At 70.0% G+C, this 53472-nt stretch carries 61 protein-coding genes and 1 tRNA gene (1 of these 62 only partly in view); 21 read left to right on the forward strand and 41 right to left on the reverse strand.

All coding sequences use genetic code 11. From position 1 onward, the window contains the following. Window positions 1–230: 230 nt before the first annotated feature. Window positions 231–803, reverse strand: coding sequence for a surface-adhesin E family protein (locus VNW53_RS07085; RefSeq protein WP_325554556.1), 573 nt, complete (start codon window positions 801–803; stop codon window positions 231–233). Window positions 804–843: 40 nt separating this feature from the next. Next, complete coding sequence (gene metZ / locus VNW53_RS07090) at window positions 844–2028, reverse strand: O-succinylhomoserine sulfhydrylase (protein WP_325554557.1); 1185 nt, start codon at window positions 2026–2028, stop codon at window positions 844–846. Between the two features lie 208 nt (window positions 2029–2236). Here metZ and VNW53_RS07095 point away from each other — a divergent pair, with 208 nt between their 5' ends. The 5 genes from VNW53_RS07095 (at window position 2237) to VNW53_RS07115 (ending at window position 5232) form a co-directional block, all read left to right on the forward strand. Continuing rightward, window positions 2237–2677 (forward strand): DUF1801 domain-containing protein, encoded by a 441-nt coding sequence (locus VNW53_RS07095; protein ID WP_325554558.1) that lies wholly within the window; start codon window positions 2237–2239, stop codon window positions 2675–2677. A 201-nt stretch (window positions 2678–2878) separates the two neighbouring features. Beyond that, a complete protein-coding gene (locus VNW53_RS07100; protein ID WP_325554559.1) occupies window positions 2879–3898 on the forward strand; it encodes a 2'-deoxycytidine 5'-triphosphate deaminase in 1020 nt (339 codons plus the stop codon). Between the two features lie 268 nt (window positions 3899–4166). Next, complete coding sequence (locus tag VNW53_RS07105) at window positions 4167–4610, forward strand: hypothetical protein (RefSeq protein WP_325554560.1); 444 nt, start codon at window positions 4167–4169, stop codon at window positions 4608–4610. Between the two features lie 59 nt (window positions 4611–4669). Then, window positions 4670–5047, forward strand: a complete 378-nt coding sequence (locus VNW53_RS07110; RefSeq protein ID WP_325554561.1) for a hypothetical protein — start codon at window positions 4670–4672, stop codon at window positions 5045–5047. Then, on the forward strand, window positions 5044–5232 hold the full coding sequence (locus VNW53_RS07115) for a helix-turn-helix transcriptional regulator (protein ID WP_325554562.1): 189 nt from the start codon (window positions 5044–5046) through the stop codon (window positions 5230–5232). The genes VNW53_RS07110 and VNW53_RS07115 overlap by 4 nt, the downstream gene beginning before the upstream one ends. A 655-nt stretch (window positions 5233–5887) precedes the next feature. Here the strand turns inward: VNW53_RS07115 and VNW53_RS07120 are convergent. Then, window positions 5888–6475 (reverse strand): HD domain-containing protein, encoded by a 588-nt coding sequence (locus VNW53_RS07120; protein WP_325554563.1) that lies wholly within the window; start codon window positions 6473–6475, stop codon window positions 5888–5890. A 196-nt stretch (window positions 6476–6671) separates the two neighbouring features. Beyond that, window positions 6672–7766, reverse strand: coding sequence for an NADH:flavin oxidoreductase (locus VNW53_RS07125; protein ID WP_325554565.1), 1095 nt, complete (start codon window positions 7764–7766; stop codon window positions 6672–6674). Between the two features lie 154 nt (window positions 7767–7920). Here VNW53_RS07125 and VNW53_RS07130 point away from each other — a divergent pair. Next, a tRNA-Gly gene (locus tag VNW53_RS07130) sits at window positions 7921–7995 on the forward strand. Window positions 7996–8012: 17 nt separating this feature from the next. On the opposite strand, the gene VNW53_RS07135 is transcribed toward VNW53_RS07130, so the two are convergent. Both VNW53_RS07135 and VNW53_RS07140 read right to left on the reverse strand, forming a co-directional pair. Beyond that, the gene (locus tag VNW53_RS07135; RefSeq protein WP_325554566.1) at window positions 8013–9338 is read right to left on the reverse strand and encodes a sorbosone dehydrogenase family protein; all 1326 of its coding nucleotides are present in this window, start codon (window positions 9336–9338) and stop codon (window positions 8013–8015) included. Next, complete coding sequence (locus VNW53_RS07140; RefSeq protein WP_325554567.1) at window positions 9335–9790, reverse strand: DUF2231 domain-containing protein; 456 nt, start codon at window positions 9788–9790, stop codon at window positions 9335–9337. Before VNW53_RS07140 ends, VNW53_RS07135 begins: the two co-directional genes overlap by 4 nt. Window positions 9791–10098: 308 nt before the next feature. Here VNW53_RS07140 and VNW53_RS07145 point away from each other — a divergent pair, with 308 nt between their 5' ends. After that, window positions 10099–11889, forward strand: a complete 1791-nt coding sequence (locus tag VNW53_RS07145; RefSeq protein WP_325554568.1) for a copper resistance system multicopper oxidase — start codon at window positions 10099–10101, stop codon at window positions 11887–11889. Beyond that, window positions 11886–12905 (forward strand): copper resistance protein B, encoded by a 1020-nt coding sequence (locus tag VNW53_RS07150; RefSeq protein ID WP_325554569.1) that lies wholly within the window; start codon window positions 11886–11888, stop codon window positions 12903–12905. The genes VNW53_RS07145 and VNW53_RS07150 overlap by 4 nt, the downstream gene beginning before the upstream one ends. A gap of 11 nt (window positions 12906–12916) precedes the next feature. Here the strand turns inward: VNW53_RS07150 and VNW53_RS07155 are convergent, their stop codons facing one another. The 3 genes from VNW53_RS07155 to VNW53_RS07165 form a co-directional block, all read right to left on the reverse strand. Beyond that, window positions 12917–14368 carry a catalase gene (locus VNW53_RS07155; RefSeq protein WP_325554571.1) on the reverse strand — a complete coding sequence of 484 codons (1452 nt, stop codon included), beginning with the start codon at window positions 14366–14368 and terminating at the stop codon, window positions 12917–12919. 168 nt (window positions 14369–14536) lie between these two features. Beyond that, window positions 14537–15178, reverse strand: a complete 642-nt coding sequence (locus tag VNW53_RS07160) for an HD domain-containing protein (protein ID WP_325554572.1) — start codon at window positions 15176–15178, stop codon at window positions 14537–14539. Window positions 15179–15376: 198 nt separating this feature from the next. Then, window positions 15377–15874, reverse strand: coding sequence for an OsmC family protein (locus tag VNW53_RS07165; protein ID WP_325554573.1), 498 nt, complete (start codon window positions 15872–15874; stop codon window positions 15377–15379). Between the two features lie 121 nt (window positions 15875–15995). On the opposite strand from VNW53_RS07165, the gene VNW53_RS07170 reads away from it, so the two are divergent. After that, window positions 15996–16238: a hypothetical protein gene (locus VNW53_RS07170; RefSeq protein WP_325554575.1), complete on the forward strand. Its 243-nt coding sequence runs from the start codon at window positions 15996–15998 to the stop codon at window positions 16236–16238. Window positions 16239–16316: 78 nt separating this feature from the next. Here the strand turns inward: VNW53_RS07170 and VNW53_RS07175 are convergent, their stop codons facing one another. Then, complete coding sequence (locus tag VNW53_RS07175) at window positions 16317–17243, reverse strand: pyridoxal-phosphate dependent enzyme (RefSeq protein WP_325554576.1); 927 nt, start codon at window positions 17241–17243, stop codon at window positions 16317–16319. 100 nt (window positions 17244–17343) lie between these two features. Between VNW53_RS07175 and VNW53_RS07180 the strand changes: the two genes are divergently transcribed. Further along, entirely contained in the window at window positions 17344–18408 is a 1065-nt protein-coding gene (locus VNW53_RS07180) for a hypothetical protein (RefSeq protein ID WP_325554577.1), read from the forward strand. A gap of 210 nt (window positions 18409–18618) precedes the next feature. Further along, entirely contained in the window at window positions 18619–18867 is a 249-nt protein-coding gene (locus VNW53_RS07185) for a DUF6356 family protein (protein WP_325554578.1), read from the forward strand. A 399-nt stretch (window positions 18868–19266) separates the two neighbouring features. Here VNW53_RS07185 and VNW53_RS07190 read toward each other — a convergent pair whose 3' ends face one another. The 4 genes from VNW53_RS07190 to VNW53_RS07205 all read right to left on the reverse strand — a co-directional run bounded on the left by VNW53_RS07190 (window position 19267) and on the right by VNW53_RS07205 (window position 24200). Then, entirely contained in the window at window positions 19267–21384 is a 2118-nt protein-coding gene (locus tag VNW53_RS07190; RefSeq protein WP_325554580.1) for a M13 family metallopeptidase, read from the reverse strand. Window positions 21385–21672: 288 nt separating this feature from the next. Next, window positions 21673–22383: a Crp/Fnr family transcriptional regulator gene (locus VNW53_RS07195; protein WP_325554581.1), complete on the reverse strand. Its 711-nt coding sequence runs from the start codon at window positions 22381–22383 to the stop codon at window positions 21673–21675. Window positions 22384–22672: 289 nt separating this feature from the next. Beyond that, window positions 22673–23167 (reverse strand): pyridoxamine 5'-phosphate oxidase family protein, encoded by a 495-nt coding sequence (locus VNW53_RS07200; RefSeq protein WP_325554582.1) that lies wholly within the window; start codon window positions 23165–23167, stop codon window positions 22673–22675. Window positions 23168–23243: 76 nt separating this feature from the next. Further along, window positions 23244–24200, reverse strand: coding sequence for a CsgG/HfaB family protein (locus tag VNW53_RS07205; protein WP_325554583.1), 957 nt, complete (start codon window positions 24198–24200; stop codon window positions 23244–23246). A gap of 198 nt (window positions 24201–24398) precedes the next feature. On the opposite strand from VNW53_RS07205, the gene VNW53_RS07210 reads away from it, so the two are divergent. Further along, window positions 24399–24911: a thioredoxin family protein gene (locus tag VNW53_RS07210; RefSeq protein WP_325554584.1), complete on the forward strand. Its 513-nt coding sequence runs from the start codon at window positions 24399–24401 to the stop codon at window positions 24909–24911. Between the two features lie 4 nt (window positions 24912–24915). Here the strand turns inward: VNW53_RS07210 and VNW53_RS07215 are convergent, their stop codons facing one another. Continuing rightward, window positions 24916–25200, reverse strand: a complete 285-nt coding sequence (locus tag VNW53_RS07215; protein WP_325554585.1) for a hypothetical protein — start codon at window positions 25198–25200, stop codon at window positions 24916–24918. A gap of 112 nt (window positions 25201–25312) precedes the next feature. On the opposite strand from VNW53_RS07215, the gene VNW53_RS07220 reads away from it, so the two are divergent. Then, window positions 25313–25591: a hypothetical protein gene (locus VNW53_RS07220; RefSeq protein WP_325554586.1), complete on the forward strand. Its 279-nt coding sequence runs from the start codon at window positions 25313–25315 to the stop codon at window positions 25589–25591. A gap of 54 nt (window positions 25592–25645) precedes the next feature. On the opposite strand, the gene VNW53_RS07225 is transcribed toward VNW53_RS07220, so the two are convergent. The 5 genes from VNW53_RS07225 to VNW53_RS07245 form a co-directional block, all read right to left on the reverse strand. Continuing rightward, complete coding sequence (locus VNW53_RS07225) at window positions 25646–27319, reverse strand: amidohydrolase (protein ID WP_325554587.1); 1674 nt, start codon at window positions 27317–27319, stop codon at window positions 25646–25648. 71 nt (window positions 27320–27390) lie between these two features. Then, window positions 27391–28392: an alpha/beta hydrolase gene (locus tag VNW53_RS07230; RefSeq protein WP_325554589.1), complete on the reverse strand. Its 1002-nt coding sequence runs from the start codon at window positions 28390–28392 to the stop codon at window positions 27391–27393. 26 nt (window positions 28393–28418) lie between these two features. Continuing rightward, window positions 28419–29393, reverse strand: coding sequence for an SPFH domain-containing protein (locus VNW53_RS07235; RefSeq protein WP_325554590.1), 975 nt, complete (start codon window positions 29391–29393; stop codon window positions 28419–28421). Then, entirely contained in the window at window positions 29390–29797 is a 408-nt protein-coding gene (locus tag VNW53_RS07240) for a GntR family transcriptional regulator (RefSeq protein ID WP_325554592.1), read from the reverse strand. The genes VNW53_RS07235 and VNW53_RS07240 overlap by 4 nt, the downstream gene beginning before the upstream one ends. A 230-nt stretch (window positions 29798–30027) precedes the next feature. Then, window positions 30028–31311 (reverse strand): hypothetical protein, encoded by a 1284-nt coding sequence (locus VNW53_RS07245; RefSeq protein WP_325554594.1) that lies wholly within the window; start codon window positions 31309–31311, stop codon window positions 30028–30030. 102 nt (window positions 31312–31413) lie between these two features. Between VNW53_RS07245 and VNW53_RS07250 the strand changes: the two genes are divergently transcribed. The 3 genes from VNW53_RS07250 (at window position 31414) to VNW53_RS07260 (ending at window position 33757) form a co-directional block, all read left to right on the forward strand. Then, window positions 31414–31992 (forward strand): hypothetical protein, encoded by a 579-nt coding sequence (locus VNW53_RS07250; RefSeq protein WP_325554596.1) that lies wholly within the window; start codon window positions 31414–31416, stop codon window positions 31990–31992. A gap of 23 nt (window positions 31993–32015) precedes the next feature. Further along, complete coding sequence (locus VNW53_RS07255; protein ID WP_325554598.1) at window positions 32016–32378, forward strand: copper resistance protein CopC; 363 nt, start codon at window positions 32016–32018, stop codon at window positions 32376–32378. 71 nt (window positions 32379–32449) lie between these two features. Beyond that, the gene (locus VNW53_RS07260; RefSeq protein WP_325554599.1) at window positions 32450–33757 is read left to right on the forward strand and encodes a divalent metal cation transporter; all 1308 of its coding nucleotides are present in this window, start codon (window positions 32450–32452) and stop codon (window positions 33755–33757) included. Between the two features lie 8 nt (window positions 33758–33765). On the opposite strand, the gene VNW53_RS07265 is transcribed toward VNW53_RS07260, so the two are convergent. The 3 genes from VNW53_RS07265 to VNW53_RS07275 form a co-directional block, all read right to left on the reverse strand. Further along, on the reverse strand, window positions 33766–35136 hold the full coding sequence (locus VNW53_RS07265; RefSeq protein ID WP_325554600.1) for a carbohydrate porin: 1371 nt from the start codon (window positions 35134–35136) through the stop codon (window positions 33766–33768). Window positions 35137–35158: 22 nt separating this feature from the next. After that, on the reverse strand, window positions 35159–36790 hold the full coding sequence (locus VNW53_RS07270) for an Nramp family divalent metal transporter (protein WP_325554601.1): 1632 nt from the start codon (window positions 36788–36790) through the stop codon (window positions 35159–35161). Between the two features lie 67 nt (window positions 36791–36857). Beyond that, window positions 36858–37034 (reverse strand): hypothetical protein, encoded by a 177-nt coding sequence (locus VNW53_RS07275; protein ID WP_325554603.1) that lies wholly within the window; start codon window positions 37032–37034, stop codon window positions 36858–36860. 327 nt (window positions 37035–37361) lie between these two features. Between VNW53_RS07275 and VNW53_RS07280 the strand changes: the two genes are divergently transcribed. Next, window positions 37362–37640: a metal/formaldehyde-sensitive transcriptional repressor gene (locus tag VNW53_RS07280; RefSeq protein WP_325554604.1), complete on the forward strand. Its 279-nt coding sequence runs from the start codon at window positions 37362–37364 to the stop codon at window positions 37638–37640. Window positions 37641–37678: 38 nt separating this feature from the next. Here VNW53_RS07280 and VNW53_RS07285 read toward each other — a convergent pair whose 3' ends face one another. The 6 genes from VNW53_RS07285 to VNW53_RS07310 form a co-directional block, all read right to left on the reverse strand. Continuing rightward, on the reverse strand, window positions 37679–38383 hold the full coding sequence (locus VNW53_RS07285) for a Fe-Mn family superoxide dismutase (RefSeq protein ID WP_325554606.1): 705 nt from the start codon (window positions 38381–38383) through the stop codon (window positions 37679–37681). Continuing rightward, window positions 38380–39453: a Cj0069 family protein gene (locus VNW53_RS07290; RefSeq protein ID WP_325554607.1), complete on the reverse strand. Its 1074-nt coding sequence runs from the start codon at window positions 39451–39453 to the stop codon at window positions 38380–38382. The genes VNW53_RS07285 and VNW53_RS07290 overlap by 4 nt, the downstream gene beginning before the upstream one ends. Window positions 39454–39685: 232 nt before the next feature. After that, window positions 39686–40225: a hypothetical protein gene (locus tag VNW53_RS07295; protein WP_325554609.1), complete on the reverse strand. Its 540-nt coding sequence runs from the start codon at window positions 40223–40225 to the stop codon at window positions 39686–39688. A gap of 88 nt (window positions 40226–40313) precedes the next feature. Further along, complete coding sequence (locus tag VNW53_RS07300) at window positions 40314–41006, reverse strand: hypothetical protein (RefSeq protein ID WP_325554610.1); 693 nt, start codon at window positions 41004–41006, stop codon at window positions 40314–40316. Between the two features lie 81 nt (window positions 41007–41087). After that, on the reverse strand, window positions 41088–41549 hold the full coding sequence (locus tag VNW53_RS07305; protein ID WP_325554612.1) for a VOC family protein: 462 nt from the start codon (window positions 41547–41549) through the stop codon (window positions 41088–41090). A 72-nt stretch (window positions 41550–41621) separates the two neighbouring features. Next, window positions 41622–41816 (reverse strand): hypothetical protein, encoded by a 195-nt coding sequence (locus VNW53_RS07310; RefSeq protein WP_325554613.1) that lies wholly within the window; start codon window positions 41814–41816, stop codon window positions 41622–41624. Between the two features lie 144 nt (window positions 41817–41960). Between VNW53_RS07310 and VNW53_RS07315 the strand changes: the two genes are divergently transcribed. Then, complete coding sequence (locus VNW53_RS07315; RefSeq protein ID WP_325554614.1) at window positions 41961–42422, forward strand: hypothetical protein; 462 nt, start codon at window positions 41961–41963, stop codon at window positions 42420–42422. A 77-nt stretch (window positions 42423–42499) separates the two neighbouring features. On the opposite strand, the gene VNW53_RS07320 is transcribed toward VNW53_RS07315, so the two are convergent. The 5 genes from VNW53_RS07320 to VNW53_RS07340 form a co-directional block, all read right to left on the reverse strand. Next, the gene (locus VNW53_RS07320; RefSeq protein WP_325554616.1) at window positions 42500–43387 is read right to left on the reverse strand and encodes an alpha/beta hydrolase family protein; all 888 of its coding nucleotides are present in this window, start codon (window positions 43385–43387) and stop codon (window positions 42500–42502) included. Between the two features lie 87 nt (window positions 43388–43474). After that, window positions 43475–44524 carry an amidohydrolase family protein gene (locus tag VNW53_RS07325; RefSeq protein ID WP_325554617.1) on the reverse strand — a complete coding sequence of 350 codons (1050 nt, stop codon included), beginning with the start codon at window positions 44522–44524 and terminating at the stop codon, window positions 43475–43477. Window positions 44525–44598: 74 nt separating this feature from the next. Next, window positions 44599–44790, reverse strand: coding sequence for a hypothetical protein (locus VNW53_RS07330; protein ID WP_325554619.1), 192 nt, complete (start codon window positions 44788–44790; stop codon window positions 44599–44601). An 80-nt stretch (window positions 44791–44870) separates the two neighbouring features. Next, window positions 44871–45029 (reverse strand): hypothetical protein, encoded by a 159-nt coding sequence (locus VNW53_RS07335; RefSeq protein ID WP_325554621.1) that lies wholly within the window; start codon window positions 45027–45029, stop codon window positions 44871–44873. A gap of 142 nt (window positions 45030–45171) precedes the next feature. After that, a complete protein-coding gene (locus VNW53_RS07340) occupies window positions 45172–45666 on the reverse strand; it encodes an FKBP-type peptidyl-prolyl cis-trans isomerase (RefSeq protein WP_325554623.1) in 495 nt (164 codons plus the stop codon). Between the two features lie 118 nt (window positions 45667–45784). Between VNW53_RS07340 and VNW53_RS07345 the strand changes: the two genes are divergently transcribed. Continuing rightward, window positions 45785–45994, forward strand: a complete 210-nt coding sequence (locus tag VNW53_RS07345; protein WP_325554625.1) for a hypothetical protein — start codon at window positions 45785–45787, stop codon at window positions 45992–45994. 58 nt (window positions 45995–46052) lie between these two features. On the opposite strand, the gene VNW53_RS07350 is transcribed toward VNW53_RS07345, so the two are convergent. The 4 genes from VNW53_RS07350 to VNW53_RS07365 all read right to left on the reverse strand — a co-directional run bounded on the left by VNW53_RS07350 (window position 46053) and on the right by VNW53_RS07365 (window position 48324). Beyond that, window positions 46053–46586, reverse strand: a complete 534-nt coding sequence (locus VNW53_RS07350) for an FxDxF family PEP-CTERM protein (protein ID WP_325554627.1) — start codon at window positions 46584–46586, stop codon at window positions 46053–46055. 145 nt (window positions 46587–46731) lie between these two features. Continuing rightward, a complete protein-coding gene (locus VNW53_RS07355; RefSeq protein ID WP_325554629.1) occupies window positions 46732–47316 on the reverse strand; it encodes a DUF1003 domain-containing protein in 585 nt (194 codons plus the stop codon). A 49-nt stretch (window positions 47317–47365) separates the two neighbouring features. Next, on the reverse strand, window positions 47366–47635 hold the full coding sequence (locus tag VNW53_RS07360) for a hypothetical protein (protein WP_325554631.1): 270 nt from the start codon (window positions 47633–47635) through the stop codon (window positions 47366–47368). Window positions 47636–47742: 107 nt separating this feature from the next. Then, window positions 47743–48324: a DUF2059 domain-containing protein gene (locus VNW53_RS07365; RefSeq protein WP_325554633.1), complete on the reverse strand. Its 582-nt coding sequence runs from the start codon at window positions 48322–48324 to the stop codon at window positions 47743–47745. Window positions 48325–48448: 124 nt separating this feature from the next. Here VNW53_RS07365 and VNW53_RS07370 point away from each other — a divergent pair, with 124 nt between their 5' ends. Beyond that, window positions 48449–49126, forward strand: coding sequence for a hypothetical protein (locus VNW53_RS07370; protein ID WP_325554634.1), 678 nt, complete (start codon window positions 48449–48451; stop codon window positions 49124–49126). A gap of 184 nt (window positions 49127–49310) precedes the next feature. Further along, window positions 49311–49703, forward strand: coding sequence for an endonuclease domain-containing protein (locus tag VNW53_RS07375; RefSeq protein ID WP_325554635.1), 393 nt, complete (start codon window positions 49311–49313; stop codon window positions 49701–49703). A 325-nt stretch (window positions 49704–50028) separates the two neighbouring features. On the opposite strand, the gene VNW53_RS07380 is transcribed toward VNW53_RS07375, so the two are convergent. The 3 genes from VNW53_RS07380 to VNW53_RS07390 form a co-directional block, all read right to left on the reverse strand. Continuing rightward, window positions 50029–51117, reverse strand: a complete 1089-nt coding sequence (locus tag VNW53_RS07380; RefSeq protein WP_325554637.1) for an acyl-CoA dehydrogenase family protein — start codon at window positions 51115–51117, stop codon at window positions 50029–50031. A 60-nt stretch (window positions 51118–51177) separates the two neighbouring features. Continuing rightward, window positions 51178–52383 (reverse strand): acyl-CoA dehydrogenase family protein, encoded by a 1206-nt coding sequence (locus VNW53_RS07385; protein ID WP_325554638.1) that lies wholly within the window; start codon window positions 52381–52383, stop codon window positions 51178–51180. A gap of 236 nt (window positions 52384–52619) precedes the next feature. Beyond that, a protein-coding gene (locus VNW53_RS07390) for an acyl-CoA dehydrogenase family protein (RefSeq protein WP_325554639.1) crosses the window boundary here: on the reverse strand, window positions 52620–53472 show its 3' portion. It continues 341 nt past the right edge of the window; 853 of the gene's 1194 nt are visible here — the last part of the coding sequence; its start codon lies off the right edge, out of view; it ends in the stop codon at window positions 52620–52622.

A 53472-nucleotide genomic window follows, 5' to 3' on the forward strand; every position in this document is an offset into this window, starting at 1 on the left:
CGCCTGCTCGAAGTGCCCCGCCTGGAAACGCCGCAGGCCATGGCGGACCAGGTCGGTCACCTCGGCGCTCTCAGCCGCCGCCGGGGCGGACTCGGAATGGGCGTGACGGGCGGACAAAGCCATGCCGGATCTCTACGCAGGACGAGCCGGAACGGCGGGTCTGACTGCAGAGCTAGTTCGCAAGGGCTAGCGAATGGTTACCAGCGCAGAAACCATGTTTGCGGAGGGTGTCAGGACGGCGCCGCCGGCGCCGCGCCCAGCGGCGTTTCCAGAGGCTTGCCGCCGAGCACGGCCTTGCAGATCACCCGGATCGTCGCCGTCTGGAATTCGTTGGGCGTCATCCAGTCCGCGTCGGCGCCGGCCTTGCGGGCCAGTTCGCCCTTCAGGTTGATGTGGCTGTAGATGGTCATGCTGAGCACCGAATAGCGCGTGCCGGCGCAATCCACCGACCAATGCGCCAGGCCCGACCGGGCCCAGCCCGGGCCCATCTTCACCGGCTGGAACAGCTCGGTGCGGATGTCGGCCTCGATCGTGAAGGGCGCCGTGGCCTTGCCGCCCTCGGGCCGGACGAAGCGCGCGCCTTCGAGGTCGTGCGTGATCAGGGTCCACATGTCGCGGTCGATGTAGGCCGAGGCCCAGGCCTCGACATCGCCGACGTCGAGGCTGGTCGGCGGCGGCGGATCGACGACATGAGGGCTCGCCGGGCGCTTCGCCGGCGGGTGCGTGGCGCAGGCTCCGCCGCCGGCCAGGGCCGCCGCCATCGCCATCGCCGCACCCGCCGCCGCTGTCCGCATCCGCCTCATGTCGGTCATCCTCGCACAACGCCGCCGCGGGGCGAAGGCTTCAGGCCGCGTCCAGCGCCCGGCTGACGTCGCGGGAGAGGTCGCCGGGGCCTTCCAGGCCCACGCTCATCCGCACCCAGCCCTCGGTCAGGCCGATCTCCAGCCGCTCGGCCTCGGGCATGGAGCGGTGGGTGGTGGTGCAGGGGTGGGTGGCCATGGACTTGGCGTCGCCCAGGTTGTTGGAGATGTCGACGATCTGCAACGCGTCCAGGAACCGCCAGGCCGCCTCGCGGGAGCCCAGGTCGAAGGCCACGACATTGCCGCCGCCGGTCATCTGGTTGGCGACGATCGCCGCCTGCGGGTGGTCGGGGCGGCCGCAATAGATGGTCTGGCGGACCTTGCCGTGGGCGGCGATGGCGTCGGCCACCTTGGCGGCGTTCTCCGTCTGGCGGCGCACCCGCAGCTCCAGGGTCTCCAGGCCCTTCAGCAGCACCCAGGAATTGAACGGCGAGAGCGCCGGCCCGGTGTGGCGCAGGATGTCCTTGTAGGCCTCGGTCATCAGCGGCTCGGCGCCCAGGATCGCGCCGCCCAGCACGCGGCCCTGGCCGTCGATGTGCTTGGTCGCCGAATAGACGACGATGTCGGCGCCCAGGGCCAGGGGCTTCTGGAAGATCGGGGTGGCGAAGACGTTGTCGACCACCAGCTTGGCGCCGGCCGCGTGCGCGATCCCGGCCACCGCGCCGATGGCGGTCACCTCCAGCAGCGGATTGGCCGGGCTCTCCACCAGGAAGGCCTTGGTGTTGGGCCGCACGGCGGCTTTCCAGGCCTCCAGGTCGGTGGCGTCCACGTAGGTGGTCTCGACCCCGAACCGCGGCAGCCATTCGGAGATGATCCAGCGGCAGGAACCGAACAGCGCCCGGCCCGCCACCAGGTGGTCGCCGGCGCGCAGCAGACCGGTCAGGGCCACGTGCACCGCGCTCATCCCCGACGCTGTGGCGCGGCAGACCTCGGCGCCTTCCAGCAGCGCCAGGCGGTCCTCGAACATCTGCGTCGTGGGGTTGCCGAAGCGCTGGTAGATGAAGCCCGGGTCGTCGCCGGCGAACCGCGCATTGGCGGCCGCGGCGCTGTCGTAGGCGAAGCTCTGGGTCAGGAACAGCGCCTCGGAGATCTCGCCGTAGGGGCTGCGCGCCATGCCGCCGCGCACCAGCCGGGTCTCGACCTCCCAGTCTCGCGGATCTTCGGCCATGGCGGGCTCCTTCGGTTTGAGCGCCGCTTGAACGGCAGGCGGAGCGGGGCGTCAAGGCGCGGTTTCCTGAAAGCGGGCGCAACTCCGCTCATCCCCGCGAAGGGGGGCGGTGTCGGATTCTGGCAAGTTCATTCGTCGTCCCGATGGGAGGCCGGTGTTCGCAGTCCGGGTTGCAGCCTGGCCAAAATGGAAAAAAGGGGCCCTTGGCATGAGCGTGCGTGAGCAGATCGACAGATACATCGGCGACCAGTCTCCGGCGAAGCGCGAGGAATTGCGGGATCTGCATCGGCGCATCTTGGAGATTTCGCCTGACGCCAAGCTCTGGTTCCTGGATGGCAGGAACGACAACGGCAAGGTCGTCTCCAATCCGAATATTGGATATGGCTCGGAAACGCTCAGCTATGCCGCCGGGGGTTCGAGAGCGTTCTACAAGATCGGCCTGAGCGCCAATACGTCCGGAATATCGGTCTATGTCATGGGCCTTAAGGACAAGAAATACCTGTCCGAGACCTACGGTTCGCGGCTCGGGAAGGCCAAGATCACCGGCTATTGCATCAGGTTCAGATCCGTAAAGGACGTGGATCTCGGCGTGCTCGAGGAGGTCGTCGCGGACGCCCTGGGGCGGCGGTCAGCGGGCGCATCGTCCTGACGTGAGCTTGGTCTCATCGATGAGTACCGTCTCTATTTCCGGCCGGTTGTGCTGGGTCGCGGTGCGCCCTTCTTCGCGGGCTCCCGGCCGCCGTCCTCCCTTCCAGGCGCGAAGCGCTGTCGGAGAGGAGCGGGTCGATAAGCCAGCTCGTCCGCACCACCCCTTGCAACCTCCACCATCTCCGCTAACTCTTCGCCGCCCATGAGCGAACTGACCCGCCCGGGCATCCTGCCCTGCCAAGCCATCGAAGCCCTGATCGCAAACGGCGCGATCACGGCGCAGAGCGGCTTCGCATTCGACCAGGTCCAGCCGGCCAGCCTGGACCTGCGCCTGGGCGCGCGGGCGTGGCGGGTGCGGGCCTCGTTCCTGCCGGGAGCGCACACGGTGCGCGAGCGCATCGCCGAGGTGGCCATGCACGAGGTCGACCTGACGGTGGGCGCGGTGCTGGAGCGCGGCTGCGTCTACATCGCCGAGCTGCAGGAGCGGCTGAAGCTGCCCGCGGGCGTCTCGGCGCGGGCCAACCCCAAGAGCTCCACCGGCCGGGTGGACGTCTTCGTGCGTCTGCTGACCGACCGCGGCAACCGCTTCGACGACGTGGACGCTCACTACGACGGGCCGCTCTACCTGGAGATCGCGCCGCAGACCTTCTCCGTCCTGGTGCGCGCCGGCACGCGGCTGAACCAGCTTCGCCTGAAGGCGGGCGACCCGCCGCGCCTGCGCACCGAAAGCGTCGGGGTCGACCTGACGGGCGAGATCGCCGGCTTCCGCGGCCGCCGCCACGCGGGCCTCGTGGACCTCGACAAGGAAGACGGCCACGACCCGCGCGACTTCTGGGAGCCGCTGCACCCCAAGGACGGCCAACTGCTGCTCGACCCCGGCGAGTTCTACATCCTGGCGTCGAAGCAGGCGGTGGAGATCCCGGTGCTGGAGGCCGCCGAGATGACGCCGATCGACCCCTCGGTGGGCGAGTTCCGCGTCCACTACGCCGGCTTCTTCGACCCCGGCTTCGGCACGGACGAGGCCCACGGCAAGGGTTCGCGCGGGGTGCTGGAGGTGCGCAGTCACGAGACGCCCTTCATCCTGGAGGACGGCCAGACGGTGGCGCGGCTGGTCTACGAGCCCCTCACCGAGAAGCCCGAGCGGCTCTACGGCGACCTCGGGTCGCACTACCAGCGCCAGGGCCTCAAGCTCTCCAAGCACTTCCGCATCTGGGGCGAGTAGGCGGCGGCCCGCCGCCGTTCCTGTCCCGCAGCGCGGGAGAGGGGGACCGCTCGCCGCGGAGCGAGCGGTGGAGAGGGCAAGCCTCAAGCTCTGAGTCATCGGGCGGACGAAGCCACCGCGGCGCTCCCGGCTTGCCCTTCCCACCATCCGCTCTTCGGCGGACGGTCCCCTCTCCCATGAATGGGAAGGGAAGTAGACATTTTGTCGTGGGTGCTTGACAGGTTTTTATTGTCATGTTTCCTTGTCACAAAGACAAGGAGGCTATCCTATGCTCGATCGAAGAACCCTGCAGAGCTGGGCGTTCGTCGCCGTCGCGGTGGGCGGCGCGATCCCCATCCTGTTCCTGCCCAACCTGCTGGCGTCGGGACCGCATGCGCCCGGCGATGCGGAGACCGTGCTCAGCAACACGGCCTGCACGGTCCTGGCCCTCGCCTGGGCCTGCGTCTTCGCCGTCCTGGGCTTCCGCCGCGCCGACGAGTTCGTCCAGCAGCGCTCGAAGTTCGCCTGGTATTGGGGCAGCCTGATCGGCATCGTCGTGGCGGCGCCGCTCTTTGTTTTCGTGGGCCTGGGCGGCCTGCGGCTGCTCGACCCCGCCGCCTCGGTCGGCCGCGACCTGGCGCGCGCCTTCATGCTCGGCGTGACCCTGCCGCTCGCGGCCCAGGTCCTGGGCTTCGCGGGCGTGACCCTCTGGTGGAAGGCGACCAAGCGATGAGCCATTCTTCTCCCGCCGCCGCGCCCCGCCGCCGGGGGCCCGCATCCTGGTCTCCCGCCATGAAGCGCCATCAGAGGCGCGTCTGGCCGATGCTGGCGGTCTATGCCGCGATCCTGGCCGGCGTTCTGTGGCTGTTCCGGATCCACCCGCCGACCGGCGTCTGGCGCTACCTGGCCGCCGTCGCCCCGGCCGTCCCCTTGCTCGGGGTGATCTGGATCAACGCGCGCTACCTGGTGGAGGAGGCCGACGAGTTCCACCGCCGGATGATGATGACCGCCATGCTCTGCGCCCTGGCGATCGTGCTGGCGGCGACCACGGTCTACGGCTTCCTGGAGGTGCTCGCCGGCGCGCCGATGGTTCCGCTCTACCACGTGGCCACCCTCTATGTGGTCGCCCAGGGGATATCGACGCCGCTGGTCTACTGGAGATACCGGTGAAGAACCGACTGAAGGTCCTGCGCGCCGAGCGCGACTGGAGCCAGGCGGACCTCGCCGCCCGCCTGGACGTCTCCCGCCAGAGCGTCAACGCCATCGAGACCGGCAAGTACGACCCGTCCCTCCCGCTCGCGTTCAGGATCGCCAAACTCTTCGAGATGCCGATCGAGGCGATCTTCGAGGGATAGGTCGGATCGACATTCAGGCCGGCGCCTGAGGCGTCCTCCTCCCCTTGTGGGAGGAGGTGGCCCGCGGAGCGGGTCGGAGGTGGGGTTTCTCGGCCTCTCGGCGCGACGCGAAGCTCAGTCTCGCGCGGAGGGCGGAGCGCGACCCCACCTCCGTCAGCCCTCCGGCTGACACCTCCTCCCACAAGGGGAGGAGGAACGCCAAGCCACGGCCTCCAAATGAATGTCGATTGGCCTAAGTGTCGCGAGGAGCCTGCTTGGCGAGCTTCTTGGCCAGCAGCTTACTACTCGCGCCTCCACCTAGGAATTTCCGTCGATGAGAGACTCCGGTGCGCACCTCGCGCTGACTTAAGCCGCCGAGCTCGAGCTTTGGCAGCCGTTGTTTTCGTGTTGGTCTTTTCGAGGTGCCAACGGAGCTTTTCTTATGGCTCTTGGTCCGGCGCGGCCTCGGCGCGATTTCGACAATTGCTTTCGTCGAACTCGGTCGAGCACATCGCTCTTCGTATTCGGTCAAACTCGCCTTTGCAGCCTTTCGTGAGAGTGCCGGACCGCCAGGCGTTCGCTGGGTCCAAAAGCCCATGTGGGCGCTGTCCGCAGCGCGTTCCTCATCGTCAGATGCTTTCGATGGAAGGCCCACCAGGTGCTCCTAGCTGCGGGCTCAGTCCTTCTTGTAGATCGAGGTCCTGGGCGCGGCCACGACCCGCCGCAGCATCGGCTCGAAGGCCTCCAGCGGCATGGAGTCGTAGGCCGGATCGAAGCTGTTCTGGTCGTAGAGGTGGCAGAACTGGGCGCAGTATTCGAAATGCGGATGGCCCCGGAACTGCTCGCGCATGTCGCGGTCCAGGCCGATGTAGTGGAAGAAGTAATAGCCCTGAAAGACGCCGTGCTTGTCCATCATCCAGTGGTTGGCGTCGGACACGTAGGGCTTGAGGATCGTCGCGCCGAGCTCGGCGTGGTTCGCCGGCATCAGGATGTCGCCGATGTCGTGCATCAGGGCGCAGACCACATATTCCTCGTCCCGCCCGTCGCGGTGCGCCCGGGTGGCGGTCTGCAGCGAGTGCTCCAGCCGGTCGACCGCGAAGCCGCCGTGGTCGTTGTCCAGCAGCTTCAGGTGCGCCAGCAGCCGGTCGGCCAGCTCGCCGCGGTGCGGGGCGGCGGCGCGGCCGATGGCGGCCCAGTCCTCCGCCGTGCCCTCGGTCATGGTGTGGAACTTCGCCCGGTCCAGGACCACCTCACCGTCCGCCATCGCGGCCTCCTCTGATCGTTGCGCCTAAGGGTGCGGCTCAAGTCCAAGTGCGTCAACGATCCTTCTCCCCTCGCGGGAGAAGGTGTCAGGCGAACGCCTGACGGATGAGGGGGACTATGGGACAATGCCGCCAACCTCCCTTCATCCGACCTTCTTCAGAGGCCACCTACTCCCGCAAGGGGGAGAAGGCTGCCGACTAAGCCAACGCCGTCTCCGGCTCCGCGACAAAGCCCTTCCAGGTTTGCATGTACTTCACGAAGGCCGGGCCCAGGCCCTCGGCGCGCAGGTGCTCGGCGCTGACCGGGATCGGGATCGGGGTGAAGTCCGGGTCGGCGGCGAGCTTCCGGGGCCAGTCGTGGTGCAGGATCGCCGCGCGGCCCAGCAGCACATAGTCCATGCCCCGTTCCAGGCAGGCCCGCGCGTCGGCCGGCGTCATCACCTTGCCCGCGCAGCCCAGGCGCACCGCCCCGCGCGGCAGCTCGGCGAAATAGCTCATCAGGGTGCGGCCCTGGAATTCCGCCTCCATCGGCTCCTTGGCGTAGTCCCAGAGCGACAGGTCCAGGTAGTCGATCTTGCCGTCGGCCAGCACGCCGCGCGCCACCTCGACGATCTCCGCCAGCTTCAGGCCGAACCGCTCCGGCGACAGGCGAAGGCCCAGGCTGAAGTCGGCGCCGGTGCGCGCCCGGACGCCGTCGATGATTTCATGGACGATGCGCGCGCGGTTCTCGAGGCTGCCGCCATAGCGGTCGGTGCGCTTGTTGACCTCCGGGCTCAGGAACTGGGCCAGGACATAGCCGTGGGCGCCGTGCAGCTCGACGCCCTGAAAGCCCGCCCGCTCTGCGCGGACGGCCGCGGCGATGAAGTCGTCGCGCAGCGCCTCCACCTCGGCCAGGCTCAGCGCCCGGGCGCCGAACTCCTCGTTGTCCGACGGGCAGAGCGGCGCCTCGCCGATCAGCTCTCTGGGCGAGCGCATGCCCGCGTGGTGAAGCTGCGCCACCGCCACGCTGCCCAGCTCGCGGATCCGCGCCGCGAGCCGGGTCAGCCCCGGCAGGTGCTCGTCCCCGAACACGCCGAGCTGTCCGGGAAAGCCCTGGCCCAGCCGCTGCACATGCGCCGCGCAGGTCATGGTCAGGGCGAAGCCGCCCTGCGCCCGCAACGTCAGCCAGTTGAACTCGTCGTCCGACAGGGTCCCGTCGGCGTGGCTCTGCAGGTTGGTCAGCGGCGCCAGCGCCAGGCGGTTCTTCAGCGCCGGCCCGTGGGCCAGCGGCAGGGGATCGAGCAGATCGGTCAAGGCGGCGTCCTTCAAACGGCTGTTCGCCACCGTCTTAGCGGACCCTCTGAGCCCGCGGCAATGCAGCAGGCCTGACAGCGCCGCGAGCGCCTCTGCGGCGCCCGCCGTCTTGAGGCCCGCCGCCAGACCGGCTAAGGAGGCGCCTCCACGGAACGCGGCCGTAGTTCAGAGGTAGAACGTCAGCTTCCCAAGCTGAATGTCGGGGGTTCGATTCCCCCCGGCCGCTCCAAACTCCCCACGGATTGCCTAGTTGGCGGCTGCGCCTGCGGCGGTGACGCGCCAGACGGTGTTGCCGACGTCGTCGGCGATCAGCAGGGCGCCGGTGCGATCGAGCGTGACCCCCACCGGGCGGCCCTTGGTGGCCTTTCCGTCGGGGGTGAGGAAGCCGGTCACGACGTCCTGCGGCGGGCCGCTCGGCCGGCCGTCGCGGAACGGCACATAGACCACCTTGTAGCCGTTCAGCGGATTGCGGTCCCAGCTCCCGTGCTCGCCGATGAAGACGCCGCTGCGGTAAGCCTCGGGCAGGCTCGTGCCCTGGCTGAACACCATGCCGAGCGGGGCGACATGGGAGCTCAGGGCGTAGTCCGGCGCGATGGCCTTGGCGACAAGGTCGGGCCGCTGCGGCTGCACGCGGACGTCGAGGTGCTGGCCGAAATAGCTGTAGGGCCAGCCGTAGAAGGCGCCTTCCTTCACCGACGTCAGATAGTCGGGCACCAGGTTGGGGCCGATCTCGTCGCGCTCGTTGACGATCGCCCACAGCTTGCCGGTCTGCGGCTCGAAGGCGACGCCGGTCGGGTTGCGCAGGCCCTTGGCGAACTGCCGCTTCAGGCCGGTGGCGGGGTCGACCTCCCAGATCGCGGCGCGGTCGGCTTCCACCGCGATGCCGTTCTCGGTGATGTTGCTGTTGGAGCCGACGCCCACATAGAGCTTCGAGCCGTCGGGGCTGGCGGTCAGGCTCTTGGTCCAGTGGTGGTTGATCGCGCCCGCCGGGAGGTCGGTGACATGGACCCCCTTTTCGGTGATGTGCGTCTCGCCGGGCGTATAGGGGAAGCGCAGCAGCTCGTTGGTCGCGGCGACATAGAGCGAATTGCCGACCAGGACCACGCCGAACGGCGAGTTCAGGTGGTCGATGAAGATGGTGCGCAGCGCCGGCTGGCCGTCGCCGTTGGCGCCGCGCAGCAGGGTGATGCGGTTGCCGCCGTGCCCCGCCGAGCCGGCGATGGCCTTCACCTTGCCTTCGATGAAGTCCTTCGGGCGATAGACCGGCGCCTTGGGGCCGTTGGTCTCGACCACCAGCACGTCGCCGTTCGGCAGGGCGTAGACGATGCGCGGATGCTCGAAGCCGGTGGCCAGCGCCTGCACCTGCAGCCCGGCCGGCACGACCGGCGTCTGGCCCTTGGCCCAGCCCGTCGCCCGCGGCACCGACATGGGCGGCAGCAGGTACTCGTGCGGCGCCGGCAGGACGGGATTGGCCCCGTACTGGGTGCTGGGGTCGGCGACCTTCTCGCCGCAGGCCGAAAGGGTCAGGAGCGCGGCGAGCGCGGAGCTCCCGCCAAGAAGGATCCGGTTCACGAGCGGGCTCCCGCCGGCCTGGAGGGATGGGCGCGGCGCACCGCGTGAAGGCTCCAGCCGCGCCAGCCGAGGACGAGGAGGATCACGGTGACCAGGACGGAGAGCTGGAGGCCTTCGGGCATCACCGCGGCATAGGCGTCGCGGCTGTGGACGAAGGCGTTGAGCAGCGAGAGCAGGGCCGCGACGGTGAAGCCGGCGAACCGGCCCCAGGCCAGGGTCCCGATGCGCCGGCGCGCCACATCCAGCAGGAGGGCCAGGCCGGCCAGCGCCGCGAGCACCAGGCCCGCGGTGATCAGCCAGATGGAGAAGTTGTCCCACTGGAAGAGCAGCGTCTGCGAATAGAGGAAGTCGGTCGCGCAGGCCGCGATCAGCAGGGCCGCGGCGGGTGCGATCAGGAGCGGATGCAGCGACGGCCGCAGCGGCGTTGCGTGGGCGGTTTCGGCCATGTCCATTCCTCAGCTCCGGATCGAAGTCAGTGGCGGCGCCGGTCCGCGGCAAGAGTAGGAGGCTCCCCGCCGGCGTCCTTGGCGCGCGCCTGAGTTGTCCTGAGAAAACCTGAGCGCCGGGGTGTCGCGAGCGCCACGGGACGCCGTCCGATTGACGCGCGCCGGCCTTTGAACCTATCGCCTCCAGGAGAACCGGCTGACACCAGCCTTCCAAGCTGGATTCCGGGGCTTCGGTTCCCTAGGTCACCGCCATCCCGGCGGGTCTGCCGGATTTTCGGTGGGATCGGCGCGTCGTCGTTCAGTTAGGGTTGGCCATGAAGGACTTCGACCGGCGCCAGCTCCTGCAAGGCGCGACGCTCAGCGGCGGCGGCCTGGCGCTGAACGCCCTGCTGCCGGCCTGGGCGCGGAGCGCGACGCCCGGCCTCGCCCCGTCCCTGCCGACCCTGGCGGGGCCGAACATCGACCTGACCGTCTCCCGCGCCCACCTGAGCCTCGACGGGCGCGCCGGCCATGCGGTGACGGTCAACGGAACCGTGCCCGGGCCCCTTCTGCGCCTCAAGGAGGGCCAGAAGGTCCGCCTCTCGATCAGGAACGACCTTGCGGAAGACACCTCCATCCACTGGCACGGCATGCTCGTGCCGTTCCAGTTCGACGGCGTGCCCGGGGTGAGCTTCCCGGGCATCAAGCCCGGACAGACCTTCGTCTACGAGTTCCCGATCATCCAGTCCGGGACCTACTGGTATCACAGCCACTCGGGCATGCAGGAGCAGGAGGGCCAGTACGGCCCGATCGTCATCGACCCCGCGGGCGACGACCCGGTCGGGTATGACCGCGAGCATGTCGTGGTGCTCTCCGACTTCAGCTTCACGCACCCCCACACGATCTTCGCGCGGCTCAAGCAACAGTCCGGGGTCTTCAACTTCCAGCAGGAGACTGCGGGCTCGCTTCTGGCCGGCAAGGACCAGACGCTGCCGGAGCGGACCGAGTGGGCCAGGATGCGGATGGACCCGACGGACATCTCGGACGTCACCGGCGCCGCCTTCAAGTTCCTGGTCAACGGCCACGGCCCCAGGGACAACTGGACCGGCCTGTTCCAGCCGGGCGAGCGCGTGCGGCTGCGGTTCATCAACGCCGCCTCCCAGACCGTCTTCAACGTCCGCATCCCCGGGCTGAAGCTGACGGTGGTCGCGGCTGACGGCCAGCCGGTGCGCCCGGTCGAGGTCGACGAGGTCCAGATCGGCAACGCCGAGACCTACGACGTCATCGTCCGGCCGACGGAGGACCGGGCCTTCACCCTGGTCGCCGAGGCCGTTGACCGCTCCGGCCTGGCGCGGGCGACCCTGGCGCCGCGGGCCGGCATGTCCGCCGCCGTCCCGCCGCTCCGCGAACGCCCGCTCGCCACCCTGAAGGACATGGGCATGGACATGTCGTCCATGAGCATGGGCGGCATGAAGATGGATGGCATGGCCATGGACGGCATGGCCGAGCCGGGCATGGCACCGCCGAAGGCCCGCGGCTCCGACGTGATGGGCGACATGGGCGGCATGAAGATGTCCATGCGGGACGCCCGCAACGCGCCCGGCGTCAGGATGGGCCCTGGCGTCCAGACCATCGCGCCCATGCCCAAGGACCGCACCGGCGAGCCCGGCCAGGGGCTCGAAAGCGTCGGCCACCGGGTGCTGGTCTACAAGGATCTCGTCGCCCTGACCGCCGACCCCGATCCGCGCACGCCCACGCGGATGATGGACATCCACCTGACCGGGAACATGGAGCGGTTCATGTGGGGCTTCGACGGGGAGAAGTTCAGCGAGACGACCAGGCCCTACACCTTCGGCAAGGGCGAACGGGTGCGGGTCAACCTGATCAACGACACCATGATGACCCACCCGATCCACCTGCACGGACACTTCTTCGAGCTGGTCCATGGGCCGAAGGGCTTCGGTCCGCGCAAGCATACGGTCGTCGTCGCGCCCGGCGGCAAGGTGACCTTCGACTTCACCGCCGCGCCCGGCGACTGGGCGTTCCACTGCCACATGCTCTACCACATGCACGCGGGCATGTTTCAGGTGTTCAGCGTCCGGCCGGTCGATGGGGCTGCGACGTGAACCGCCTCGCCCTGATCGCGCTCGCGCCGCTGGCCTTCGCGGAGCCCGCCTTCGCCCAGGCCATGGACCCGTCGATGCCGGGCATGACCATGCCCGCGGCCAAGCCCCCGGCGAAGCCTGGAACGCCGTCGCCTCTGGGCGTCCTTCCCGGTGTGCAGGCGCCGGCCGCGCCATCGGCCCCCGCCGCGCCCGCGATGGCCGACATGCCGGGGATGAAAGGCATGGCGGCCCCCGCCACGCCTAAACCCGCGCCGGCGGAGGCGGCGCCGGCCGAGCCCGAGATTCCGCAGACCCCGTCGCCGCCGCCCGCCCAGGACCACGCGGCGGATCGCGACTACGATCCGGCGGCCATGGGCGCGGCGCGCGCCCAGCTTCGCCAGGAGCACGGCGGCGCGACGCTCTCCATGCTGATGGCCAACCTTGCCGAGTACCAGGCGGGCGCCGGCGGCGGCTATCGCTGGGACGGCGAGGGGCGCATCGGCGGCGATATCGACCGCTTTGTGGTCAAGAGCGAAGGCAGCGGAACCGGGCGCGGCGGTCTCGACGCCGCCGAGGTCCAGGGGCTGTTCTCCCGCGCCGTCACGCCCTACTTCGATCTGCAAGCCGGCGTCCGCCAGGACGTCGCGCCCTATGCGCGCACCTACGCCACGGTGGGCTTCGAAGGCCTCGCGCCGTACTGGTTCGACCTGTCGGGCGCGCTCTTCCTGTCCACCCGGGGCGAGCTCCTGGCGCGTGTGGAGAGCACCTACGATCTGCGGCTGACCCAGAGGCTCATCCTCCAGCCGCGGGTCGAACTGAACTTCGCGGCCCAGGACACGACGGAGACCCGCACGGGGTCGGGCCTCTCCAACGCCGAGCTCGGCCTGCGCCTGCGCTATGAGATCACCCGCGAGTTCGCGCCCTACATCGGGGTCTCATGGGACCGAAAGCTCGGCCGCACGGCGGACTATGCCCGCGCGCGCGGCGACGATGTCGGCGGCGCCGTTTTGGTCACCGGCATCCGGGGTTTCTTCTAGAGGGCGTCGGCTCAACCCAGCCGCGCCAGCGCCTCGGCGACGCCGTCCCCGTAGGCGGGGTCGGCCTTGGCGCAGTTGGCGATGTGCCGATCCTGGATGTGGGTCGCCACGCCGCCGATCTGCCGGGCGGTGTTGTCGAACAGGGCCTGCCGCTGCTGGGCGTTCATCATGCGGAACAGGTCGCCGGGCTGCTGGTAGTGGTCGTCGTCGACCCGGTGGTCCCAGTGATCGGCGGCGCCGTCGATCTCCATCGGCGGCTCGTTGAGCTCCGGCCGGTCGATCCATTCGTTGCGGCTGTTGGGGAAATAGGTCGGCGTCCGCCCGAGGTTGCCGTCGGTGCGCATCGCCCCGTCGCGGTGGTAGCTGTGGAACGGGCATTGCGGCGCGTTGACCGGGATGTGGTTGAAGTTGACCCCCAGGCGGTAGCGCTGGGCGTCGCCGTAGGAGAACAGCCGCGCCTGCAGCATCTTGTCGGGCGAATAGCTGACGCCCGGGACGATATTGGCCGGCGAGAAGGCGGCCTGCTCGATCTCGGCGAAGAAGTTCTCCGGGTTCCGGTTCAGCTCGAAATAGCCCACCTCGATCAGCGGGAAGTCGCCCTTCGGCCAGACCTTGGTGAGGTCGAACGGATTGAACCGGAAGGCCTTGGCCTGGGCGTTGGTCATCACCTGGATGAACAGGGTCCAGCGCGGGAAGTCGCCGGCCTCGATGCTGTTGAACAGGTCGCGCTGGTGCGTCTCGCGGTCCTTGCCCACCAGGGCCTCGGCCTCGGCGTCGGTCAGGTTCTCGATGCCCTGCTGGGTGCGGAAGTGGAATTTGACCCAGACCCGCTCGTTGGCCGCGTTGATCAGGCTGTAGGTGTGGCTGCCGAACCCGTGCATGTGGCGGAAGGTCCGCGGGATGCCGCGCTCGCTCATCACCACGGTGACCTGGTGCAGGGCCTCGGGCAGCAGCGACCAGAAATCCCAGTTGTTGTCGGCGCTGCGCATCCCGGTGCGCGGGTCGCGCTTGATGGCGTGGTTGAGGTCGGGGAACCGCAGCGGGTCGCGGAAGAAGAACACCGGAGTGTTGTTGCCCACGACGTCCCAGTTGCCCTCCTCGGTGTAGAACTTCAGCGCGAAGCCGCGGATGTCGCGCTCGGCGTCGGCCGCGCCGCGCTCGCCGGCCACGGTCGAGAAGCGGGCCATCATCGGCGTCTGCTTGCCGATCTCGGAGAAGATCTTGGCCTTGGTGTAGCGGGTGATGTCGTGGGTGACGGTGAAGGTCCCGTGTGCGCCCGCGCCCTTGGCGTGCATGCGCCGTTCCGGGATCACCTCGCGGTCGAAGTGGGCGAGCTTCTCGATCAGCCAGACGTCCTGCAGCAGGGCGGGGCCGCGCGGGCCGGCGGTGAGGATGTTCAGGTTGTCCGTCACCGGGGTCCCGGTGGCGTGAGTCAGATATTTCGGGGTCTTCTCGTCGGACACTGTCGCGCTCTCTCATGGATGGGACCGCCGCTGTGGCGCGACGGCCGGGTTTCCCAGGTGGGTTGGCGGAGCCGATTGGCTTCAGGCGTTCCGCCGGACGCCTTCAAAGATTCCGTCGGCGTTCGCCCGATGGTCCAGGTGAGCGCCGGTGACGGGCCGTCTAGGGTCTCAGCCTTTCCAGGCTGACCCGCGGATGACGCTGCAGAAGTCGCCGCGGTGGAAATGCGGCTCCTTGTCGGCGATGACGTCGGCCTTGACGTTGCCGAAGGTCGTATCGGGCTTGTGTTTGATCCCGTCGTAGAAGGCCTGGATGATGTCTTCCTTGAAGTGCTCCGTCCGGGGATGGGCCTTGACGATCGCCTCGCGCTCGGCGTCGCTGAAGGCGGAATAGCCCAGGCCCAGCACGTCCATTTCGACGCCCGCGGTCACCAGGGCGACGACCGGATTCATGTGCTGCGGAATGCCCGGCGTGGTGTGCAGCGCGATCGCCGTCCAGACGGTGTCGACCTCGCCCTCGGAGATGCCGTGTCCGCGTAGGAAGTCGCGGGCGACGTTCGCGCCGTCGACCTCGAATCGCTCGGCGGCGCTGCTGTGCTGCGGCATGAGGCCCATGTCGTGGAACATGGCCCCGGCATAGAGCAGCTCGGCATCGAACTTCAGGCCGCGGCGCCGACCCGCCAGCGCCCCGAAGTGGTAGACGCGGCTGGAGTGGTTGAAGAGCAGCGGCGTCACCGAAGCCCGCACGACCTCGGTGATCTCACGCGCCAGCTTGCTGTCGGGGACCGCGACCCGTTCGAGCGCCAATGACATCGTATTCTCCTCGGAAGACCTGTTGGCCGATGCGGCGCGAATGTCGGCGATCGACGAGGTCGTCGCCGGCGCCTGCCTCGCCAAAGTTCCGCTGACCTGGGGCTGAGAGTAGGAGCCCCCGTAACGGCGTCCTTGGAGCGCCGCTGAGTTGTCCTGAGAATATCTGAGCGCCAGGAACCGTGTGCGTCGCGGCGGCGCCTAGCCCGCGCTCGCCGCCTGCGCGTCGCGCATGTGCTGCGGCGGGGCGGCCAGGGACGGCTCGGCGGTCACGGAGGCGGTGAGGGTGGCCCTGACGTCCGAGCCGCGGTCCAGGGTGCGGTGCACCGGGCAGTGCTCGGCGATCTCCATGAGCTTCGCCTTCTGGGCCTCGTCCAGCGGGCCCTCGAGGGCGATGGTCAGCTCGAACAGATCCCGGGCGTCGAGGGAGGCGCGGTGGTGCAGGACGCTCACCTGCACGCGGCCGAGCGGCCAACCCTTGCGCTCCGCATAGAGGCGCATGGTGATGGAACTGCAGGCCCCCAGCGCCGCGCTCAGCAGGTCATAGGGATGGGGCCCCGAGCCCAGGCCGCCCACCGACACTGGCTCATCGATCAGGAGCGCGCCCGAGGTCGTGCGGGCCTCGACCTGCAGCCGCCCGATCCCGGTCTCGGCGACGACGACCTCTTCCCCGGCGGCGGCCAACGGATCTGCAGACATTGCCATGCTCTCCTCATGCGGGTGGCGGCTCGCGCCCTCGTAGAACTGCTTAGGTAGCCGCCACGAATGGTTGAGCTGGGCGAAGCGGCTTAGGTTCCTGGTTAACACCAGGAGGCCGCAGATGTCCGCCGCGTTCACACCGCCCCAGCCCATGCAGGCGCTCGTCTCCCGCACGGACGCGAGGCCGGGCGCGCCGACTTGCTACCTCATCCTGTCCGACGCCGGCGCCGCGGACTGGACCGCCGACCCGGCCCGCGCCACCGCCTTCGCCTCGATGCGCGAAGCCGCCCGCATGGCCCTGCGCCTCCCGGCCTCGATCCGCGCCTACGGCCTGCCGCGTCCGGCCGAGGGTTCGCTGCACTAGGGTCCGCACTCAATTCTAGATCAATAAAATCAGTAGCGTAGAAATTTTCACCGGGATGAGCGGTATTGAATTCTCAGCCTAAACCCCGAACTGCGCGCGCCAGGCGCTGAGCTTCTCCAGGCTCACCACCACCCCGCCGCAGGCGATCACCGCGACGCGGGCGTAGGGCTTCAGCGCCGGATGGTCGTCGTAGGCGAGGCTGAGCGCCGCCCCGCAAGCCGGCTCGACCAGCGCCAGATGATCGTCGGCGAACCGCGAGCAGGCCCGCACCGCGTCGGCGTCGGACACCACCGCCGGAACCACCGGCCGCGTCTGCGACCAGGCGAAGGCCGCGTCGGCCAGCCGCCGCGCGCCCAGGCTGGAGGCGATCGTCTCGATGCGCTCGAGGGTGACCGAGCGGCCGGCCTCCATCGACCGCGCAAGCGTCGCGGCGCCCTCGGTTTCCACCGCCACGATGGCCACCTCGTCCAGGCCGTGCCGCGCCAGGCCCTCGGCGACGCCGCACATCAGCCCGCCGCCGCCCACCGCCACGACCACGGCGTCCGGAACCGGCCCCCGCGCCACGATTTCGTCGATCAGGCTGGCGTGGCCGGCCCACAGTTGCGGATGGTCGAAGGGCGGGACATAGGCGCCTTCGCCGCGGCCGACCATGGCCTGCGCCAGCGCGTCGGCCTCGTCCCAGACGTCGCCTTCGACGCGGACCTGGGCGCCCAGCGCCGCGATCCTGTCGCGCATGAAGGCCGGCGTGGTCGAGGGCACGACCACGGTCACCGGCACGCCCAGCGCCCGGCCCGCGTAGGCGGCCGCATAGCCCGCGTTGCCGCCCGACGAGCAGACGAAGCTCCGGGCGCCCTCGGCCTTCAGCGCCTGGCACAGTCGCCCGACGCCGCGGATCTTGAACGATCCGGTGGGTTGGTAGGCGTCCAGCTTCACCCAGGTTTCGCGCCCGCTGGCCGGCAGGCCGCGGTGCGGGACGTAGGGCGTCTCGATGTGCAGTTGGTCCAAGGGCGTCCCCATCGGCGGCGGTCAGGCCTTTTGGCCAGTTCCGCCAGCCAAGGCCAGAGGCGGGTTTGCCGGGCCGGGCGCGGCGGTGTCAGATAGCCCCATGTGGCGCCGCCTCCTCATCCCGCTCGCGCTCGGACTGGCCGCCGCCGCTCCGGCGCGCGCCCAGCCGGCGGCCGGGGTTCGCAGCGAGACGCCGATCGTGGAGTCGAGCCTGAGCAACGGCGCGCGCCGCTACGCCGTGGAGGTGCAGGTCGGCGCGACCCGGCTGCTGGCCGCCCTCGACACCGGCTCCACGGGCCTGCGGATCCTGCCCGGCGTGCTGAAGGCCGGGGACGCCGGCCCCAGCGAGGAGCCGGAGACCTACGGCTACGCCTCCGGCTCCCGCTACGAAGGCGTGGTCAGCGAGGCGGCGGTGAGCATCGCCGGCGCCAGGGGGACCTCGCCGGTCCACCTGATCCGGACCATCGGCTGCTACGCCTACCTGCCGCATTGCCCGGCCTCGCGCACCACGCTGGAGCGGTACGGCATCGCCGGCGACGGCCTGCCGGGCGAGGGCTTCAAGGCGATCCTCGGCATCGACATGGCGCCCGGCCGGGTGGGCAATCCCCTGCGCTTCCTGGGCGCGCGGCGCTGGATCGTCGAGTTGCCGCGGCCGGGCGAGGGGACCGGGCGGCTGATCCTCAACCCCACCGACGCCGAGGTCGCGGGCTACGCCATGGCCCCACTCGCCGCGCCCTACGCCCACGAGCGCGGCGGCGGCCTGCACGACGCGGCGCCCGGCTGCCTGGCCAACGCCGCGGCCCGCCAGAGCGCCTGCGGCGTCGTGCTGATGGACACCGGCGCGCCGGGCCTGGCGGTGGCCAACGGGCGGCTTGTCGGTCCGCCCTGGCCGGACGGCTCGGCGGTCAGCCTGGAGCTCTTCGACGCCACCGGCGGCCTGGCCGCGCGCGCCGAAATGACCACCGGCGATCGCGACCTCGGCACGCGCCTCAGCTACCGGCGCGAGACCCGCGTCTACGGCACGGTGATCTACGCCGGGACCGCGCCCTACTTCGCCTGGTCGGTGCTCTACGACCCTCGCCGCCAGACCATCGGGCTGAAGCCGCGTGCGCCCGCGCCCGCGCCCGCGCCCGGCGCTCCAAGAGCGGCGGCCGTGGACCGCTAGCCCCAGGGATGGCGGTGGCGGATTCTCCCGGGCGTCGTTTGGCGGCTTAAGGCGCGGTTAACGTTCGCGGATCGGAGAACTGAATTCCCTGTAAGTGCTGATTTGTAGATGAATGATTTCGGGGCGACTCGTTTCGAGGCGCAAAGAGACAAAGCTTTTCTCCGGCCGGGCGTCATCATGGAGGTGACTTCAGACCAGGGGTGTCCCGCCATGTTCCGCGCCTTCACCGAGCATCCCGAGAGCGTCGGCGAGACCTATTTCGAGCACATGCACTCGGCGTCCTGGTTCGCCACGACCATGTTCGTGGGCGCCTTCGCCTGCCTGATCCACGCCGTCCTTCCGTTCGCCTGCCAGAAGAGCGGCAGCCGTCGGATCAGGCTGCTCTACGAGCGCATGGTGACCAATCGCCACCGCGCGCCCGCCTCGGACGGTTTCCTCGGCATGGCCGAGGGGATCTGAGGTCAACGGAACAGCCTCGCCACGCCCAGCCCGATCAGTCCCCAAAGGACGAGCGACACCAGGATCGCGATCGTCAACCCGATCCCGCGACGCCAGTGTTCTACGCCGTTTCGGGCTTCGCCGTGGGCTGAGGGATCGTCCCCCGCCTCGACCGGCGGGGCGCGATCTGGGTCTGGTGGCCGTCCTGGCGGCTCCGCCCGCGTCGACCTGCCGCCACGCCTGTGCGTCAGGGCCGTCGCCTTCATACGCGCCTCCTTACGCAGCCAACAGGGCCGCGACGGACTGCCGATGGGGCGACAGCCCGTCTTCACTACTTAAGCTTGAGTCACCTTTCTCGTCTGCAAAAATTTGGGGGGAATAAGCACCCTCCCTAGTTGTAATTCGGGGTCTCTGCGGACCTTACCAGATCCGCACCCTCTGCTCGGGCGCGACATAGAGCTTCTCGCCGGGCTTCACATCGAACGCCGAGTACCAGCCGTCGATGTTGCGGATCACGCCGTTCACCCGATAGACGGCCGGCGAGTGCGGGTCGGTGGCCAGGCGCTGGCGCAGGGTGTCCTCGCGGATCTTCTCGCGCCACACCTGGGCCCAGCCCAGGAACACCCGCTGGTCGCCGGTCAGGCCGTCGATCACCGGGGCGGGCTTGCCGTGCAGGCTGGCGTGGTAGGCGTCGAGCGCCAGGGAGAGGCCGCCCAGGTCGCCGATGTTCTCGCCCATCACCAGCCCGCCCTGGATGTGCGCGCCCGGCAGCGGCTCGAAGGCCGAGTACTGGGCGCCCAGCCGGTCGGTCTGGGCCTTGAACTTCGCCGCGTCCTCGGCCGTCCACCAGTCGGTCAGCACCCCGTCGCCGTCGGACTTGCGGCCCTGGTCGTCGAAGCCGTGGCTGGTCTCGTGGCCGATCACCCCGCCGATGCCGCCGTAGTTGATCGCCATGTCGCCGTCCGGATCGAAGAACGGCGGGGCCAGGATCGCGGCCGGGAAGACGATCTCGTTGTTTGAGGCGTTGTAGTAGGCGTTGACCGTCTGCGGGGTCATCCCCCACTCGGCCTTGTCCACCGGCCCGTTCAGCCGGGCGACCTCCCGATGCCACTCGAAGGCGCCGGAGCGCAGGACGTTGCCGTAGAGGTCGTCCCTTTTCAGCGTCAGCTTGGCGTAGTCGCGCCACTTGGACGGATAGCCGATCTTCACCGTGAACTTCGACAGCTTCTCGAGCGCCTTGGCCTTGGTCGGGTCGCTCATCCAGGGCAGCTTCTCGATGCGGGCGTGGAGGGCGGTGTGGATGTCGCCCACCAGGGCGTCCATCTTGGCCTTGGCCGACGGCGGGAAGTAGCGCGCCACATAGACCCGACCGACCGACTCCCCGACCGCGCCGTTGGTGAAGGCCACCGCGCGCTTCCAGCGCGGCTGCTGCTCCGGCTGGCCGGCCAGCTCCTTGTTGCGGAACTGGTAGTGGGCGTCGACGAAGGCCTTCGACAGATAGGGCGCCGCGCCGTCGGTCACGTGGAACGCCTGCCACGCCTTCAGCGTCTCCAGCGGCGTGTCGGCGTAGATCTTGGCCACCTTGGGGAAGGCGGTGTTGGTGGTCACCACGACGCGGGTGACGCCGGGCAGGTCGGCGGAGGCCAGGTAGCTGGCCCAGCCGATCCCGGGCGCCAGCGTGTCCATCTCGGCCGGCGTGGCGGGATTGTAGGTCTTGTCCCGGTCGCGCCGCTGCACCCGCGTCCAGGAGACTTCGGCGAGCCGGCTCTCGAAGTCGACCACGGCCTTGGCGTTCTGGGCGGGCCTCGGCCAGCCGGCCAGCGTCAGCATCTGCTGCACATAGGCCAGGTACTTGGCCTTCTTGTCCGCGAAGGAGGCCTGCAGGTAGTAGTCGCGGTCGGGCAGGCCCAGGCCGCCGTTGGCGGCGTGCACGGCGTATTGCCTGGGGCTCTTGGCGTCGATGGCGATGCCCACCGGGAAGACGGTGGCGAAGCCCGTGGAGTTGGCCTTGGCCATCAGGGCTGTGAACTGGGCCTTGGTCTTGGCCGCCCGGATCTGCGCCAGCTCCGGCGCGATCGGCTTGGCGCCCAGCCTGTCGGCCAGGGCCTCGTTCATGAACGAGGCGTAGGCCGCGCCGATCTTGGCGGCGTCCTTGTCGGTCAGCTTGCCGGCCGCGGCGTCCATGTCGATGGCGTGGGCGCGGTTCTCGGACAGCACCGACAGCTTGTCGAAATTGCCGAACCGGGTGCGGTCGGCCGGGATCTCGGTGCGGGCCGCCCACTTGCCGTTGGCGTAGCCGAAGAAGTCGTCGCCGGGCTTGATCGAGGTGTCCATGCCGGAGACGTCGAAGCCCCAGGTCCCGTACTTCGGATTGGCCACGTCGGCGGCGGGAACCGGCGCCTCGCCCGTACCCTGCGCCAGCGCCTGCGTCGTCGTGCGGTGGCCCTCGTGCCCCAGGGGCGCGGCCAGGGCGGGCGCGACCCCCAGGGCGGCCACCGCCGCGGCGGCGAGCAGGATGTTTCGGCGAGCGGAGGTCATCGGCGTCTCTCTGATGCGCGGGATGGGGATCGCAGGGCTTGAGCCTGCGCTGGGCGTCAGGAAACGGGGAATTTTGATCCCACGCAAGCCTTCCTCTCCCGCAACGCAGGAGAGGGCGCGCTCGCCGAAGAGCGAGGGGTGGAGAGGGCAAGCCTCAAGCTCCGAGCTATTGGGGCGGATGGGGCGAGCGCGGTGTCCCCGGCTTGCCCTTCCCGCCATCCGTTCTTCGCGTTGCTCGGCGGATGGTCCGCACTTCCCGCGAAGCGGGAAGGGACGTCGCAGCTCTCGCTACTCTTCCGGCAGCAGGCGCTCGTAGGTGCGGCGGATGACGCCGTAGCATTCGCAGGCGAGCTGCTCGAGGACGCCGCGGTCGATGATGTCGACGACGCCCCGGCGATAGCGGATGGCGCCCTTGGCCTGCACGCCGCGGGCGACGGCGGTGACGGTGGTGCGCTGCACGCCCAGCATGTCGGCCAGGAACTCCTGGGTCAGGGCCACCGTGTCGCTGGAGATCCGGTCGTGGCAGGTGAGCAGCCACCGGCAGAACCGGGCTTCCACCGAATGCAGGGCGTTGCAGGCCACCGACTGGATGGCGTGGCCGTAGAGCGCCTCGTTGTGGCGGTCGACCAGGTCGCGGATGCGCGGGCTCTTGTCCCAGGCCTCGTGAAGCTGGGCGGCGCTGATCCGCGCCGCGCGGGTGGGCGTCTGCACGATAGCGCGCGACAGGGACTGGCGCGGGGCCACGGCCGCCATCAGGCCGAGTGCGCCCTCGCAGCCGATGGTGGCGCTCTCGATCGCCGCCCCGTTTTCCATCAGGGTCATCAGCGAGATCACCCCGTCGTGCGGGAAGTAGACGACGTCGATCCGGTCGCCCGGGTCGTAGAGCAGCCGTCCTCGCTCCAGGTCGACCTGAGCAAGATGAGGGGCCAGCAGCCCATGGTCTTCGGGCGACAACGAAGCGAGCAGTCTGTTGTGCACCTGGGTGAGGAGCCTTTGCATCGGGGAATCGAAACGTCGCCGTACGGCTTGGGTTTCAAGGTTATCGATGCGAATTGTCAGGGACTGTCGACGACTCGACACTTCCCACTGGAGAAACGGTAAAATCCAGAAATCGCTTGAAGAAATCACGCAGACGCGGAGTTTTCCCGCGTCCTCGCCATGTCGGATAGTCGACTTTCAAAGAGCCGAAGACATCCGGAAGCCCCTTATTGCAGCCAGATTCTCTCGCCGGGCCGGCCTCGGCCTCGAATCACTATTGAGTCGGCCGGCGAGTCCTTCGCCGACGCAGCTAGTGCAGGGTGGCCTGCGCGCGGCCGCCCAGCTCGAAGGACTGCAGCGGCGCGGCGCCCCAGGCGATCTCCCAGGTGAACTTGGTCAGGCCCAGGCCCGCGACCCACACCTCGGCGTCCACGCAGTCCATGCACAGCATGGTCAGCTTCGGATCGTCCAGGCCCTCCGGCAGCCAGGCGGCGACCGCCGCGTTCCAGCAGCGCGCCATCCGCCGCCGGTCGTCGACCCGGCTCAGCGCGCCGCCGATGGAGGCGATCAGGTCGCCGTCCTGGTAGACGAAGGCGCAGCACCCGCCGTCGCCGACGCTCTGGACCAGCTCGGTGTCGGTGCGGGCGATGAACCACAGGCGCTTTCGCCTGCGCTCCACGACCGCCAGCATCGGCTGGGCGTGCAGCCCGGACTTGGTCAGCCCGAGCATGCCGACCCCTCGCGTCTCGATCGCCGCCCACAGCCGTTGCTGCGTGGCATTGCCCTCGTGCGTCGTCTTGATCATGGAATGTCCCCCCGGAGCCTTCCCTTGTGGCCGCGCGGCCTCTGTCGGACCGCGCGCCCACGCCTTGTCTATGCCGTCAATTCTGGCGCGTCGTGATCATCGCGGATGACACCCAGCCGCGATTTCCGTTCTCGTCGTCCACTTCCCACCAGATGCCGTTCTTCTGCCCCGTGGGATAGACCATGTCGCCGATGCTGAAGCTACGCACCTGCGCCGCCTGCGGCGACGGCGTTTTGCGCATCACCACCGCCTGCTTGACCGTGTAGCCTTGGACGCCGGCCGCCTTGCTCGCCTGTTCGCCCGTCGGCGCGTCGCGCTGCATGTAGTGCACGAGGTCAACGAAGGCGTTGAAATAGGCCGCCGTCACCACCTTGCCGATGTCGGTGTTGGAATAGCCGCCGCCGGCCAGGGCCGCAAAGCCGCTCCAGCCATAGCTGCCGCCGCCGGCCCCGAAGGAGATGTCGGTCTTCTGGGCCGTGCCTTCCGCCACATAGAGCTGCTCGGTGGAACGGGCGTCGATCAGAGTGATCAGGGCCTGGGCCTCGGACCGCTTGGTGTTGATGCTGCCGGCCAGGGCGCCGAAGCCGCCCAGGCGGCGGCCGAAGGCGCCGGCCACGCCGCCCAGGTTGTTGCCGCTGGCGTTGGAGTTCGAGTTGGCCAGGTCGGGCACGATGAAGAAGTCGGCGCCGGCGACCTGGCCCTTGCCGATATTGGCGCCGCGGCGCAGGTCGCCCGAGGCGCCGAGGGCGGTCTCCTCGTTGCGCATGGCCAGGCCCGCGTTGCGGTCGACGATCCGCAGGCAGTTGGAGCGCGAGGCGAACAGTTTGAGCAGGGTTTCGGGGCTGGAGAGGCCGTATTGCGTCCACCACTGGCGCTCCGGCTCCTTGATCGCCGCGCGGCCGAGGGGCTTGTCGCATTGCGGCAGCTCCGGCGTCCCGGCGGGCTTCTTCTTGTCCATGCCGTATTGGGCGATCGCGGGCGAGGCGCAGAAGGCGACGACGACGCCGGCGGCGAGCCAAGTCAGCTTGTGCATGTCTACCCCCAGGCCAATCGAGGTTAACCAGGCCGATCGAGGTTAACGCCCCAGCCTAAACCTCGAACGACGCAGCTTCAAATCAAGTCGCTCTTGGGGCGAGCACGGAGCATTCCCGCACCTCATCGGCGAGCGGTCCACGGCGGCCTTGAGCCGGGCGCGCGGCCACCTTAAGTGTGCCGGCGGAGGAGCTTCCGCATGATCCGAACTGCTGTCGCCGCGCTCGCGGCCCTGGCGCTCGCCGGTTCCGCCGCCGCGTCCGCCGCGCCGCCGAAGCTCGCCATCGACAGCTTCGCCCAGCTTCAGACGCCCTTGCCCTATCCCTACGACGAGGCCGCCGACGCCAATGCGGCGGTCGCCCGGGCCAAGGCCCGCGCCCGGGCCGAGCACAAGCTGCTGCTGGTCGACCTGGGCGGCAACTGGTGCGGCGACTGCCGCATCCTGTCGGCGACCCTGGACCGGCCGGAGCTCAAGGCCTTCATGGACAGGCGCTACACGACCGTCCTGGTGGACGTCGGCCACTTCGACAAGAACCTGCAGATCCCGGCCCATTGGGGGATCACCGAGCGCCTCGAAGGCGTGCCGGCCCTGCTGGTGGTCGATCCGAAGACCGACCGGCTGCTCGATGGCGGCCACGTCGCGGCGCTGGAGGACGCGCGCCACATGACGCCCCAGGCCCTGGCCGACTGGCTGGCGCAGTGGACGCGGTAGAAGCCTAGCCCGTCAGCCAGCGCCGGGGGTGGCGCCAGCCCAGCTCGCGCACCTCGCCCTGGGCCAGGCCCAGGATCTTCATCTTGGCCGCCGAGAGCGCCCGCACCGCCTCCACAGGCTCCTGGCCGCCCACCGGGCCGGTCGCCACGCGTCCCGTCCGCCCGGCCCAATCGACCGCCGTCCATTCGCTCTTGCCCTGGTCCTCGTGGCCGACCGCGAAGTAGTGGCGCAGAGGCGCGGGTTCGCCGGGGATTTCCACCAGCACTGCGATCAGCCAACCGCCCGCCATCCCTGCCTCCTTGCTGAGCGCAGACCCCTTAGCCTCATTGCACAGCGTCGTGCGAGTTGAATGCGCCCCGAACTGCCCATAGGCTGTCTGTTCAGGATGAGGAGCATTCGCCATGGCCGAGACCCCAGAAGATCCCAAGACCACCGATGGCCCGCGGGCCCGGCCGAACCAAAAGGACAAGGGCACCGTCGTCAACTCGGCCTTTGGCGAAAAGATGGACGGTCATCTTTCCGATATCGCTGACGGGGACGACAGGCGCAGGACGCACGCCGCGAAGGCCGATGACGGGAAAGCCCACCCGGGCCAGATCGACAAGGGCAAGGTCGTCAACACCGCCTTCGGTGAAAAGATGAGCGGCCATCTCTCCGACATCACCGACGGCGACGACTAGATCCGACTGAATTCCGAGCCGGCGGGGCCTGTGCGCCCTGCCGCGCCTTGCGAGTTATCGTTTGTCGTAGACCACCTGGCCGTCGACCACGGTCAGCACGGCGTGGCCCTTTGGGATCGCCGCCTCGGGCGCGGTCATCAGGTCCACCGAGAAGCCGGAAAGGTCGGCGCGCTTGCCGACGCTGATGGTCCCCAGATCCTTCTCGGCAAAGCGAGCATAGGCGGCAGACGCCGTGAACAGCTTTAGGGCCTGCGCGCGGCTGAGCGCCTCTTCCGGATGCCAGTCGGCGTTGGAGAAGCCGCCCAGGTCCTTGCGCGCCACCGCGGCGTAGAACTCGATCAGCGGCGCACCGCGTTCCACCGGCGCGTCGGAGCCGCCGACCACCACCGCGCCGGACTTCAGCAGGCTCTGCCAGGCGTAGGCGCCCTTCAGCCGGTCCCTGCCCAGGCGCGCGGGCGCGAAGTGGAAGTCGCCGATGGCGTGGCTGGGCTGCATGGAGGCGATCACCGCGTCGGCGTGGAAGCGCGGGATGTCGGCGGGCCGCAGGATCTGGGCGTGCTCGATCCGCCAACGCGCGGCCTTGCCCGCCACCGGATTGGCCTTGAACGCCTCCTCGTAGAGATCCAGCGCCGTTGCGTTGCCGCGGTCGCCGATCGCGTGGGTGGAAACCTGGATCCCCTTGGCCAACGCCGTGTCGAGATAGCCGGACATCACCCTCGGCTCGGTGATCAGCGTGCCCCTGATCGCCGGCGCGTCGGAATAGGGCTCGAACAGCGCCGCCCCGCGCGAGCCGAGCGCGCCGTCCATGTAGACTTTGATGCCCCGCGTGACGATCCGCCCGTCCGGGGTGGCGCGCGGGCCGCCGGCGAACAGCGGCCCGGCCTGATCGGCCTCGACCATGTTGTAGACCCGCAAGGGGGCCTCGCCACGCTTGTCCATGTCCTCGAGCAGGCCCACGTCGGCCCAATTGACGCTCATCGAATGGACCCCGGTCCAGCCATAGGCCGCCTCCGCCCGGAAGGCCGCCTTGAAGGCCGCGAGCCGGTCCACCCCGGTGGCGGGGCGACGCTGCGCGCTGAGCAGTTGCATGGCGTTGTCCACCAGCATGCCGGTCAGCTTGCCGTCGGGACCTTTCAGGATCTGGCCGCCGAACGGCGCGGGCGTCGTCTCGTCGATGTGGGCGGCCTTGAGCGCCGCAGAATTGGCGACCACCGCGTGACCGTCGGCGCGCCGCAGCAGCACCGGGACATCCCCTGACACCGGGTCGATGTCGGAGCGGTCGAGGAAGCGGCCCTCCGGCCAGCCGGTCTCGATCCAGCCGCCGCCGACCACCGCGCCCGCGCCCTTGTGCTCGGCGATCCAGGCCTTCAGCCGCTGGGTGACCTCAGCGGCGGACTTCGCGCCTTCCAGGTTCAGCGTCAGCTCCCGCTCGCCGATTTCGCGCAGGTGGGCGTGGCTGTCGGTGAATCCGGGGAACAGAGCCGCGCCCGCAAGATCGATGACCCTGGTCTTTGGCCCCACCATGGCCTGGGCCCCGGCCTTGCCGCCGGCGTAGGCGATCCGCCCGTGGCTGACCGCGACGGCCTCGACCTTCGGCCGGGCGTCCACCGCCGTGTAGATCGGCCCGCCCCAGATCACCAGGTCGGCGGAAGGGGACGCCGCAGCGGACGCCGCCAGCGGGGCGGCGACGGCGACAGCGGCGAGCAGGCGGAGACTGGTTGTGCGCATACGGCGAAGCTAGACCTGCGCAGGACTGGCGGCAATCGGCCGTGGCTTCCCGTTGAAAGCCTCGCGGAGGGTCAGTGCGGCGCCGATTTCACGAAGGCCGCGACCGCAGGCATGGCGCCTGGCGCCAGAGGACGGCCGGGATCGGCGTAGGTCGCGACGTTGCCGGCGCGATCCGCCGGCGCGGCCTTCAGGACGTGGTTCATGCCCGGCACGATCACCAGCTTGGCGTCGGGCCTCGCCGCCGCCAGCAGGCGAGCGTCCTGCACCGAGACCTGAACATCGTTGTCGCCCTGCAGGATCAGGACCGGCGCCTTGACCCCCGCCAGGGCCTTGGCCGGATCGAGGGTCAACTGGGAGATGAGATAGGGCTGGACGCTGGGCCGGAACAACGCTTCCAGCCCTGGAATATTCGCGATCTGGCGCCCGTGCTCCAGCTCCGTCAGGCCCGCCTCGATCTGGGCCATGACCGGCGGCGGCAGGTTCCGGGCGGCGAACTGTTCCCGCAGGACCACGCCGAACGGGCGGCCCGCGCCGGAGACCTCGATCACGCCGCAGGTCTCGATCTTCTGCGCCGCCAGGGCCGCGACCAGCGCGCCTTCCGAATGGCCGAGCAGGACCACGCAGGTCACCCCCGGCTGGGCCTTCAGGAGACGCGCGAAAAGCACCGCATCGTCGACGGCCGTGGTGAAGCGCAGGTCCGCCTCGTTCACCGCGGCGGGCGCGCTCTTGGCGATGGCGCGCTTATCGTAACGAAGGCTGGTGACGCCCGTCGCCGCAAGCCCCTCGGCGATCAGTTTCAGGCTGGCCGGTCGAACGCCGGGGACGGTCGAATTGCCGTCGCGATCCGTCGGGCCCGAGCCCGCGACCAGCAGGACCGCCGGCCCAGGCCGCGCGCCGGTCGGCATGAGCAGCGACCCGTAAAGCGGCGCGGCTCCGCCATCGACGGTGACTTCTCGCTCCATGCCCGTGTCCGGCCCCTCGGCGTGGGCCGCGCCGGCCAGGACCACGGCCATCATCACCGTCGCCGCCGTCAGGCAGGCGATCCAGATGGTCAGTCTGCGCAGGATCGACATCTTCCCCTCCAGCTCCCGAATCTGGCCTAGCGGCGCCGGGGCGCCGGCGGGGCCGGCGTCGGGGCGGCGGGCGGCGGGACCTGGCCGGCCTGGGCCGCGGCCACCAGCCCCAGCAGGCCGCCGGGGTTCATGGCGTCGACCATGGCGGTGGGCATCAGGATGGTGGCCCCGCGCTCCTTGGTGGTCTCGTAGATGATGTTCATGGCGCGAAGCTGCAGGGCCGCCGGGCTCTGGGCGTAGATCTCCGCAGCCTCGACGAACTTCTGCGCCACCGAGAGCTCGGCCTGGCCGAGGTGGATGCGGGCGGCGGCCTCCCGCTGCGCCTGGGCCTCGCGGCTCATGGCGTCCTGCAGGGCGTCGGGCACGCCGATGTCGCGGATCTCGACGCTGATGGCGGTGACGCCCCAGTCGGCGGTCTTGCGCCCGATCTCCTCGCGCAGCAGCTCGTCGCCGTGCTTGCGGTCGGAGAGCAGGGTCGACAGCAGCGAGGAGCCCACCATCTCGCGCAGCGAGGTCTGGGCCACGCGGCTGATGGCGGATCGGTAGTCGGTGATCTCCAGCGCGGCGCGCTCGGGGTCGTGGATCTGCCAGAACACCACCGCGTCCACGTCCACCGGCACGGTGTCCTTGGAGAGCGCCTGCTCGGCGTTGAACTCGGTGGTCTGGATGCGCTGGTCGAGCCAGGACGAGACCTCGTCGATCACCGGAACGATGAAGAACAGGCCCGGCCCCTTGATCCCCTGCAGCTTGCCCAGCCGCAGCACCACCGCGCGCTCCCACTGGTTGGCCATTTTCATCGACATGGGCGTCAGCACGCCCAGGATCAGCAGGCCCGCGCCCAGCCAGAAGGGGAGGTAGGACCCTCCGCGCGCGCCCTCCTCGAAGGCCAGGCCGGCGAAGCCCACGAACACCACGGCCAGGAGGGTCGCCAGCGGATTGCCCCCGCGCCGGCGGAAGCCGCTGGCCGGGAACGTCACGCCCGGAATGTAGGCGTTGCTCATCTTGAGGTCTCCTTTTGCGCGGCGAGCGCCGCGATGCGATCCGCCAGCGCCAGGGGGTCGACCCCGAGCGCTGCGGCGGCGGCCAGGGTCTGGCGCGCCAGGTTTTCGGTTTCCCGTTCGTGTTCGTGGCCCTGCATGGCCGGCGGCGGCGTCGCCACGAAGCTGCCGCGCCCGCGCACCAGCTCCAGGGCGCCCAGCCGCTCCAGCTCGTCGTAGGCGCGGCGCACCGTGTTGAGGTCGACCTTCAGGGCCACGGCCACCTGGCGCATGGTCGGCATCTGCTCGCCGGGGCTGAGCAGGCCGGCGCCGATCGCGCGCAGGAACTGCTCGCGCAGTTGCACATAGATCGGGACCCCGGTCTCCCCTAGCCGCAGGGCGGCCAATATTTGCGCCTGTGTATGCATACACTCATACAATACGCCGACGGTAAGGCTTGTCAAACGGCGTTCGAAGAACGGACGGGCGCGACGTCTCCTCTCCCCCGCGAAGCGAGAGGGAGAGGGTAGGGAGAGGGCGGCTGAGCGTCTCAGCTACGCCGAGTGAGGCGAGGGCCCTTGTCGACCTTTCGCGAGAGCCGCTCGCGCCGAGCCGCCCTCTCCCGGCCTCTCCCCCTCGCTTCGCGGGGGAGGGGAGGTCAACCCTGCGGGAAGCTCAGGCTGGGCTGGGCGGTCCAGGGGTCGACCCGGGTCCGTGGCGCGGCGATCACCATCCGCCCGCCCAGGCTGGAGCGGCCGATGCCGTCCACCTCGTAGAGCGCCTCGAAATTGTCCTTGGCCTTCACCGCGCGGCTCAGCGCCTTCAGCGCCTCGGGGTTGGCCATGGCCTCGGCGGCCTGCTGCAGGCCGTTGTCGCGGGCCCCGGCGATCACCACGATGTGGTTGCCCGAAGGGCCCTGGAAGGCGGCGACATAGCCATAGTCGCGCCGGCTCGTGTCGCCCTGGTTCGGCCCGCCTTCCTGGCTGCGGTAGACGTGGCGGGTCGACCCGTCGACCAGCTCGTCGTAGGTCTCGCCCACCGTGAACCGCGACCCTGCGAACACCGGATTGCGCAGTACGCCGAGGCCGCTCAGGTAGCCGAGGTAGACGATATTGTCCCGCTTCAGCATTTCCGGCGTCAGGTCCGAGGCCATCACCACGTGCAGGCTTTCGGCATGCGCCCCGCCCCGCGACAACAGCGGCACGACGCTGCGCAGGGCGAAGGCCGCGCCCACCGGCAGGTAGTAGAGGTCGAGGTCGCGGTAGCGGCCCATGGCCTTGGGGTTGTCCATCAGCCAGTCGTCGAGGTCGGAGGAGGAATTGATCGAGTACTGGCGGATCAGCCGGTCGATCCCCGCCGCCTCGTCGATCTCGCCGAAGATGTAGTAGTCGCCCAGCACCAGCAGGGTCGGCGGCTCGGATTTCAGGAGCGCGCTCCAGGGCGCGGCCCCCTGGGCGCGGGCCAGGGTCCGCTCCGCGCCGTGGGTCATCCAGAACCCCGCCCAGGCGCCCAGGTTGAGCAGCAGCAGCGCTGCGACGGCGGCGATGGCATAGGCCCGCCGCGGCCTCGCCGGCGCGGGCTCCGCGGGCGCCGCCTCGCCGGCCCGGGGCTCGGCGACCATGCGGTATTCGCCCTTGGGGACGGTCAGCCGCACCGGCTCGTCGCGGCCGGCGCCGGCGTAGAAGTCGTCCAGCTTGCGGCGCAGGCGGTGGACGGCGACCCGCACCGAGGCGTCCTGCGAGCCGTCGAAGGCCGACGAGCGGCCGAACACCGCGGCGGCCACCTCGAACTCCTTGGGCCGCGCCCCGGCCACGGCCTGGGCGGCCAGGTAGTCGAACAGCCGGTTCAGCCCGTCCGAACGGCCGAGCGCATGGCGCGCGCGCAGCCGCGCCGCCAGCTCGGCGATCCCGTCGCCCGCCTGCTCCGTGGCCGCGTCGGACAAAGCGACTGTAACCTTCTGTAACCCCCCGGAGACCGTATTTAACCGGACAGGCCCCTGAATGGCAAAGTATGGCTTGGATCAGGAAAATCCCGGGGGACTCCCTTGAAGCGCCTTGTCACCTTCGCGGCCTGCGCCGCCCTGCCGATCTCGCTGATGCTGGCCTGCTCGCCGCAGAAGCCGGCGGCCCCCGCCAGCCCGGCGAAGTACAACGTCGACGCCTTGGACATGAAGGAGTTCATGGGCCACGTGGTCGACCCGGCGTCCTTCGCCTACTGGAAGGGCTCGGGCACGGATGAGACGGCCCAGGGCACGAAGGACCTGACGCCCACCACCGACGAGGGCTGGGAGCAGATGGAGACCGCCGCCGCGGTGCTGATCGAAGCCGGCAACGCCCTGCAGCTGCCGGGCCGCCCGCGCGCGCCGGAAAGCGACTTCGACAAGTTCGCCCAGCAGCTTACCGCCGAGGCGATCCTTGCCAAGGCCGCCGCGGCCAAGCACGACAAGCAGGGCGTCTATGACGAGGGCGCCAAGCTCTATCTGATCTGCACGGCGTGCCATAAGGAGTACGTTATCGATCCGGGCATCAAGGCCAACGGCCCCGCCCAGGGCGCGCCGCTGCCGGACTGGCCGGCGGATGTGAAGGCCAAACAGGGAAAGTACGCGGCCAAGCCCGCCGGCTGACCGCGCCGACCAGGAGTTCGTCCATGCGCAAGACCGTCCTCGCCCTCGCCGCCGCCGTGACGGCCTTCGGCCTCGCCGGCCAGGCGGCGGCCCACGCGCGGCTGATCACCGGCTCGCCCAAGGCCGGCGCCACCGTGGCCGCGCCGAAGATGCTGACGCTGCAGTACAGCGAGAGCATCGTGCCGGCCGCCTCGCACGTCACCGTGACGGGCCCGGCCGGCGCGGCCGTCGCCACCGGCCCGCTGACCCTCGACCCCAAGAGCAAGCGCACGGTGATCGTGCCCTTCACCGCCCCGCCGGCCGCCGGCGCCTACAAGGCCGCCTGGCACATGAAGACCGAAGACGGCCACGAAACCGACGGCGACTTCGCCTTCCACGTGAAGTAGGTCTTCCAGGAGGGGGAGCCTCGCGGCCGGTCAGGCGTTCCGGCGAGGCTCGCTTGGGAGGCGACCCGAACATGACCGAACGCGCCGTGGATTCTGCCCGCCCGGATTCCGACGTCAAACAGCCTGAGCGGCCCAAGCTGCTGCAGGTCCTCGGCCCCGGCCTGATCACCGGCGCGTCGGACGACGACCCCAGCGGGATCGCCACCTATTCCCAGGCCGGCGCCCAGTTCGGCTTCGGCCTGAGCTGGGTCATGCTGTTCTCCTGGCCCCTGATGTGCGCCATCCAGGAGATCAGCGCCCGCATCGGCCGCGTCACCGGCCGCGGCATCGCCGGCAACCTGAAGAGGCACTATCCGGCCCCGGTGGTCTATTCGCTCGTCACCCTGGTGATCGTGGCCAATGTCATCAACCTGGGCGCGGACCTGGGCGCCATGGGCGCCGGGCTGAGGCTCCTGATCGGCGGGCCGCAGCTCGTCTATGTGGCGCTCTTCGGCCTGGTCACCGTGCTGCTGGAGGTGTTCTCCCGCTATTCCCGCTACGTCTCGATCCTGAAGTGGCTGACGCTGTCGCTGTTCGCCTATGTCGGCGTGGCCTTCGTCGTGAAGATGCCCTGGGGCGAGGTGGCCAGGAGCCTGGTGGTTCCGCAGATCACCTTCACGCCCGCCTACATGACCGTGGTGGTGGCGATCCTCGGCACGACCATCAGCCCCTACCTGTTCTTCTGGCAGGCCGAGGAGGAGGTCGAGGAGGTCAAGGAGCGCGACGACGCCAAGCCGCTGGAGCGGGCGCCTGAGCAGGCGCCGGCGGAGCTCGCCCGCATCCGCGTCGACACCTATGTCGGCATGGCCATCTCCAACGCCGTGGCCCTGTTCATCATCCTGACCACGGCGGCGACCCTGCACGCCCACGGGATCACCGACATCCAGACCTCGTCCCAGGCCGCCGAGGCCCTGCGCCCGATCGCCGGGCGCTTCGCCTTCACGGTCTTCGCCATCGGCATCATCGGCACCGGCCTGCTGGCCCTGCCGGTGCTGGCCGGGTCCTCGGCCTATGCGCTGGGCGAGACCCTCGGCTGGCATGTGGGCCTGGCCCGCAAGCCCAGTCGCGCCAAGGCCTTCTATGGCGCCATCGCGGTGGCCACCCTGCTGGGCGTGCTGCTCAACTACAGCCCCATCGACCCGATCAAGGCGCTGTTCTGGAGCGCGGTGATCAACGGCGTGGTCGCCGTGCCGGTGATGGGGATGATGATGCACCTCTCCAGCCACAAGGAAGCCATGGGCGACTTCAAGCTCGGCCGGGGGCTCAAGATCGTCGGCTGGCTCGCCACCGGCGTCATGGGCGTCGCGGCGATCGGCCTCTTCGCCACCTGGGGCAAGTAGGGCGGACCCTACCGCTCCAGGTGCAGCCGCAGGGAGACGACGTCCACCGGCCCGCGGTCGCGGTTGTAGGCGGGGTTCTGGATGAGCTGGTTGTCCAGGCTGAACGTCATGCCCTTGGCGAAGCCCAGGCTGTAGTAGGTCTCCAGGATGCGCTCCGCGCCGGGATGCGGCAGCCGCCCGTCGCCGATCAGGATGCCCAGGCCGCCGGCGTTCAGGTAGCGCTCGCCCGCCGACGACAGGTCGTTGACCACCACGGCCGCGGCGACCGTGTCGCCCTTGCGGCCCCAGCGCTCGCCCGACACCGAGACCCCGGCCTGCGCGGTCCGGTCGATGTCGGTGTATTCGTAGGCCTCATAGGTCCCGTCCGCCCAGCCCAGCCGGCCGAACAGGCCGACGCCGTCGGCCACCTCCTGCTCGACGTTGAGGTAGGCGCCGGGGCGCGAGCGGTAATGGCGCACCAGCGCGGCGTCGGCAGGCTTTCCGGTCGCCAGCGCGAGGGCGGTCGCGTCGTCGTAGCGGCCCATGCCCCCGCGGGTCACGAAGCCCGCCAGCCGCACGGCGCCCGGCCGTCCGCCCAGGGTGAACCGCCGCTCCGCCTCGCCGATCACCTGGAACTGACTGAAGTCTGAGGTCAGCACCGCGTTGTTGGGCACGATGGAAAGGTCGAACACGCCAGCCCGCCAGGCCCAGTCGCCGCGGTACCACTCGGCCGCCGCGCCATAGGTGTAGCCCCAGGCGTCGGCCGCGTAGTCGAAGCTGCCGGCGGTGATCAGGCTCCAGTTCAGGAAATCCTGCCGGGGGTCGTGGGCGTATTTGTTGGTGTCGAAGACGTCGGTGGCGTTCAGCTTGCCGGCGGTGAGCACGACCCGGTCCTTGGTGCGGCGCCGGCCGAGCGCGTTGAGGTCGGCCTCCTGGTCGTCGGCCTCGCCGCCCAGGTCGAAGGTCTGGCGGATGAACAACCGGGCGATCCGCGCATAGGGGTGCGAACGCCCTACCTTGGCCCCGTCGCCGTTCACATAGCCCGCCGCGCCCAGCGTGTTGTTGGGGGCGTAGCCCTGGTACATCTCCAGGTTCCCCCAGATCTCTCCGCCCGCCCAGGGCTTCACCCCTGCGTAGAGGGTGGCGTCCACCGTGTTGCCGGTGGTCGCCTGCGGCCGGAAGCTGTTGGGGCCCTGGAAGGCGGAGTGGAAGGCCGGATAGTGCTGCAGGATGTCGGTGACCTGGAGATGGACCGCCCAGGCCTCGGGCGTCACCGGCGTCTTGTCCTCGGCCGGGGCCTGCGACGGCGCCTGGGGCTGGGCGTCCTGGGCCAGGGCCGGGGCGGCGAAAGCGAGCGTCATTGTGGCCGCCAGCGCGAGCGGCTTGAGGATCGTCGTCATGGGTGGGCTCCAGCTCCGCGCTTCAAGCGCGATGGCGCAGGGCGAGTTCCACGATGCGGACCGCGACGAGGCCGCCGGCGATCACGAGATAGCCGCGCAACGCCAGCATCCAGAGCTTCTCGGGGCGGCTCAGCGCCGCCGGCGCCAGCAGGTCCAGGGGCGGCATGCGCCAGTCTTCCCGGCCCGTGCGGTCGATGCGCCCGCGCCGCTGCCGCGGCTGGAAAGCCCAGCCGGCCAGCGCCAGGGCCCCGCCGCCGGCCAGCGCGTCCACGATGAAGCGGTCGCCGATGTCCGGGTAGAACACCGAGGCCGTCAGGATCACCGAGAGCACCAGCAGGAGGGCGATGACCCCGCCGGTGAACAGGTTGAGCCAGGGGCCGTTGCGCCAGGGCCCGAGCACCGCCTTGTCGTTGCACAGCAGCAGCAGGAAGACCGTCGCGCTGGGCAGCAGCACGCCCGCCAGGGTCTGGACGGCGTTGGTCAGCAGGCCCAGCGGCGTGCCGGGGATCAGCACCAGGGCCGCGGCCGCCGCGATCAGGCCGGCGTAGATCAGGTAGAAGACCCCGGCCTCGCGCGGCTTGCGGTGCAGCGAATGGTTCAGCTTGAAGACGTCGCCGATGGCGTAGGCCGTGGAGAGCGACACCGCGCCCGCCCCGATGATCGAGGCGTCGATCAGGGCGATGGCGAACAGGACGCCCACGACGTGGCCGGAATGGCGGCCGAGCGCCGCGGCCACCGCGCCTGCGTCGGTGAAGTGGCCCTGGCCGGGCTGGCCCGAGAAGGCCGCCGCGGCGAAAGCCATCATCGCCACGCCGCCGGCCACCACGAACAGGATGCCGATCACCAGGTCGGCCTTCTCATAGGCCATGAAGCGCGGCGTGATGCGCTTGTCGATCACGTAGCTCTGCTGGAAGAATAGCTGCCAGGGCGCGACCGTCGTGCCGACGATCGCGATGATCAGCAGCATGACGTCGCTCAGCTTGCCGCCCCTGGGCAGGCCGGGGACCAGGAAGTCGTGGCTCAGTTGCGCCACCGGCGGGTGGGTTGTCAGGAACACCGGCAGCAGCGCCAGGCTGCCGGCCACCAGGACCATCATGAAGCGCTCGAAGCGGCGGAAGCTGCCCGTCGAGGCCGCCGCGATGGTGACGATCGCGGCGACCACCACGCCCCACGCCTTGGGGATGCCCAGATACTCCAGGCCGAGCTCGATCCCGATGAACTCGGTGACGATGGTCAGCGCATTGAGCAGGAAGAGGTCGATGACCGAGAACGCGCCCCAGAACTTGCCGAAGCGGTTGAAGATCAGGCGCGCATGGCCGACCCCGGTGACCACGCCGAGGCGCACCACCATCTCCTGGTTCACGTACAGCACCGGGACCAGCAGCAGCAGGGTCCAGAGCAGGCCCGTTCCATAGTTCTGGCCGGCCTGGGTGTAGGTGCCGAACGCGCCGGCGTCGTTGTCGCCGACCATCACGATCAGGCCCGGGCCGACGATGGCGGCCAGCGTCAGGAGCCGCCGTCGCCAGCCCGATCCGGGGGCGTGGCCATGTTCGGCGATCGAGCCGAAGGCGCCCTTGATGTCGCCCCGGTGGGCGGTGTCGAGGTGGGCGCCGGGCGGGGCGTTCCCGACGGCGGTGGTTTCCATGACGGACATGACGCAATTCCTGTACGCGGAGCTTGGGGGATCGGGACGGGGCGCCCGCTGCGGGGCTGCGGGCCGCTCAGCCGGGCGGGCGCGGCGATCCCCGTCTCCAGATCCGCGACGGACGGCCGTCCGCGTCGAGACGCCAGGCGGCGCTCAGCGCCTCGCGCGGCCGCGACGACGCGCCGAACGGGTTCAGCCCGCCGCGGACGACGTCGGCGGTCGGAAACGAGCTGCGGGGAATGAAGATGGCCATCTGGAGCCTCCTTCTGCCTAAGCGGTTTGCTCAAGCCCGGGAGGCGACGGCCGACAGATCAGGCCTCGGCCTGCATCCCTTCGACAATCACGAACGCCCGGGCGACGAACCGGCCAGCCGCGGGGTGTGCAGGCGACGCCAAGCGTCGACTGTCGCCCTCGGTGGTCGGGTTGCTAGATCGCGGGTTCATTTTGATCCGTGGTCCTGTTGCTCTCGGCCGACGCGAACGACGGCCACGCCGGGCGGGAAGGGGACAACCCTTCTCTCCCGGCGCAAGGGCGGATATACCCTAGGGGGCTATGGTTTCAAGAGGTCAGAGTCAAAAAAATGAGCCACGTCGCCAAGGAAAAGACCAAGCTGCTGAATCGGCTGCGTCGGCTTCGCGGCCAGATCGAGGCCATCGAGCGCGCCGTGGACAGCGACGAGGAGTGCGCACGGATCCTGCAACAGGCGACCTCCTGCCGCGGGGCCCTGGACGGCTTCATCGCCGAGGTGATCGAGGATCACATCCGCGAGCACATGGTCGACCCGTCGTCAGACGCCGCCGATCCTCGGCGCCAGGCCGCCGAGGAACTGGTCGACATCGTCCACGCCTATCTGACCTGACGGCGTCCGCCGCCCAAAGCGGGTCGGCGCCGCGGCGGTCAGGCCGCGCTCGCCCTGCGGAAGGTCTCGTTCGGATGGCGCCAGGAGAACGCCTTCATGAAGGCGTTCACATAGTCCCCGGCCTTGGCCCCGTAGTCCATGTGGTAGGCGTGCTCGTACATGTCGAGCGCCAGCAGCGGGGCGCCGTCGGCCAGGACCTGGGTGTGGTCGGACGCCCAGGTGTTCACCAACCGCCTGTCGTGCCGGCTGTAGGTCAGCAGCACCCAACCTGAACCGCCGCCCAGCGCCTTGCCCATGGCGGAGAATTCGGCCGCCCAGCGGTCGTGGCTGCCGAAGTCGCGTTCGATCGCGCCGGCCAGGCCCGGGCTCACCGGTTCGGGGGGCCGCAGTCCATTGAAATAGACCTCGTGCAGGATCATCGAGTTCCAGGCGATCAGCTCCTCGCGCTTCAGGCCGTTGACCGTGAACACCGGGGCGGTGGCCGGATCGAGCTTGCCGAACTCGGCGCGTATGGCGCCCAGCCGCTTCACCGCGCCCACGTAGTTGTTGTCGTGGTGGCTCACCAGCAGCTTCTCGGAGAGGCCCGGGACGGCCTTCGGGTCGAAGGGCAGGGGCTGTTGGGCGAACCCCCCTGCGGCGGGCGGCGCGGGCTGGGCCGCGGCGGTCGTGGCGACAGCGGCGGCCGCGCCGGCGAGGGCTGCGCCGCCCAGCAGCATGCGGCGGTCGAGGGTGGGTTCAGTCATGGGGTTTCTCCGTTGGACAAGGTCGGGGTTTCCAGGCGGCGCGGCCGCCTGGCCGCGGTAAGCCGCTTCCGTGTCGTTTCGGCCAGCGCCTGCGGCGCCTCATCCGGAATCGGAAAGACCGAACTGACATTGATCTCGCAAAGCACGTAGCTGTCATCGCCCTGCGGCGTCCGCGGCCCCAGCAGGAGGTCGGCGTCCCAGATCACCGGCAGGTCGTCAGGGGCGATCCCCAGCCGGCGCGCAAGGCCCGGGGTCCAGTCCCCCTCCATCAGCGCGCGCAGGCGCTGGAAGCGCGCGTCGTTCGGGCCGGAATAGAGCCTGGGCCCGGCCGGCCCCGCCTCAGGCGGCGCCAGCGCGCGGACCAGTTGGCGCCCGAAGCCCGCCACGCGTCCGCCGGACATGTAGCAGCGGACCATCCCTTCCAGATGGCGCGGCTGGAACGGCTGGTCGACCAGGCCGCCGCCCGCGGTGAAGTCCGCCGCGCGCTCAGCCATGAAGGCCTCCAGGGGAAGGGTTCGCGGTTCGCTCCCGCCCTTCGCCTCCTGGACCCTGACATCGCCGCCGGATTCGCGCTCTACCTTCCAGACCCCGATCCCGCCGTTGCCGCGGTTCTGCTTCAGCACCCGCGGGCCGGCGGAGAGCCGGCCCGGGAACGCCCGCTCGAAGGCGTCCCGGGTCTCATAGAAGGCGGTGTCCGTCCCCCAGCCCAGGTCGCGGGTGGCGTGCAACACGCTCTTGACCCCCATCTTCGAGGCCACGTCGGGATGGGCGCTGACGAACACCCCCGCGCTCGCCACCTCCCGCAAGATTTCGTCCAGCATCGCTCGTCGCGCGCCGTTGGCCGTCGAGATCGGGTCGACCCAGACGAGCACCCCGTCCATGCCCAGGAGCTGGGCGCGGACCTCGTCGGCCAGATCCTCCGACCAGACCGCGGGCTCGGCGGCGATGCCCTGACGCTCCAGCGCGGCGAAGACGGCGTTCAGCCGGCTTGTCTCGCCGCGCGCCTCGTCCCGGGCCTGGCGGTCGCCACGCCACACGACGGCGACCTTGAAGAGTTTGGTCTCAGACACCTCACGCTCCCTCGCGCCCGGCGTTGCGCCAGGCTGACAGGAGCGGGTCTTGGACGGCGCGCCGTCTGGCCGGGCGCCCGCGTCGGCCCGGAAGCCGGGCAGATTAGCCGGATCGCCGCGGGGTTCAACCCCGTCGGGATGCCGATCACGAGATCACCCGGACCGCAACGCAGTATCGCGGTCGAAGCGAAGCGGAAGGCTGGGCCAGGGGGATGGCTTTGCGGCCTGCCTGCTACTTCGGCGCCTTGCCGGCGTCCTTCAGGTCCTTGTCGATGTCGTGCTTGTAGAGGCTGTCTTTCGGCCGCTGGATGTAGCGGCCGTGGCACTGGAAGCAGGCGTCGTACATGGCGCTGCCCGCGTCGTTGGTCTTGTCGTGGTCGTGGGCGGCGGCCGCCGTCATGCCGGCGATCCCGGCGGCGTTCAGCGCGATGGCGTATTTCATCCACGGGCCGTTCGGGTCGCGGGCGCGGCCGTCCATCATCAGCAGGTTGCCGGCCTCGGCGATCTGGGCGGCGGTGTCGATGTTGATGTTCCACTCCGACTGCGCGGTCGGCACCCGGTCGTTGGCGCCCTTCTCGTCATCCACCTCGCCGGAGTGGGCCCAGTAGGTCTCGGCCGCCGGATTGATGATGTGGCGCATGACGTCCTTCACCGACAGCAGCACCCGGCCCTGGGCGGCGACCGGGGGCGCCGGCCTGGGCGCCGGGCTCTGGGCCAGGGCCGGAACAGAGCAGGCGAGCGCCAACCCGGTCAGAAGAAGTGGCAGACGCATCGAAGTTCCTCCCCGTTTGACGCCACCTTAGCGGCCGGGCCGGCCGGCGGAAGCCCCAACCTCCGCCGTCCGGCCGACCCGGGGCCGTTCAGCTTGGGTCGGGGACCCGTCGCGGCATGGGTGCGTCGCGGTCGACGGGTGGCGCGGGCCTGGCGGGGGCGGCGACGGCGGGTGGCGGCTCCGGCGCCGTCGCGAAGCTGGTCAACGGCTGCGGCGGCGGCAGTTCGAGCTGTCCGATCGAGGAGGCGGCCGCGGGCGCAGGGGCGGCGTCGGCAAGTCGCGCCGGCCGCGCCGCGACGGTCGGGGTCCTGGGCGCGGGCGGGGACGCCGCCGCCACCGGCGCCGGCGCGGCGGCGACCGCAGCGGGCGGGGGCAGGGCGGGCGCGGCCTTTCCTCCGACCAGATCGCCCACCGCCAGCGCCGTCCCCGCCGTCGGCGGCGCCGGCTCGCCGCGCGGCGGGGCGACGCCGATCAGCAGGAAGAGGGCCAGCAGCCCGCCTGCGCCCACGGCGGCCGCGGCGATCAGCGGGGTCAGGCGCAGCTCCCGGCGCCGGGGCCGGGCGCGCCGGACAGCCGCGACGCGCATCGGCGCGACGAAGGGCGGCGGGGCAAGGGGCGCAGGCTCGGGGTCGAGGGCGGGCGGCGCCGGCTGGGGGGCCACCGGCGCCGCCACGGCCGCCACGCGCGGCCGGGCGCGGATCGCCAGCGGCGCCTGCGGCAGGTGCGGCCAGATGCTCTCGCGGCTCCAGGGATTGGCCGCGTCGTTCCGGAAGGGCGTCATTCAGCCTGCCTCCACGGACGCCAGGCTGTGGGCGCAGTTCGGCGCTTCTGTGGCCCCGGGCGCATCGCGCGGCGGCTCAGTTCAGGGCTTGGGCGGGGCCGTATAGAGTTCCACGTTGTTGCCCTCCGGATCGCGGATGAAATAGGCGACGTTCGGGATCACCTCGCGGGTCTCGACCCCCTGGCCTTTCAGCCAGTCGGCCAGGCCCCTGGCGTTGGGCGTCGCCAGGATCACCCGCGAGAAGGCGTTCGGCCCCGCCGGCCGCGTCGTGCTCTTGGCCAGCGCCAGGATCGCCCCGTTCGGCCCGTCGCCGTAGCCCATGACGTACTCGTAGGCCGTCCCGCCCCGCTGGATGGTGTCGCGCACGGCCAGGCCTAGCTTGTCGGAATACCAGGCCCTCTGCGCCTCCAGGTCGGCGACATAGAGGCCGGGCCCGGCCACGTGCGCCGGCTTCAGCTCCGCCGGCGGCCCGGCGGCCAGCGCCGTCCCCGCCGCGCCCATCGCCGCCGCCGCGCCCAGCACGGCCATGGTCCACGTCTTCATCCGTACCCCCTCGTTTCCCGGGCCGCATCCTGGCGGGTTCTGAGGTCCTGGCAAGCGGCTCAGGCGCTCCGCCTAGCTGTCCAGCGCGCCCTGCCGGTCGCCCATGATGTGCTTGTAGACCGCGAGAGCCATGCCGCGGACGTTGCGCGAGGCGGTGGTCAGCGCCGCCTCGCCCACCAGCGTGGCGCCGCGCGCGGCCATGTCGTCCAGCTCGTCGGCCAGTTCCGTGAGCTTCTGGTAGACGGCGATGTCGGACGTCTCGACCATGGCGCCATCCTTTATCCCGCCCGGCAGGCCGCGCAAAGCCGCGGGCCGGGCCGGTTCAGCCCTCGCTAACCACGAAATTTCACCTTGAATTGAGGGGGCAGGGCCTAGAGCCGGCAGCAGCAATTCTAACGGGACCTTCCGCCTGTGCTTTCGATCGCCCCTTTCCGGATGATGCGGCTGGCCTGCGCCGTGATCGTGCTGGTCTGCGCGATCGTGCTGGTTTCGCCGCTGTCGATCCGCAACGTGGTGCTGCCCGAGGACCTGACGGTCGACGCGCTCACCTTCTACGGCGTGACCGCCGGCGCCTACGGCCTGCTGCCCTTCGTGCGCCGCGCCGACATCGCCATCGTGGCCATGTGGGTGGTGCTCGGCGTGGGCATCGCCCCCTGTTTCCTCGGCCAGGAGATCTCGGCTTCGCACATGTTCGCCGACATGGCGGGCGTGCTGCTGGCCGCCGCCCCGGTCTTCATCGCCCGCTTCCGCCAGGTGATGCAGGGCGACGTGCGCCTCTACCGCCGCCGCGAGGACGAGGCGGCCGGGTTCCTGCCCGCCCATCCCGGCGAAGCCCGGGACCCGGATGGAATGACTCCGGCCCAGGTCCTATAGGCTCGGAGCCGATCCAGGCCGCCGCCCGGCCTTGAGATCTGCGTCCCGGCCGTCGCCGGGCTCAGCGGCGCCTGGGATCACTTCAGCGCCTGCAGCCAGTTGACCACCGCCGCCTCGAGCGCGATGCGCTTGCCGCTCCAGCTATGATCGGTGGCCTGGTGGATCGCGGTCACGCGGACATCGCCGCGCTTTTTCAGGTCGGCCACCAGGGCGTCGCTCATCGGCGCCAGGCCGTCGTCCGAGGTCAGGACCAGCAGCGGCATCCTGGCCAGGCCCGGGGCGGCCTGGGCGAAGCCGGTGTCGCGGAAGGTCGCCATCTCCTGGGCCATGCTCTCCGGCGTGACCCCGGCCAGGGTCTCCATGTTGTCGCGCGCCATGGACAGCCGCGCCGCCGGCGGCGCTGCGGCCAGGCGGCCCATGTCGGCCGCCGAGATCATCACCGCGCCGGCCAGGCCGGGATCGCCGCCGGCGGTCATGGCGGTCACCCAGCCGCCCATGGAGTGGCCGGCGATCACCAGCTTGCCGGTGTCGACCTGCAGCTTGGCGGCGTTGGCGGGCGCACGAACATAGGCCAGCACCGCCTTGGCGTCGGCCAGGTTGCCGCGGAAGCTGTAGGTCCCCGGGCTGCCCCAGGAGCCGCGGTAGTTGAAGGTCACGCAGTTCCAGCCGGCCCGGCGGATCGCCTGGGCGAGGTCCAGGTTCTTCTCGTTGCCCGGCAGGCCGTGCAGTAGGACCACCGTCGGATGCGGCCCTGCGCCGCCGGCCAGGTAGGCGACGCCGTTGATCTCCACCCCGCCGCTCGGGATGTGCAGCACCTCCATGCGCGGGGGATTGGCCTTGTCGGCGGGCGGATCGGTGAAGATCGCCGCGGGGATGGCGGGATGCGCCGCCGCCTTGGCCTCGGCCCATTGCGGCGCGACGGCCAGCATCAACAGGCTCGCCGCCAACAGGATCCTACGCTTCATCTCGCCCTCCGATTTACGACGTACACAAAACCACGGCCCAGCCGCCTCGGGAACCCTCCGCCCCAATTCCGGCTGGCCCGCCGGTCCCTAGATCTCCAGCCGGTAGACCTTGGTCGCCGTGCCGGAGAACAGGGCGGCCTTCTCCTCGGCGCTCGCCCCCTTGGCGATGCGCTTGAAGGCGTTCCACAGGGTCGGGTAGTCGCAGGCGCCCATGTCGACGGGGAAGTTGCTCTCGAACATGCAGCGGTCCGCCCCGAAGGCCTCGATGCAGGTCTCCACATAGGGCGCCCATTCGGCGGCCAGTTGCGCCGACGGCGCCCGGGGCTCGGCCAGGAACGAGGGGAAGTTGCAAAAGGCCATGGCCAGGCCGCCCAGCTTCACCACGACCTTGGGCGACTTGGCGAGTTCGCGGATGTTGTCGCGCCAGATCCCGAACCGCTCCGGAAGGCGCCCCTCATAGGCGCCGCGCCCAAGCGGCGTGCCCACATGGTCGAGGACGATCGTGGTGTCGGGGAAGGCGCGCGCCAGGTCGATGACGTCCGGCAACTGCGGCTCCAGCAGCCAGGCGTCGAAGGACAGGCCCATGGGGGCCAGGCGCTTAAACCCCGCGCGGAATTGGTCCGACAGATAGAGCCCCGCCTCGACCCGGTTCAGCGGCCCCAGCACCGCCTTGTCCGCATCGAAGGACGCCGAGTTGCGGATGCCGCGGAAGCGGTCGCCGCCGGCCCGCACATGGGCCTCCAGCACCGGCGCCACCGCGTCGCCCAGCAACAGGTCCGCCTTGGAGACGATGCCGGCGCAGGCGCGGAAGTCGCCATAGGTCCCGCTGGCGCTCATCGCCGCCACGCCGTTGACGAACTCGGTCTCGCCGATCCCCCGCAGCTCGGCGGGGCCGTCGGCCTTGTACATGGCCCCGCACTCCACGAAGACCGTGGCGCGGACATTGTGCCCGGATTGGGTGTCGGCGATCAGCTCGTCCAGCAGGTAGCGGCGGGCCTCGGCGATGGCGGTGACGAAGGGATGCTCCGGCCCGGCCGGCGCCCCGGACGCCGCCGGCGGCGCGTAGTTGCGGCGGTCCCACAGGTGGTGGTGCGGATCCACGATCGGCAGATCGGGCTCCAGGATCTCTTCGGCCATGCAGTCGCTCCCGCCTCTGAGTTCAGAGTGCGGGCGGCACTAAGCCCATCGTCCCGCCGCTCCGCAAGACGGGTCTAGCTTTCGGCGGGCAGGGCGTAGGCCTTGAGGCTGCTGGGCAGGCGCATGGCGGCGCGGGTGGCGTCACGGAACGTCTGGAAGCGGGCCGCCGCCTGGGCGCTGAGCGCCCATTCGGCGCGTCCGGTGTCCCGGACAAGGTACTCCATGCCGTTCTGGCTGGTACGCGCGACAACTGCGGCAAGGGCCATCTCGTGTCTCCGGCGTTGATGGAGCCGACTGTTACGTTACGGCTCAACGCTGCGGAGAGTTTCAAAACCCGTGCCGGGCTTCAGTGCGAGGCGAACACCTTCAGCACCAGGCCCAGCACCGCCATGCCGATGAAGGCCCACATGGCGATGGAGAACCCCACGGCCGCCAGCAGGCCGAGGATTCGGCTCGACCGCTTCGCAGGCGGCCGGTCCTCGCTCTCGCCTTGAGGTGGTTCCATCCTCGCCCCGTCCACGCCACCTCACCCTGCCGGTTCTCGTCCGCGCTGACTCACGCCGCCGACAGTTCCGGCTAAGGGGCCACGTCCGCGCCTGCGGCGCAAGGGCTACGGTGGCGTAGCGTCCACGGAGGATTCGGCCCGTTCAGGGCGCCTTGGGCGGAGCGATCGCGGTCAGCTCGACGTCGAAGATCAGGGTGGCGTCGGGCGGGATGCCGCGCTTCTGGATCGCCTGGGCCTGCGGTCCGGAGGTCGCCTGCGCGAACGGCCGCCCCGGGCCATAGGCCAGATAGGGCGGCATGGTGATCCGCCAATGGTCGCCCACCCGCATCAGTTGCAAGGCCGCGCTCATGCCGGGGATCACCCCGTTCACCGCGAAGGTCGAGGTCCCGGCCCCCTCGCCGGGCGAAGTCGAGAACACCTCGCCGTTCTCCAGCCGGCCGACGTAGCGCATGATCACGCTGTCGGCCCGCGTCGGATGGGCGCCGCCGGCCGGGCCCGAGGCCAGCACCTGGTAGCTGAGGCCCGGCAGGGTCACCGTCCTGCCCGCGGCCGGGCCCTGGGCCGCGGCGGCGTGGGCGTGGGCGAGGCCGAGGCCGGCGGCCAGGGTCAGGGCGAGGGCGGAAAGGGGTCGGCGCATGGGCCGACTATAGGCGGTTCGCGGACCATCTCCACAGCCGCGCCGGACTGGACTACCGTCAGCCAGGTTGAGTCCGCGCCAGGACGGGCCCGGACGGCCAAAGGGAGGCTCGAAGGACATGAAACTCAAGACGCTCGGCCTGGCGTTCGTCGCCACGGCGTTCATGGCGGGCACGGCGCTGGCGCAGTCCGGCACCATGCAGCCCATTCCGAACCCGCCAGAAAAGCACAAGACCGTGCATCACAAGAAGAAGGCCAAGGCCGCGGCCTCGAACGACGCGGCGAAGCCCGCCGACGCCGCCAAGCCCGCGGACAAGCCGAAGAAGTAGCGCTGATCGCCCTCCTCCCCGGCTCGCGCGAGGAGGAGGGCGGCTCGGCGTCCGAGCTCTAGGCGAGACCCGCCGGCTGCAGCGCGCGGCGGCGCGAGCGCATCAGGCCGCCGGCTCCGCCGAAGCCCAGCATCATCAGGGCCCAGGAGGCCGGTTCCGGCACGGCCGCGGTCGGCAGGGCGAAGGACAGCGTGCCGGCGTAGGAGCCGTTGCCGCCGCTCGTGCCGCTGACCACGACCTGCTGCGGCCCGCTGGTCACCGGAACCCCGACCAGGGAGCGGAACTCGACCTGGCCCGTGGACCCGACGTTCAGGGCCTGGCCGTCGAAGGTCACCGAGGTGAAGTCGATATTGTTCATCTGGTCGGTGGTGAAGTTCGACGAAATGGTGATGCCGGCGACACCGGTCGGCATGCTGAAGTTGAAGGTGTCGGTGAACGCGCCACCCGCGATCGCCGTATTGCCGAACATGCCGGTGAACGAGCCGTCAGGCGCGGTCGCAGCGAAACTGATCGATTGGGCGGCGGAGGCGTGGGTGGCGGCGGCGGCAAGCAAGACAGCCGCGACTGCGGCGGCGAAGGGGGAGGATTTCATGCTGCATCCCTAGGGGGAAGGATTTCCCGCGCGCAAAACTGTCGGTTGCAGAGCGCGGTTCCAGCATTCGGTATGTTTCTTGTGGTCGAGCCGTTGTTTTTCGCGCGGCGGCTGCGGGAACGCCACAGCGCGCGCCCGCAGCCGGCTAGGCGGGCTCTTCCGGCGCCGGCGCCTCGTCCGCGGGGTCCAGTTGGCTTTCCTTCAGCGCCACCAGCTCCGCCTCGGGATCGGCGGGCTTGGCCAGGGCTTCGGCCTCGCCGTCGACGCGGTTGACCACATTGGGCATGTCGCGGCGCAGCTCCTCCAGAAGCTCGATCATCTTGGCAGCCTTCTGCTCGGACAGCAGGGCCAGCTCCAGGGTCAGTTGCTCGCGCAGTTCGCTGAGCTGGTCGCTCCGCCGCTGGGTGATCAGGATGAACACCGTCATGAACAGGGCCACGCCCGTCGCCAGGCCCTGCAAGGCGGAGAACGGCGGGGGATCGAACGTTCGGCCGCGGGTGACCAGCAGGGCGAGGTTCAGCGCCAGCCAGGCCGCCAGGAAGGCCACCAGCATGGCGGCGAACCGCGGACGGCCGAAGAACCGCGTCAGCCGATCGACGGTGCGCTGCCAGGGCGTGGCCCCGCGGTGATGCTCCAGATGGAGCCGCGCGATGGCCTGCAGCGTCTGTTCGATGTGCGCGGGCATCAGCGGGTCGTCGCCCGCGAAGGTCGCGTCGTTCAAGTTCGTCATGCGCCTACAACGCCCGAGCCGGGCGTTTCACCCCGCGAGATGCGCCGGGCTACTTCTGCTTGGCGGCCGCGTCGGCGGCGGCGTCGGCCTTGCGGCCGGCCTTGGCCGCGGCGGCGGAGGTTTCGGCGGCGGCGCTGTTCACGGCGGCGGAGGTGTTGACCGCGGCGTCATGCGCGGCCGAGGCGGTGGCGTCGCCGGCCCGGTCCGCGGCGACGGCGGCGTGGTCGCCCGCCGCGGCGGCGTCGTTTTGGGTCTTCTGCGAGCAGGCGCCCAGCGCCAGGCAGGTGAGGGCGGCAGTCGCGGCAAGGGTCAGGCGCATGGGAGTCTCCGTGCGGCGCCCCGGAGCGGGAAGCCTGGCTGACCCAACGCGACAACAGCGTTCTGGCTCCGCAAGGGGGCCCCGGGGGGCCTCTCGCCCCCCGGGGATCAGGACCCCGGCGCGACCTTCTCAACGACCGTGTTCAGGGCCTGGCGCTGCTCGGGCGTGCAGTGAGACTCCTCGCAGGTGCGTTCGACCGCTGTCTTCACCGCGCTGGACGTCATCCGCTTGATGAGCGGCGCCTGGCGCAGCAGCAGCTCTTCGGAAATGGCCGGCATCTTGGCGCGGATCGACTGGGCGCTCGGGCTCCGCGTATAGGCCAGCAGGTCTTGCAACTCCGGCACGGTCAGGTGTTCGGCATAGACCGTCGCGAGGTCGTCGATCATGGCGGAGGCGGCTTTCAGTTCCTCCTCCTCCATGTGGTTCATCAAGGCGTTCGCCATGGCCGCGCCCTGCGGCGAGGCGGCGGTGGCCGGCATCATGCTCTGGGTCAGCTTGGCGATCGAGCCGAACATGCTCTTCAAGCGCGCCTGCAACGCCTCGGCGCCGCCGTTGGCCTGCATGATCTCGCGGGCGAGCTGCAGGCGGTGCGGATCGGGGGCGGGCTGCGCCGGCGGCGGCTGGGCCATCGCCGTGGAAGCGGCGGCCAACAGGGCCACGGCCACAACCCCAATTCGCATGCGCTTCATGGTTCACCCCTTGGTCGCGGGCGCGAGGCTATGCGATTTCGAGCGTCGAGGCCATTCCCGCAAATCCCCCACCATCCCCAGAATCCAGGTGACGCCTGCCGTCGGCCATCCCTAGGCTGGGCCGATGGACGACGCTGAAAAGGCCGCCGCGGCCCTGGAGACCTTGCGCCGGGCCGAGGACGCCGTCCTCGCAGCGTCGCCCCTGCGCGGCATGGAGGCGTGGGTGACCTCCGGGCGCTTTCCGGACGCCGCGGCCATCCGCGGGTTCGGCTTCCGGGAGGACAGCCAGGATCGGCCGCAGGACATGCGCCGCGCCCGCGGCGCCTTCACCCGCCGCTGGGGGTTCTCGATCCCCTGCGCCGAGGCGGTGGCGGGCCTCGTGCGGCTGTCGCCCCTGGTCGAGGTGGGCGCGGGGACCGGCTACTGGTCCTGCGCCGTGAAGGCGGCCGGCGGGGACGTGGTGGCGACCGACCTGCATCCGGCCGGCGGGTCCCAGTACGCCTTCGGCCCCGCGCGGTGGACGCAGATCGAGCCCCTGGGCGCCGTCGAGGCGGTGCGCGCCTATCCGGACCGCAACGTCTTCTGCTCCTGGCCCTCGGAGAAGGAGGGCTGGATGGCCGAGGCCGCGCGCGCCATGCGGCCCGGCCGCTGCCTGGCCCTGATCGGCTACGACCGCGGCGGCGTCACCGGCGACGAGGCCCTGTTCGACCTGCTGGACGAGGGCTTCGAGCCCGCCGGCCAGTTCGCCATCCCCCAGTTCCCCGGCAAGCGCGACCGGCTGACGGTGCACCGCCGACGGTAGGGCGACGCGCCGCTGACTCTTGATCCATCGGCGGGATCGGCCAGTCCTTGGCAGGCGTGCGAGGCGGGGACGGCGGCATCCACGCCGGATAGCGTGTTGGACTTGAAGTCGGAACAAAAAGCGAACATCCTTCTCCCCTCGCGGGAGAAGGTGTCAGCGAAGCTGACGGATGAGGGGGACTCGGATGTCGGAACCACGGCCCCGCGACGCCACCACCAACCACGCCCGCGCCCTGCGCCGCCGCGCCACCCTCGCCGAACGCACCCTCTGGAAGCTGCTCCGCCACCGCCGCCTCACCGGCCTGAAGTTCCGCCGCCAGGTCCCGCTCGGCCCCTATGTCCTCGATTTCGTCTGCTTCCCGCATCGCCTGATAGTCGAGGCCGACGGCCCGTTCCACGATCCGGCCCACGACGCCCTCCGCGACCAGGGCTTGGCCCGCGCCGGCTTCCGCACCCTGCGCTTCAGCGTCCGCGAAATCCTCGGCCGCGACGAACGTGTCATCACCCGCATCCTGGCCGCCACCGAACCCCCTTCTCCCCTCGCGGGAGAAGGTGTCAGGCGAATGCCTGACGGATGAGGGGGACTTCGGGGAGGGCGCCAACCTCCCCCTCATCCGTCACCCTTCGGGCGACACCTTCTCCCGCGAGGGGAGAAGGGACGGGGAGGCCCGCTCCTCCCCTGCGAAGCGGGAGAGGTGTCAGCGTAGCTGACAGAGGGGGCGCGCGCCGCGCCGGGGCGAAGGCTTCGCCCTCGTCCTTGACGAAGCCCGGCGCCAGAGCGGCAATCTGGCGGAGGTTTTGAGGAGAGGTCTAGCTGCACAGAAAAAACCCCGCCAACGTCACCGCCGGCGGGGCTTCCCCTAACTCACAACCAGCTCAAGCCGCGCCAAGCGCGGCCCGGCCTCAGTACCCCTGGATCCGCGCGTACCGGTCCCGGTGGAACGCCTGGTTGCCGAACGCCGCTTCCGCCGCCCGGGCGCGCTTCAGGTAGAAGCCTGCGTCGTGGGCGTCGGTCATGCCGATGCCGCCGTGCATCTGGACCATCTCGTTGGAGACCAGGTGGAAGGTGTCGCCCATCTTGGCCTTGGCCAGGCTGACCAGCTCGGGCGTGTCGGGGCTGTCGGCGTCGATGGCGGCCAGCGCGGCTTCCACCGCCGAGCGCGACAGTTCCAGGTCGGTGAACATCTTGGCCGCGCGGTGCTGCAGGGCCTGGAAGGAGCCGATCACCTGGCCGAACTGCACGCGGACCTTCAGGTAGTCGAGGGTGGTCTCGAAGGCCTGGACGGCGCTTCCCAGCATCTCGGCGGCGATCCCGGCGCGGGCGCGGTCGAGGACCTTTTCCACCAGCGCGGCGCCGCCGGTCAGCGGCTCGGCCGGCGCGTCCTTGAACTCGATGTTGGCGGCCCCGCGGGAGTCGGCGAGCGCCAGGCGGTGGCGGCTGACGCCCGGGCCGGCGGCCTTGACGAGGTAGAGGCCGATGCCGTCGGCGCCCTTGGCCGAGACGATCAGCACGTCGGCGGCCATGCCCTCGAGCACGAAGGTCTTCTTGCCGGTGATCTTGCCGCCCTTGAATTCCGTGGCGACCTTTTCCGGGTTGTGGTGCGGGCCCTCGTCGATGGCGAGCGCGCCGACCGCCGCGCCCTCGGCGATCTTCGGCAGCCACTCCGACTTCTGCGCGTCCGACCCGCCCAGCACCAGGGCCGAGGCCGCGGCCAGGCCCGAGGCCAGCAGCGGCGAGGCGGTGAGCGTGCGGCCCAGCTCTTCCAGGATCAGGCCCAGGCTCAGGTAGCCGAAGTTCGAGCCGCCGTACTCCTCCGGGATGATCACCCCGGCCCAGCCCATCTCGGCCATCTCGTTCCAGGCGGCGACGTCATAGCCCAGCTCGGCGCCGGAATCGCGCATCTTGCGGAAGGCGGTGACGGGGCTCTTTTCCTGCACCCAGCTCTTGGCTGCGTCGCGCAGCATGCTCTGTTCTTCGCTCAGAACGGCCATGTTGTTGGTCCTCGTGAAATGCTTGTTGGTTTCGAAATTCCGTGCGCCGGCAGCGGCTCATCACTTGCTCTGCGTCAGGTCCGGCAGGCCCAGGATGCGCTTGCTGACGATGTTCGACTGCACCTCCTGGCTGCCGCCGAAGATCGTGAAGGCCTTGCCGAACAGCCAGCCGCGCACGGCGCCCAGCTCCTCGGCGGTGAAGTCCTCGCCCTCCCAGCCCAGGCCCTGGTGCCCCATGATCTCCAGCGTCATCTCGTGACGCTCCTGGATCAGCTGGGTGCCGGCGTTCTTCATGATCGAGGTGGCGCTGGAGGGCCCGGCGTTGCCCTTGGCCTCCATCATCGCCCGGACCGCCGTCTGCTGGAAGGCGCGGAAGTTGATGGCGTTGGCCACGAGGCGGGTGCGCAGGTCCGCGTCGGCGATGCGGCCCTGCTCGTCCACGCCGACATATTCCTTGGCCAGGTCCTCCAGCGACCGGCCGCCCGAGCCCAGGCCGCCGCCGGCGCCGGTGAGGCCCGAGCGCTCATGCTGCAGCAGGCGCTTGGCGATGGTCCAGCCGCCGTTCAGCGGCCCGACCAGGTCCTTCTTCTCGGCCCGCGCATCGGTGAAGAAGGTCTCGCAGAACGGCGAGGAGCCGGCGATCAGCGGGATCGGCCGCACCTCGACCCCCGGCTGGTGCATGGTGAAGAGCACGAAGGAGATGCCCTCGTGCTTCTTGGTGCTGTCCGTGCGCACCAGGCAGAAGCACCAGTCGGCGTATTGCGCGCCGCTGGTCCAGATTTTTTGGCCATTGATTTCAAAGTGATCGCCCTTGTCGACCGCCTTGGTCTGCAGGGACGCGAGGTCCGATCCGGCGCCCGGCTCGGAGAAGCCCTGGCACCAGGCGATCTCGCCCCTGACGATGGGCGGGATGTGCTCCTGCTTCTGCGCCTCCGTGCCGTACTCCAGCAGGGTCGGGCCGAACATCATCACGCCCATGCCGCCGATCGGGTTATAGGCCCCGGCGCGGTTCAATTCCTGTTGGACAACCCGCGCTTCCGCCGGCGAAAGACCCCCGCCGCCGTAGGCCGCCGGCCAGGTGGGAACGCCCCAGCCCTTGTCGCCCATCGCCTTGCGCCAGGCCTCCTGGTCCGCCGAGGGCGTCGCGCGCTCCTCGCGGATCATCGGGTTCGGCTTGCCCTTCAGCGAGGCGGGGAAATTGGCCTCGATCCAGGCCCGCGCCTCCGCGCGAAAGGCCTCAAGGTCCGTACCGCCAAAATCAGCCATTCAAATTCGCTCCATCCCTTATCCGCGGGTAACTTATCAACGATCTCTACGCGCTCACCACCGCCGCGTGGAGTCCCTCCAAAACCTCACCCGCAACGCGGGGGAGGGGGACCACGAAGTGGTGGAGGGGGCGCTGCCGACGCGCGGCCCCAACGCCCCCTCCGTCACCTTCGGCGACACCTCCCCCGCACGCTGCCGCTACGGGGGAGGAACCGAGGGTTCGGCTCGCCTCTCTTTCAGCCGTTCTGCGTCGTGTCCGGCAAACCCAAGATGCGCTTGGAGACGATGTTCGACTGGATCTCCTGGCTGCCGCCGAAGATCGTGGTGGCCTTGCCGGACAGCCAGCCGCGCACTGCCTGGATCTCGTCGTCGGAGAAGTCGTCGCCGCTCCAGCCCAGGCCCTGGTGGCCGAGGATCTCCAGCGTCAGCTCGGCCTTCTCCTGGCCGATCCAGGTGCCCGAATTCTTCATCACCGAGGTGGTGGCCGACGGGTTGACGTTGCCCTTCGCCTCGGCCGCGGCGCGGGCCATGGTGAGCGCGTGGGCCTTGGCGTCGATCTGGTGCTTGGCGATGCGGGTGCGCAGGTCCGGGTCGGCGATGCGGCCCCTGTCGTCGACGCCGACGTATTTCTTGGCCAACTCGTCCACCGGCAGGCCGGCCATCATCCGGCTGCCGCCCTGGCCGGAGCGCTCGTGCTGCAGCAGGCGCTTGCCCACCGTCCAGCCGCCGTTCAGCGGCCCGACCATGTCGTCCTTCTCGGCGCGGGCATCGGTGAAGAAGGTCTCGCAGAAGGGCGAGTTGCCGGCGATCAGCTTGATCGGGCGCGTTTCCACGCCGGGCTGATGCATATTGATCAGCACGAAGGAGATGCCCTCGTGCTTCTTCGAGGTGTCGGTGCGGACCAGGCAGAAGCACCAGTCGGCCCATTGCGCGCCGCTGGTCCAGATCTTCTGGCCGTTGATTTTCCAGTGGTCCCCGGCGTCTTCGCACTTGGTCTGAAGACTGGCGAGGTCGGACCCGGCGCCGGGCTCGGAATAGCCCTGGCACCAGCGCAGCTCGCCGCGCACGATCGGCGGGATGTGGCGGCGC

It is taken from the genome of Phenylobacterium sp. (genome assembly GCF_035569475.1).
Taxonomy (GTDB): Bacteria; Pseudomonadota; Alphaproteobacteria; order Caulobacterales; family Caulobacteraceae; genus Phenylobacterium.

Bases quoted from the DNA above. Each gene is read 5' to 3' on its own strand.
- VNW53_RS07085 (WP_325554556.1), bottom strand. From the start codon at position 803: ATGAGGCGGATGCGGACAGCGGCGGCGGGTGCGGCGATGGCGATGGCG.
- metZ (WP_325554557.1), bottom strand. From the start codon at position 2,028: ATGGCCGAAGATCCGCGAGACTGGGAGGTCGAGACCCGGCTGGTGCGC.
- VNW53_RS07095 (WP_325554558.1), top strand. From the start codon at position 2,237: ATGAGCGTGCGTGAGCAGATCGACAGATACATCGGCGACCAGTCTCCG.
- VNW53_RS07100 (WP_325554559.1), top strand. From the start codon at position 2,879: ATGAGCGAACTGACCCGCCCGGGCATCCTGCCCTGCCAAGCCATCGAA.
- VNW53_RS07105 (WP_325554560.1), top strand. From the start codon at position 4,167: ATGCTCGATCGAAGAACCCTGCAGAGCTGGGCGTTCGTCGCCGTCGCG.
- VNW53_RS07110 (WP_325554561.1), top strand. From the start codon at position 4,670: ATGAAGCGCCATCAGAGGCGCGTCTGGCCGATGCTGGCGGTCTATGCC.
- VNW53_RS07120 (WP_325554563.1), bottom strand. From the start codon at position 6,475: ATGGCGGACGGTGAGGTGGTCCTGGACCGGGCGAAGTTCCACACCATG.
- VNW53_RS07140 (WP_325554567.1), bottom strand. From the start codon at position 9,790: ATGGACATGGCCGAAACCGCCCACGCAACGCCGCTGCGGCCGTCGCTG.
- VNW53_RS07145 (WP_325554568.1), top strand. From the start codon at position 10,099: ATGAAGGACTTCGACCGGCGCCAGCTCCTGCAAGGCGCGACGCTCAGC.
- VNW53_RS07160 (WP_325554572.1), bottom strand. From the start codon at position 15,178: ATGTCATTGGCGCTCGAACGGGTCGCGGTCCCCGACAGCAAGCTGGCG.
- VNW53_RS07165 (WP_325554573.1), bottom strand. From the start codon at position 15,874: ATGTCTGCAGATCCGTTGGCCGCCGCCGGGGAAGAGGTCGTCGTCGCC.
- VNW53_RS07170 (WP_325554575.1), top strand. From the start codon at position 15,996: ATGTCCGCCGCGTTCACACCGCCCCAGCCCATGCAGGCGCTCGTCTCC.
- VNW53_RS07180 (WP_325554577.1), top strand. From the start codon at position 17,344: ATGTGGCGCCGCCTCCTCATCCCGCTCGCGCTCGGACTGGCCGCCGCC.
- VNW53_RS07185 (WP_325554578.1), top strand. From the start codon at position 18,619: ATGTTCCGCGCCTTCACCGAGCATCCCGAGAGCGTCGGCGAGACCTAT.
- VNW53_RS07190 (WP_325554580.1), bottom strand. From the start codon at position 21,384: ATGACCTCCGCTCGCCGAAACATCCTGCTCGCCGCCGCGGCGGTGGCC.
- VNW53_RS07195 (WP_325554581.1), bottom strand. From the start codon at position 22,383: ATGCAAAGGCTCCTCACCCAGGTGCACAACAGACTGCTCGCTTCGTTG.
- VNW53_RS07200 (WP_325554582.1), bottom strand. From the start codon at position 23,167: ATGATCAAGACGACGCACGAGGGCAATGCCACGCAGCAACGGCTGTGG.
- VNW53_RS07205 (WP_325554583.1), bottom strand. From the start codon at position 24,200: ATGCACAAGCTGACTTGGCTCGCCGCCGGCGTCGTCGTCGCCTTCTGC.
- VNW53_RS07210 (WP_325554584.1), top strand. From the start codon at position 24,399: ATGATCCGAACTGCTGTCGCCGCGCTCGCGGCCCTGGCGCTCGCCGGT.
- VNW53_RS07215 (WP_325554585.1), bottom strand. From the start codon at position 25,200: ATGGCGGGCGGTTGGCTGATCGCAGTGCTGGTGGAAATCCCCGGCGAA.
- VNW53_RS07220 (WP_325554586.1), top strand. From the start codon at position 25,313: ATGGCCGAGACCCCAGAAGATCCCAAGACCACCGATGGCCCGCGGGCC.
- VNW53_RS07225 (WP_325554587.1), bottom strand. From the start codon at position 27,319: ATGCGCACAACCAGTCTCCGCCTGCTCGCCGCTGTCGCCGTCGCCGCC.
- VNW53_RS07230 (WP_325554589.1), bottom strand. From the start codon at position 28,392: ATGTCGATCCTGCGCAGACTGACCATCTGGATCGCCTGCCTGACGGCG.
- VNW53_RS07235 (WP_325554590.1), bottom strand. From the start codon at position 29,393: ATGAGCAACGCCTACATTCCGGGCGTGACGTTCCCGGCCAGCGGCTTC.
- VNW53_RS07240 (WP_325554592.1), bottom strand. From the start codon at position 29,797: ATGCATACACAGGCGCAAATATTGGCCGCCCTGCGGCTAGGGGAGACC.
- VNW53_RS07255 (WP_325554598.1), top strand. From the start codon at position 32,016: ATGCGCAAGACCGTCCTCGCCCTCGCCGCCGCCGTGACGGCCTTCGGC.
- VNW53_RS07260 (WP_325554599.1), top strand. From the start codon at position 32,450: ATGACCGAACGCGCCGTGGATTCTGCCCGCCCGGATTCCGACGTCAAA.
- VNW53_RS07265 (WP_325554600.1), bottom strand. From the start codon at position 35,136: ATGACGACGATCCTCAAGCCGCTCGCGCTGGCGGCCACAATGACGCTC.
- VNW53_RS07270 (WP_325554601.1), bottom strand. From the start codon at position 36,790: ATGTCCGTCATGGAAACCACCGCCGTCGGGAACGCCCCGCCCGGCGCC.
- VNW53_RS07275 (WP_325554603.1), bottom strand. From the start codon at position 37,034: ATGGCCATCTTCATTCCCCGCAGCTCGTTTCCGACCGCCGACGTCGTC.
- VNW53_RS07280 (WP_325554604.1), top strand. From the start codon at position 37,362: ATGAGCCACGTCGCCAAGGAAAAGACCAAGCTGCTGAATCGGCTGCGT.
- VNW53_RS07285 (WP_325554606.1), bottom strand. From the start codon at position 38,383: ATGACTGAACCCACCCTCGACCGCCGCATGCTGCTGGGCGGCGCAGCC.
- VNW53_RS07295 (WP_325554609.1), bottom strand. From the start codon at position 40,225: ATGCGTCTGCCACTTCTTCTGACCGGGTTGGCGCTCGCCTGCTCTGTT.
- VNW53_RS07300 (WP_325554610.1), bottom strand. From the start codon at position 41,006: ATGACGCCCTTCCGGAACGACGCGGCCAATCCCTGGAGCCGCGAGAGC.
- VNW53_RS07305 (WP_325554612.1), bottom strand. From the start codon at position 41,549: ATGAAGACGTGGACCATGGCCGTGCTGGGCGCGGCGGCGGCGATGGGC.
- VNW53_RS07310 (WP_325554613.1), bottom strand. From the start codon at position 41,816: ATGGTCGAGACGTCCGACATCGCCGTCTACCAGAAGCTCACGGAACTG.
- VNW53_RS07320 (WP_325554616.1), bottom strand. From the start codon at position 43,387: ATGAAGCGTAGGATCCTGTTGGCGGCGAGCCTGTTGATGCTGGCCGTC.
- VNW53_RS07325 (WP_325554617.1), bottom strand. From the start codon at position 44,524: ATGGCCGAAGAGATCCTGGAGCCCGATCTGCCGATCGTGGATCCGCAC.
- VNW53_RS07330 (WP_325554619.1), bottom strand. From the start codon at position 44,790: ATGGCCCTTGCCGCAGTTGTCGCGCGTACCAGCCAGAACGGCATGGAG.
- VNW53_RS07335 (WP_325554621.1), bottom strand. From the start codon at position 45,029: ATGGAACCACCTCAAGGCGAGAGCGAGGACCGGCCGCCTGCGAAGCGG.
- VNW53_RS07340 (WP_325554623.1), bottom strand. From the start codon at position 45,666: ATGCGCCGACCCCTTTCCGCCCTCGCCCTGACCCTGGCCGCCGGCCTC.
- VNW53_RS07345 (WP_325554625.1), top strand. From the start codon at position 45,785: ATGAAACTCAAGACGCTCGGCCTGGCGTTCGTCGCCACGGCGTTCATG.
- VNW53_RS07350 (WP_325554627.1), bottom strand. From the start codon at position 46,586: ATGAAATCCTCCCCCTTCGCCGCCGCAGTCGCGGCTGTCTTGCTTGCC.
- VNW53_RS07355 (WP_325554629.1), bottom strand. From the start codon at position 47,316: ATGACGAACTTGAACGACGCGACCTTCGCGGGCGACGACCCGCTGATG.
- VNW53_RS07360 (WP_325554631.1), bottom strand. From the start codon at position 47,635: ATGCGCCTGACCCTTGCCGCGACTGCCGCCCTCACCTGCCTGGCGCTG.
- VNW53_RS07365 (WP_325554633.1), bottom strand. From the start codon at position 48,324: ATGAAGCGCATGCGAATTGGGGTTGTGGCCGTGGCCCTGTTGGCCGCC.
- VNW53_RS07370 (WP_325554634.1), top strand. From the start codon at position 48,449: ATGGACGACGCTGAAAAGGCCGCCGCGGCCCTGGAGACCTTGCGCCGG.
- VNW53_RS07375 (WP_325554635.1), top strand. From the start codon at position 49,311: ATGTCGGAACCACGGCCCCGCGACGCCACCACCAACCACGCCCGCGCC.
- VNW53_RS07380 (WP_325554637.1), bottom strand. From the start codon at position 51,117: ATGGCCGTTCTGAGCGAAGAACAGAGCATGCTGCGCGACGCAGCCAAG.
- VNW53_RS07385 (WP_325554638.1), bottom strand. From the start codon at position 52,383: ATGGCTGATTTTGGCGGTACGGACCTTGAGGCCTTTCGCGCGGAGGCG.